Origin of the sequence: Streptomyces sp. NBC_01166 (genome assembly GCF_045039765.1) — a bacterium.
Classification (GTDB): domain Bacteria; phylum Actinomycetota; class Actinomycetes; order Streptomycetales; family Streptomycetaceae; genus Streptomyces.
Window position 1 is genome coordinate 7,580,800 of the sequence record NZ_CP108613.1, and the last position, 56,171, is coordinate 7,636,970.

The following is a 56,171-nucleotide window of genomic DNA, read 5'->3' on the forward strand; positions in this document are numbered from 1 at the left end:
CGACTGGCTGAGCAGCATCGGCTCGGTGAAGAGCTGGAGCGCGAAGATGAGCGTGAACATCGCGACCATGACGATCGACGACCGCACCAGCGGGGCCTTCACCTGGAGTGCCGTGCGGACCGGGCCCGCGCCGTCGACGACCGACGCCTCGATGACCTCGCGGGGGACCGCCTGCAGGGCGGCGTAGAACACGACCATGTTGTAGCCGAGGTTGCTCCACAGCGCGATGTTCACGATGGACGGGAGCACCATGTGCACCCCGAGGAAGTCGACCGTGATGTCGGCCGTGCCGAGGAGGTCGATGACCGGACTGATGCCGGGGGTGTACAGATACAGCCAGATCAGAGCCGCGATGATCCCCGGAACGGCGTGCGGCAGGAACAGGGCGAGCTGGACGGTGCCCCGCAGGCGGACCACCCCGGAGTCCAGCAGCAGTGCCAGTACGAGGGCGCCGATCACCATCAGCGGGATGTAGACCAGGCAGTACAGGGCGACGACGCCGAGACCGCTGAGGAACGTCGGGTCCGCCAGAACGGCGGCGTAGTTGCGGAGTCCGGCGAAGACGGTCCGCTCGGGGCCGAAGCCGAGCCCGGGCTGGTCGTCGCTGAAGAAGCTCAGATAGACAGCGGTGGCGACCGGGATCAGGAAGACGGTCACCAGAAGGACGAAGAACGGCGTCATCAGGGCGCCGCAGGCGCCGAGTTCGCGACGCCGGGCGGACCTGCGGGCGGTGGGCGCCGGCGCGGCGGCGGCCGGGCTCTCCGGCGACGGCCGGGTGGGGGCGTCGGCCGGTACGGACACAGGGGTGGCGCTGGTCATGGTGTCACCTGCCTCTCTGCTGCTGGAACGGGATGCGGATCGCCTGTCAGGTGGAGCGCCGGGTGGTGGAGAGACCGAGCGCCTTGAGGTCCGGCATGGTGCCCTCCTCCGCCGCCCGGACCGCCCCGAGGATGGAGCCCTGGCCTCCGCTCGCCCGCGCCAGTCCGTCCTTCATGAGCCTGCCGGTCGCCGTCATGCGGGGACCCCAGATCCAGCCCGGGCGGATCTTCTGCGCCTCCTGCTCGAAGAGGGTGTAGATGTCCTGGCCGCCGTAGTAGGCCCGGTCGAAGGCCTCGCGGCCCACGTCGACCAGGCCCGGCGCGGCGGGGTACTGACTGCTCGCACCGCTGGAGAGCCGGGCCCGCAGAGCGTCCGGATGCGAGACCTGCCACTCGATGAACTCCATCGCGGCCTCCGGGTGCGGGCTGTCCTTGGTGATCGCGAAGGTCGAGCCACCATGGGTCCCGACACCGGGGTCGGCCGGATCCCACTGGGGGATCGGCGCGAGTGCCCACTTCCCCGTCTGCTTCGGCCGGGCCTTCATCTGGGCACCGGCGTCCCACGCGCCGCTGAGCCGGCTGAGCACCAGGCCGTCGCCGATCTGGACATCGCTCTGACGGCTCTCCACCGCGTTCATGAAGACCAGGTCCTGGTCGGTCAGCCGCTGCCAGAAGGCGGACACCCGTCGGGTGGGCGCGTCGGCGAGCGAGACGTTCCAGGCGCCGCCCGCCGTGTCGAACCACTGGGCGCCCGCCTGCCACGCGAACGCGGCGAGGTGCGTGTCCCCGTCCGTCGGGAAGAGCGCCATCCGACGGTCACCGCTCCTGCCCCGCACGGTCCTCGCCGCGTCCTCGAAGTCCTCCCAGGTACGCGGGACGGTCAGCCCGTACCGCTCGAAGAGGTCCGTGCGGTAGTGCAGCACCATCGGTTCTATGTCGAGCGGGACGCTGAACACCCGCTTCTCGAAGGTGGTCAGCCCCAGGGCCTGCGGCAGCAGTTTCGCCCGCAGCCCTTCGCCGACCAGGTCCGTGATGTCCCGGCAGACCCCGTCGATGGCGAAGCCCGGGACCTGCGGGTATTCGAGGGTGGCGATGTCCGGGGCGTTGCCGGCCCGTGCGGCGCTGCTGAGCTTGGCGTAACCGCCCTGGGTCCCGGACGGGACCTGCTGGTAATCGACCTCGATGGTGTCGTGCCCGCGGTTGAACGCGTCCACGACCTCCTGACTGCCCCGCAGGGCGGACCAGAAGGTGATCCGCGTCTTCCTGCCGGTCCTGCTGCTTACGGTCTTGCCGGTACTGCTCGTACCGCCCGATCGTGTGTCTCCGCCACCACCTCCGCAGGCGCTGAGCGCGCCCGTCAGAGGCAGTGCGGCGATCGTGGCGAGCACGGATCGACGGCTCTGTCGACCAGGCATGTGCGCCTCCCGCGGCTCCTGATTCGAGACACGGGGAATACTGATCGGCTGATCGATAGCGGTCAATAGATCGATCAAAAGAAGATTGAAGTGTTCAAACGATCAGTTATGTGTGTGAGGCAACTCCCGAGTCGATCCGCGCACTTCGAGGCGGGGGAGCAGCTCCACCCTGCGTACGGGACCGGTGGTGCCGGCCGGGTGTGCCAGCCGGTGCAGGAGCAGTTCCGCCGCCGCCCGCCCGATCTCGGCCCTCGGCGGGGCGACCGCGCTGAGGGCGGTGCTGCCCAGCGCCGCGACGACATCGTCGTACGCCACCACGGAGCAGTCCCGCGGCACCTGGAAGCCGCTCTCCGCCAGCCGCTGGACCAGCATCAGGGCGTCCTCGTCGCCGTGCAGGACGGCGCCGGTCACGCCGCGCTCCCTCAGCAGCGCCGTGAGATCCGGGACGGCCTCCCGTGTGCCGGGTTCCCCGGGGCCCGCGTTCGGGGAGCTGAGCACCACGGACCAGTCCTCCACCTCGGGCCGGGAGGCGGCTATGTCGGCGAACGCGGCCCGTATCGAGCGCGCCGTCGGGCTGTCGTTCCTGGCGGCGAGGACGAGCCGGCGGTGGCCGAGCGAGATCAGGTGGTCCACGGCGAGGTGGATGCCGTACCAGTGGTCGGAGCACACCGCGTCCATGGCGTGCAGCGCGCTGCCGGGCCGGGGCCGCCGCTCCATCAGGACCGTCGGCACCTCCAGCTCGGCGAGCCACTCGTAGTCCGCCTCCTCGCCGGCCGCGCTCCGCCACCGGGGGGCGATCAGCAGCCCGCTCACGCCCGCGGCCAAGGCCTGCTCCACCTGTGGCCGTTCGGCCCCGGCCATCTGCGGCGTGATGTGCAGGGTGATGCGTTTCCCGGCCTCCTCCAGGGCGGTCCTGGCGCCGTAGAGGGTCTCGTACAGATACGAATGCCGCTCCGGGACGACCAGAGCGATCGCGTCCCCGGCCGGCTCGCCGTTCCGTGCGGCCGGCACGGCAGTCGTGCGCGCGGCGTCCCCCACCGGCCGGACCACCCCGTGCCCGCGCCGCAGCATCCCCGTCCTGGCCAGCTCCTCCACGTCCCGCCGCAGCGTCACCGCCGACACGTCCAGCTCGTCGGCGAGCGAACTCACCTTCACTGCACCGCGTGCGTGCACCACCGCGAGGATGCGCTTGCGCCTCAGCTCAACCGGCTCCCGCATGCTGGCCCCCTTGCCTACCGCTGTGCGATGTTCGTTTGAACGTTTCGAGTGATCGCAGCATAGCGAGGGACCACCGCTCAATGCGCTCGCAGGATGGAACGATGATCCGCCGAGAGGAAGATGCGTCTACCATCTGATCCGGAATGGACACCATCACACTGTGGCCACTGGTCGCGCTCGCGGCGGCATCCCTGCTCGTGGGCTTCTCCAAGACGGCCGTCAGCGGCGCCAACACCATCAGCCTCGCGGTCTTCGCGGCCGTACTGCCGGCCCGTGAATCGACCGGAGTTCTGCTCCCGATCCTGATCGCCGGTGACATCCTCGCCGTGCTGGTCTACCGTCGGCACGCCCACTGGCCCACGCTGCTGCGGCTGTTCCCCGCCGTCGCCGCGGGCGTGGTGGCGGGCACGGTCTTCATGCTGTGGGCCGACGACGAGGCCGTGGCCCGCTCCATCGGCGCGATCCTGCTCTTCATGGCGGGCGTCACCCTCTGGCGCCGGCGCGCCGCCCCCCGGCCGCCCGCGGAGGAGGACACGGACGAACCCTCGCGCGGCGGGCGCCTCAAGGCCCGGACCTACGGGGTGCTGGGAGGCTTCACGACCATGGTCGCCAACGCGGGTGGCCCCGTGATGTCGCTCTATCTGCTGTCCGCGGGCTTCCGGAAGCTCGGCTTCCTGGGGACGTCGGCGTGGTTCTTCCTGATCGTCAACACGTCCAAGGTGCCCTTCAGCGTGGGACTCGGCCTCATCGACGCGCAGTCGCTGCTGCTGGACGCGGCCCTGGTGCTGTTCGTCGTCCCGGGCGCCTACCTCGGCCGTGCCTGCGTCGGCCGGATCAACCAGAAGCTCTTCGACCGGATCGTCATCGGAGCCACCGTCCTGGGCGGCCTCCAGCTGCTGCTGCGCTGAAGACCGCCCGGGGGAGCGGATGTCAGACGATGCCCTCGGCGATCTCCGCCTGCTCACGGGCGTTCCCGTACGCGGCCGGGGTGCTGTACGAACGGCGCGCGACGAACCACCACACCGTGGCCAGGACCAGCACGGCGACCAGGGCGATCGACGCGTAGTTCATCGAGTCGATCGTCACCGGCGAGGACTGCGGCAGCAGGAAGAGCACCGTCACCACGGCGACCCACACCACGGCGATCCAGCCGATCGGCTTCGACCAGCGGCCGAGGTGCCAGGGGCCGCGCTCGAAGCGGTCCCCGGCGCGCAGCTTCAGGTAGATCGGGATGGCGTACGCGGGCGTGATCCCGATGACGTTGATCGCCGTGACCGCGCCGTACGCGGTCGCGGAGTACAGCGACGGCACCGCCAGCAGCGCCGCGACACCGACGGAGAGCCACACGGCGGGCACCGGGGTCTGCGTACGGGCGCTCACCTTGCGCCACAGCGCCGAGCCCGGCAGCGCGTTGTCCCGGCTGAAGGCGAAGACCATCCGGCTCGCGGCCGCCACCTCCGCGTTGCCGCAGAACAGCTGGGCCGCGATGACGATCAGCAGCATGGCGGTGGCGCCCGCCGTCCCCAGCGAGTCGATGAGGATCTGGGCGGGCGGGACCCCGGTGGCACTGTTCTGGGTGCCCGCGTAGTCCTGGATGGCGAAGGTCAGTCCGGCCAGCAGGACGAAACCGGCGATCCACGAGACCCAGATCGCGCGGACGATGCCCTTGGCCGCCGTCACCGAAGCGTTCGAGGTCTCCTCGGACAGGTGGGCCGAGGCGTCGTAACCGCAGAAGGTGTACTGCGCCAGGAGCAGGCCGATCGCCGCCACATAGATCGGGTTCTCCCAGCCGGTGTCGTTGACGAACTCGGTGAAGACGAACGACGGCGACTGGTGGTTCGCGGGCACGATCGCCAGCACCGTCACGATCACGGCGACACCGGCCAGGTGCCACCAGACGCTGATCGAATTGAGCACGCTGACCAGGCGCACCCCGAAGAGGTTCAGCACGGCGTGCAGCAGCAGGATGCAGAGGAAGATCACCATCGTGGAGCCGGGGGTGGGATCGAACCCCCACTGCAGATTGAGCAGGGCGCCCGTGAACAGCGCGGCCCCGTAGTCGATGCCGGCGATCGCGCCCAGCAGACCGAGCAGGTTCAGCCACCCGGTGTACCAGCCCCACTTACGGCCACCGAGCCGGTCGGCCATGTAGTAGAGGGCCCCGGACGTCGGGTACGCGCTGGTGACCTCGGCCAGGGCCATGCCCACACAGAGCACGAACAGGCCGACGCCGGCCCAGCCCCAGAGCATCACGGACGGGCCGCCGGTCGACATGCCGAAGCCGTACAGCGTCATGCAGCCGGACAGGATCGAGATGACGGAGAAGCTGATCGCGAAGTTGCCGAAGCCGCCCATGCGACGCGCCAGCACCGGCTGATAGCCGAGCTCGCGCAGCCGCTGCTCTTCGTCCTTGTGCGGCGTGGGCTCCGTACTCGACGGGGTCGAGGCGGATATGGACATGGGGACGACCTCCAGGTGGGGGGGGGAAGGGGGACGGGAAAAACGTGGGTGGAGCGCCGGCCGGACCGGCCTCTCCACGGAGGGGCGCCGCCGGTCAGCCGTGCGGTTCCCTCCCGGGGCCGGGCTCGGCGGCCAGACAGCGGCTCCTGGCCCGGAGGAAGACGTCTTCGGCACCGGCCGGATCCTGCGGCGTACGGGTGCGGTGGGCCCAGGGGACGGACGTGTAGTACGGGCCCATCGCCCGGAACACCGGGGCGGCGTCGGCGAACCGGAGCGAACCCCACAGCGCGTGCGCCAGGTGGTTGAGGTCGAGCAGGGACCGGCCGGCCGGGTCCGCGGCGGCGAACCAGATGCGCAGGGCGCGCCGGGCGTCCCGCTCGCCGTCCTCGGTGACCCAGTGCAGGTCCAGTGCCCGCTCGTTGCCGTGCTCGCGCCGGTAGCGCTCCACCCGGACATACAGCGGCAGCACATGGAGCGCGGAACCCTCCGGGGCGGAGGAGGCCGCCCACTGGACGAAGTTGACCGCCTCGGAGAGCGTGCCGCCCGGCTGTCGCGCGTAGACGAACTGCAGCATCCGGTGGTACGCCTCGCGATTGAACGGATCGCGTTTGTCCGCCTCCGCCAGCAGACCCCACGGCCCCGGGAACAGCATCGGGCCCGGCGGCAGCAGACGATGCTCCTCCAGGCGCTGTCCCTCGTCGAGCTGCGACAGGGCGAGGAGGCATACCCAGGGCACAGGATCCGCGGGCGAGGCGTGCGCGGCGGTGCGGCACCCCTCCCACGCCTCCTGCCACAGCTCCTGGGCCCTCGGGTGCCTCTCCCGGTGGGCGCGGACGGCGCGTTCCACCGTCACCCGGGCGTGCATCACCGCCGCGGCCACACTCCGGGGCTCCTCGGCCAGCCAGGCGTGCACCGTGTCGGAGCCCGCCGCCACGGCCGCGAGGACCTGGGTCCGCTGGGTCCACAGCGCCCAGTCCGGTGTGTTCTCCAACAGATTCCGCATGGCGAGCCAACGGCCGGTACGCAGGTCCTGCAACGCCACACGCAGCGGGTGATCGTGCCCTGCGGGGTGGTAGACCGGCCGGAAGTCACCGGTAGCCATGTGCGCGCCCCGCCCCTGAACACGCGGTGGGGGAGGGGCGGCGAGCCGGGCGCAGCGGCACGGCGCAGGTTCTTCTCGTCATGAATCCTCAAGGAACGTGGGGGGTTGGGCGGTTCGGTCATGAACTGCCGGTGGTCATCGTCCGGTTGTCCACTCGGCGGTGAGTGTAGAGCGCCGCGCGCCCGCCTTCCGGCGTCTGTGCGGATCTTACTCAAGTGGTCTGCATATACCGGACGTTGATCACCTCCGGCGGCTCCGGACGGGATGATCTGGGAGGCTTGACGCAGGGCGTGGTCTGCACGACTGTGGGCACAGGGACCAAATGATCACGATTCCGCCCGGGTCCGGGCGGCCCGCACGGTTGGAGCGTGGATTGACAGGACCGGTGCTCGCCATCGACCAGGGGACGTCCGGGACCAAGGCGCTGGTGATCTGTCCCGAGCGCGGCGTGATCGGTTCCGGTTCCGCACCCGTACGCCCGCGGTACGGCGCCGGGGGCCTCGTGGAGGCCGACCCGGCCCAGCTGATCGGGTCGGTTCTCGACGCCGGCCGGCAGGCGGTCGCGGACGCCGCCGAACCCGTGGCGGCGGTCGGCCTGGCCAACCAGGGCGAGACGGTGCTGGCCTGGGACCCCGCGACCGGCCGGCCGCTCACCGACGCCGTCGTCTGGCAGGACCGACGTGCGGAAGGGATCTGCGGCGCCCTCGCCGCACAGGGGGACGAGCTGAAGCGGCTCACCGGGCTGCCGCTCGATCCGTACTTCGCCGCACCCAAAATGGCGTGGATCCGCAGGGAACTGACCCGGGAGGGGGTCGTCACGACCAGCGACTCCTGGCTGATCCACCAGCTCACCGGAGCCTTCGTCACCGACGCGGCCACCGCGGGACGCACCCAGCTGCTCGGCCTCCACGACGTCGGCTGGTCGCCCGACGCCCTGAAGATCTTCGGACTGTCCGACGAGCGGCTGCCCACGGTCGTCGACTGCGCCGGGCCCGTCGGCACCACCACCGCGTTCGGCGGAGACGTCCCCCTGACCGGCCTCATCGTCGACCAGCAGGCCGCCCTGCTGGCACAGAACGCGCTCGAACCCGGCCAGGCCAAATGCACGTACGGCACCGGGGCGTTCCTCCTCGCCCAGACCGGCCGCCGGCCCAGCACCGGCTCCACCGGCCTGGCCAGCTGTGTCGCCTGGCGCCTCGGCGGCCGGACGGACTACTGCCTCGACGGACAGGTCTACACGGCGGCGTCGGCCGTGCGCTGGCTCACCGACCTCGGGGTGATCTCAGGAGCCGAGGACCTCGACCCGGTGGGCGCCTCGGTCGACGGCACCGGGGGAGTCACCTTCGTCCCCGCGCTCGCCGGCCTCGCCGCGCCCTGGTGGCGCAGCGACCTGCGCGGCTCCGTGACCGGCCTCGGCCTCGACACCACCGCGGGCCACCTGGTCCGCGCCCTCTGTGAGGGCATCGCCGCGCAGGTCGTCGCCCTGGCGGACGCCGTCGCCGCGGACCTGGGAGCCCCACTGACCGCGCTGCGGGTCGACGGCGGCCTGACCCGCTCCTCCCTGCTCATGCAGACCCAGGCGGACCTGCTGCAACGGCCGGTCGAGGTGTCGGCGCTGCCCGACGTGACCGCGCTCGGCGCCGGCGTGGTGGCCACGCTCGGGCTCGACCCGCGGCTGCCGCCGGGCAGCGCGACCCCGGAGTGGCGGCCCTCCGCCGTGTACGAACCACGGATCGGCCCCGCGGAGGCGGCGGAACGCCTCGCCGGATTCCGTACCGCGGTGGACAGCCTGCTGGAGCGCGCGTGACCGTCACCCTCACCACCACCGGCCCGCTGGGGTCCCCGGAGCAAAACGCGGAGGACACGTACGACGTGACCGTCGTCGGCGCGGGCGTCGTGGGCACGGCCATCGCCCGCGAACTCGCCCGCTACCGCCTGCGCACCGCACTGGTCGACGCCGCCGACGACATCGGCAACGGCACGTCCAAGGCCAACACCGCGATCCTGCACACCGGTTTCGACGCCGTCCCCGGTTCGCTCGAGGCCCGCCTCGTGCGCGAAGGACGGGATCTCCTCGCCGACTACGCCGCCGAGACCGGCATCCCGGTCGAGCGGACCGGCGCCCTCCTGGTGGCCTGGGACGAGGACCAGCTCGCCGCACTGCCCCGGCTCCGGGACAAGGCCGGGCGCAACGGCTACCACGCGTCCCGCATCATCGGCGCCGACGAACTGCGTTCCGCCGAACCGCATCTGGGGCCCGGGGCGCTCGGTGCGCTCGAGATCCCCGACGAGAGCGTCATCTGCCCCTGGACCACCCCGCTCGCCTTCGCCACCCAGGCCGTACGGGCAGGCGTCCACCTGCACCTGAACTGCCGGGTTCAGGACATCGCGAGCGACGCCGGGGGCCACACGCTCACCACCTCACGCGGCCCGCTGCGCACCCGCCACCTGGTCAACGCCGCCGGGCTGTACGCCGACGAGATCGACCGGCTCCTCGGCCACGACGTCTTCACCGTGACCCCTCGCCGAGGCCAGCTCATCGTCTTCGACAAGCTCGCCCGCGAGCTCGTCGGCCACATCCTCCTGCCGGTTCCCGGCCCGGCGGGCAAGGGCGTCCTCGTCGCGCCGACCGTCTTCGGCAACGTCCTCCTCGGCCCCACCGCCGAGGAACTCGACGACAAGACCGCCACCGGGTCCACAGCCGACGGCCTGGACCTCCTGCGCGAGAAGGGCCACCGCATCGTGCCCGCCCTCCTCGACGAGGAGGTCACCGCCGTCTACGCCGGCCTGCGCGCCGCCACCGGGCAGGAGGACTACCGCATCCAGGAGTACCCCGAACTGCGCTACGTCGCCGTGGGCGGCATCCGATCCACCGGTCTCACCGCGTCCATGGCGATCGGCCGCCACGTCATGGGCCTGCTGGCCGCCACCGGCCTGGACCCCGGCGAGCCCCGGCCGCTCCCGCCCCTCACGATGCCCAACCTCGGCGAGGCGTTCCCTCGCCCCTACCGCAACGCCGCCCTGATCGCCGGGGACCCGGCATACGGCACCCTTGTGTGCCACTGCGAACAGGTCACCCTCGGGGAGATCCGGGACGCGCTGCACTCCACGGTCCCGCCGCACTCCCTGGACGGCCTGCGGCGCCGCACACGCGCCCGTGGCGGCCGGTGCCAGGGCTTCTACTGCGGCGCCGCCGTCCGCGCCCTGTTCGAGGAGGCTCGACCGTGACCGGACACGCACGCGACATCGACGTCCTGATCATCGGCGGAGGCCCCGCAGGTCTCGCGGCCGGAGCCGAGCTCGCCGGGGTGGGAGCAGGCCGGGTGGAGATCCTGGAACGCGAGCAGGAGGCGGGCGGGATCCCCCGCCACTGCCACCACGGAGGATTCGGCGGCCGCCTCGAACGGGCCGCCCACGCCTGGGCGTCGGCCACCGGATCCGCGTACGCCCAGGGAGGGACGAGTGGGCCCGCCCACGCCCGGCGGAGCGTGGCCGCGGCCCTGGACGCGGGCGCCGAGCTGCGCACCGGAGTCACCGTCACCGGCTGGGCGGGACCCCGCACCGTGGAGACCACCGGGCCCGCAGGACTCGAGCGGATCACCGCCCGGGCCGTCGTCCTCGCCACCGGCGCCCGCGAACGGCCGCGCAGCGCCCGCCTGATCCCCGGCACCCGGCCGCCCGGCGTCTACACCACCGGCGAACTCCAGCAGGCCGTCCACCTGTACGGGCAGCGGATCGGCACCAGGGCGGTCGTCGTCGGCGACGAACCCGTCGGGCACGCGGCCGCCGCCACCCTGCGCGCCGCCGGGGTCCACGTCGTCGCCATGGTCACCGACCAGCCGCCCCGGCCGCTCCGGCTGCGCAGCGGGCACACCCCGCTGCTCACCGCCGCCACCGTCACAGGGCTCACGGGAAGGACCCGGCTCTCCGGGGTGACCCTGCGGCACGACGACGGCCGCACCACCACGCTGCGCTGCGACACCGTCGTCCTGACCGGCGACTTCGTACCCGACCACGAACTGGCCAGGCGCGGTGGCATCCTCCTCGACCCCGGCACCCGGGGACCGGCCTACGACGCCGCGTTCCGCACCTCGCGGCCGGGCGTCTTCGCCGCCGGGAACGTGCTGCACGCCGCCGAACGCGCGGAGTTCGCGGCCCAGGAAGGGCGAGCCGTGGCGGTGCCGGTGCTGCACCGCCTGGCCGGCACCGACGAACCCGCGGGCGGCTGCCGGCCCCTGGTCGTCGACGCACCCCTGCGGTGGATCGCCCCCAACGTGACGGGCCCCCACGGTGCGCGCCCGCAGGGGGACCGGTTCGTCCTGCGCACCGCGCGGCGGCTGTCGCGGCCGCTGCTCGTCGTCTCGCAGGACGGACGCGAACTCCACCGGCAGCGGCTGCTGTCGGCCGCCGTCCCGGGCAGACCGTTCCATCTGACGGCCGACTGGACCGACCACGTCGACCCGGACGGCCCGTCCGTACGGATCAGCGCGCTGTGAGGGCGGGGCGGGACCGGCTCAGGGAATGAGCAGCCAGTCGGCGCCGACGGCCGCCACCAGGCCAACTCCCAGCAGCCAGCTGCCGAGCCGGGTGCGGCCGTTCCTGCTGAGCTCGATCACCACACCGCAGAGGATGAGCGCGAGCCCGTAGACCCCGACGACCAGGACCGACGAACGGCTGGCGATCCGGAGAGCCAGGACGACGGCCATCGCCGCCATGCCCACCGAGGAGAGAACGACCCGCAGCCGCCGCGCCTGACGCGGAGTGAGTCTCCGCTCCTGCGCCGCGGCCCCCGGTATCGCCGCGGGGCTCTCACCCGGCTCGGGGTCCTGCTCTTGCCGGTGGTCCTGTTCCTGGTCCTGGTCAGAAGTGCTCATGACGCCGGATCGTAATGGCTGCGCACCGTGATGTTCGCCGGACCGGAGGATCCCGGGGTGATCAGGCGATCGACGCGGACACGATGGCGGACACCGCCAGGTTGCAGGCCGCCGTCACCCACACCGCAGGGTGCGGCTCCCGCTCCACCAGCGTGGCCCCCAGCTTTCCGGGCGTGACCAGGTCGACGACGAGGAAGGCCACCGCCATCATGATCAGACCGAGCAGCCCGAACGCGGCCGTCGAGGCGAGCCCCTTGCCGAAGTCCTCGTACGTCGTCCAGATCGACGTGAACACGATGCCGCCGATGCCCAGCAGCGCCGAGCTCAGGAGCAGCGCCGCGTTGCGGTTGCGCTCCTCCCATATCTGGCGTCCGAGCTTGCCCGGTGTCAGGGCGTCGATCAGAAATATGCCGAGAACGAGCAGTACGACGCCGAGGGCTCCGTACGCGGTGGCACGGCCGAGGCCGTTGATGATGTCGGTCATCGGGGCGTCCGTCTCCTGAGCGAGTGGTCGAAGGATGGAACGTGAACGTGACCGGCGTGATCGACACGCCGTCAAGAAGTAGCAAAACCTACCGCATTCGTGTTCTCACTCCCCGGGCCGGTCTCCCCGCCGCAACCAGGGCGCCTCCGCGGCCGCGTCCACGGCCGGAGCGCCCTCCCGGCGGCCGGTGGCCCCGTCCGCGCCCCCGGGCCCGGAGGGATCCACCCGGTCCGCCAGCTTCCGCGCCCAGCCGATCATCCCGTCCACACCGATTCCGTGCGGATCCGACGCCCGGAACCCGTCGACGGCCGCGGCACCCCGCATCAACAGCCGCGCCCCACCGGCCGTGTTGCCCCGAGCGGCATGGGTCAGCCCCACCGCCATCTGCGCGAGCCCCCGCCACAGCTCGCGCTCCGCGTCCGGCCCAGACTTCCAGGCGTCCTCGAACACCTCATGGGCATGGAACGGCATGCCCGCGTCCAGCAGCCGCTGGGCCTCGCGCACCGTCTCGTCGGGGGAGCGCACCACACCCTCGGGCTGCCGCTCCACCCCCGGAGCCCCGTAGGGCAGGGGGCGCCCCAGCCCGTCCCGGGGGCGCGCATTGCGCGCCCGCCCTTCCTCGTCGCGGTCCCTGCGAGATTCGTCCACCCCCCGATTGTGCCTCGCACCTGCGGAGAACCGCGGGAACCCTGTCCGCCCGCACCCGCGCACGACTAGGCTCTGTGCTCTTCGCAACCACCCTGGGAAGGGGAGGCATGAAGCCGTCCCGGCCGTTGTACGAGCGCGAACCGGAACTCGCCGCAGCCGCACAGGCGTTGGACGCCCTCTGCGGCGGACAAGCAGCCGGCGGCCTGCTGGTCTTCAGCGGAGAGGCCGGCATCGGCAAGACCGCGCTGCTCGGAGAGATCCAGGCCATGGCAGCCGACCGCTGCACCATCTGGTCCGCGCGCGGCGGGGAGACGGTCACCTCGGTGCCGTTCCACGTCGTACGCCAGCTGCTCCAGCCCGCGCTGGTCCGGTTCCCCGCCGACGAGACCCGCGCCCTGTTCGGCGACTGGTTCGAGATCGCGGCACCCGCACTGGGCCTGGCCGACCCCAGCGGCCCGCAGCCCGACCCGCAGGGTGTCAGGGACGGCCTCGACCACGTCGTGTCCCGGCTCGCCTCCCGCCTCAGCCACCGGCCGCTGCTCCTCATAGTGGACGACGCGCACTGGGCCGACGGCGAATCCCTCGCCTGGCTAGCCGGTTTCACCGCCCGCCTCTCCGAACTGCCGGTGCTGGTCGTCCAGGCCCACCGCCCCCAGGAGCTTGCCGACCGCGACGCCGACTGGGCCATGGCCCGCACCCAGGAGAGCAGCGCCGCGGGACACCCGGCGCTGACCCGGGTCGCGTTGCGCGCGCTCACCCCCGAGGCCACCGCCGACCTGGTGCGCGCCGGCCTGGGTGACCACGCTGACGACCCGTTCTGCCGCGAGGTCTGGGCCGTCACCGGAGGCAACCCGTACGAAGCGGTCGAACTCGTCGCCAAGGCGCAGGACCGCGAACTGGCACCGGTCGAGGAATCCGCCGGCCTCCTGCGCGAGCTCGGCGCCTCGGCCCGGGGCAGCGGGCTCGTCGCCCGCCTCGAGCGTCTGGGCACCAACGCCAACCGCTTCGCCTGGGCGGCGGCCGTGCTCGGCACCGAGATCTCCCAGGAGCTCGCCGCGACACTGGCGGGAATGAGCTCGGCGGAGGCCGCCGACTGCACGGCCCGGCTGCGGGACGCCCGAATCGTCAGCGGCTTCGACCCGCTGGAATTCGTCCACCCGCTCATCGCCACCGCCGTCTACCGTTCGATCCCTCCGGCGACCCGCACCGCCATGCACGGACGGGCGGCATGGGCGATCACCCAGGCCGGGCTCGGGGCGGCTGCGGCCTCCCGCCATCTGCTCGAAGTCCACCCGGACGACGACCAGGAGCTGGTCGCGCAGCTCCGCGAGGCAGCACGGCAGCACCTCGCCGTCGGCGCCCCGGAAGCCGCCAGGCGCTGTCTCGAACGCGCCCTGGACGAGCCGCCGCGCCCCCAGGACCGAGCGGCGCTGCTGTACGAGCTGGGCTGCGCCACACTGCTCTCCTCGCCTGCCACCACGGTCCAGCACCTGCGCGCCGCGCTCGACACGCCTGGCCTCGACGAGACGCTCCGGATCGACGCCACCTTCCGGCTCGCCTCCGCCCTCTCCCACAACAACCAGCTCAAGGACGCGGCCCTCTCGCTGGCGGCCGAGGCCTCGCGCACCGCTCCCGGCCCCGGTCTGATGCGTCTGCAGGCCGCGCACTTCCTGTGGGAGGGCATGCAGGCCACCGAGGACGACGGACCCGCACGGTCGGCCCGTCTCGCACGCAACGCGGACCACCTCAAGGGCCGCGACAACGCCGAGCGCGCCCTGCTCACCCTGCGGGCCTTCGACGCCATGCTCCGCGGCGAGAACGCCCAGCTCGTCGTCGGCTTCTGCGAGCGCGCCCTCGTCGACGGGAGGCCCGCGCGCGGGCTCGGCTGGACCGACTCCGAATGGGGCTTCGAACTCCCCACCATGGTGGGCATCACCTACGCGTTCACCGACCGGCTCGACCGGGCGGAGGCACTCTTCGGCGAAGCCGTCCGTGCCTTCGAGATCTCGGGATGGAGTGGCGCGCACCTCGCGTTCGCGCACACACTCCTGGGCCTCGTCCACCGCAGACGCGGCCGTCTCGCCGAGGCGGAGGGCTTCCTGCGCGAGGGGCTGCGCCTGGCCGACCGGGCCGGCAGCGGACTGCCCGTCCACTGGGACGCCACCTGTCTCCTCGTCGACACCCTCCTCGCCCGCGGCCGGACAGCGGAGGCGAGGCTGGTCGCCGACCGGTACGACTTCGGCCCGCCGTACCCCAGCGCGATGGTCCTGCCGGACGCCCCGTGCGTACGCGGACGGCTGCTGCTGGCCGAAGGGCGCACGGAGGAGGCCGTGGCCGAGCTGGAGTCCGCGGGAGCGGCACTGGAGCCACGAGGCCGCTTCAACGGCGTCTGGGCGCCCTGGGCCTGGGATCTCGCCCGGGCCCTGGCCGACACGGACCCGGCCCGGGCCGCGCAGCTGGCCACCCGGGCGCGCGTCCACGCGGAACGCTTCGGCACGGACACGGCGATCGGTGAGGCCCTGCGCTGTGTGGCCCTGTTCGCGCCGGAGGAGGAGGCCACCCACCTGCTGGCCGAGGCCGTACGCCACCTCGAGGCGTCCTCATCGGCGTACGAGCACGCCGTGGCCCGCTTCGAGTACGGCACCGCGATCCGCTCCCGGCAGGAGCTCGCCCGGGCCGAGAAGCTCGCCACTGCCTGCGGCGCCGAAGGGCTGGCGGCCCGCGCGCAGCAGGTAGGGGCGTCGATACGGTCCTCGGAGTGAGGTAATGTTTGTCCTGCGCGGTCACCCGGAAGCCCGGGGGAATCGCAGCGGGACGTGGCGCAGCTTGGTAGCGCACTTGACTGGGGGTCAAGGGGTCGCAGGTTCAAATCCTGTCGTCCCGACTGGAGACAGTCGTAGGTGAGGGCCGGTTTCGGAGCAATCCGAAACCGGCCCTCACCCATTCCCGGGGCCAGTTGGGTACCGGTGAGGCCATCGGCCGGCGGTCGACGCCCCACCGGCGGACGTCCTGTCCGGGCAGGCGCCGCGCCATGGTGCTGGACGAAGCGGACTACGGCGGGCAAGCGCGGGCGGCGGCGGAAGTTCTCCTCGATCATGCTCTGCGGGGAACGCGCTGACGAGGAAGAAGCCGCACAGGCTCGTGCCGCAGCGGCCGTGGACGGCCGGAGGCGGCGAGCCCGCTCATCGGGCCGTTCCGGTGTGATCCGCCAGCCAGCAGGCCAGTCTTTCGTGATACCCGGGCGCTAGGCGGGTCGAGTCCCGCACCTGCAAGCGGTGGTCGGCGCCGGGAAACACTTCAACCGTCAGCGTCGCCCGGGGAGAGCGGGCCGGATGACAGGCGGCGGCGGCGAACGCGTGGACGCTGTCGGCGACCGGCACCGCCCTGTCCGCCCCGCCGAAGAACGCCAGATGCGGGCAGCGCAGCCCGACGAGATCCGCGGTCGGGTCATGGTCCTGTTTGCGTTTGAGGAAGGACCAGAGGTGTTCGTCCACGCCGGACCAGTAGTAAGCCAGCCCCGACGGGCCACCCGCTGCGTCGACGAGCTGTGCCGCCGTCAGGAAGTCGGCGTCGCGTCGGCCTGCGTCGGTCAGCCGGTCGAACAGGGCCAGGGTGCTGTCGATATCCGGATGCCCCTCACCGTGCAGCTCCAGCAGGTGGTTGGCCAGCGCGAAGCGTTCCTGTACGGCCGGGCTCGTTCCCGGGCAGCTGTTGGTGACCACCCACGGCAGGCCGTCCCGCGCCGTAGAAGCGCGCAGAGCGAGCCAGCCGCCTTCGCTGTGGCCGAAAAGCCCTGCTGCTCCGGGCCGAATCCCAGGTTGGGCGCGGAGGAAGTCCAGCGCGGCGGTGGCGTCAGCGGCCAGATCGTCCATGGTTGCGGCGCGCCAGTCGCCGGTTGACCGGCCGACACCCCGTTTGTCGTACGACAACACGGCGAATCCGGCAGTCATCAACCGCTGCCGAAGTGGTGGGAAGTACCCGCCGTTGTCCCTGTCGGACGGCCCGGACCCGCCGACCAGGACGATGCCCGCGCCGGTGCGTCTGTCCTGCCCCGGCACTCCCAGGGAGCCGGAGAGCTTCACCGCCCCCTGGGCGAACATGACGTCACGTACGCGCGCGGTCTCCATGACACCAGTCTCGTAGTTCGGCTCCCGCGCGTGGCGTTTCGCTCGGTCCGGGCCCACCGGGCGCCGGCGAACAGCGGTCTCGGAGCGGGCTGGTGCCCGCGCCCGGTGACGGCGCCATCAGCCCGGACAGCGGACCCGCCACTGAAATGGTCTCCACACCGTCACCGAATCTGCACAGCGAGCGGCTCGGTGCCGCCCCTGTGAACGCGGTGACTGCCACTAGGTTTATTTGCATTCCTGTTGCCCCTACTCGTCATATGTGTGACGTGGAGACCCTGTGATACCCAGTTCTGACGCCGCGCCCGTATCTTCCACCGGAGGCCGTCATCGAAAGGTCCAGCCCGTGAACAGAGCCGTCCGCCGGACGCTCGTCGCCGCGGTTCTCACCCCGGTCGCCGGCGCGGTCATGGCCGGTCAGTCCGCCTTCGCCGCCGACCAGCCGGCGGCGAGCAAGGAAAGCGTCAGCAGACTCGACTCCACCGACCAGAAGCTCGTGGACAACCTCGATGCCCGGTCCCAGGACAAGAACATCGGCACCACCTTCAGCGGAGTGGTGCTGGACGCCGAGTCCGACGAGGTGATCTGGGGCCACGACGCGAAGACGGCGCTGATGCCGGCGTCCAACACCAAGCTCGCCACCGCGACCGGCGCCCTGACCCTGCTCGGCCCCGACCACAAGTTCACGACCAAGGTGGTCTACGGCGACGGCACACTCACCCTGGTCGGTGGGGGCGACCGCACTCTGACGACCGCCGATCTCACCGAGCTCGCCAAGAGCGCGGCAGCGGGTCTCAAGAACGCAGGCCTCGGCACGGTGAAGGTCCGGATCGACGACAGTCTCTTCGCGGCGCCGACGCTCGCCGAAGGCTGGAACAGCAGCTACTACGACGACCAGATCGCTCCCGTGCGCGCCCTGGTGGTGGACGGGAAGCTCGTCCAGGACACCGCCATCGATGCGGGGAACGTCTTCGCCGCGCAACTCGCCGAACAGGGCATCGGCGTCACGGGGGACGTGACCCGCGGCCAGGCCGCTTCGACGGACTTCCCCGTGGCCGAGCACCGGTCGGCGGAGCTGTCCGTGATCGTCAAGCAGATGCTCAAGACCAGTGACAACGATATCGCCGAGACGCTGCTGCGGGCGACCGGACTCGCCTCCGGCCGAGCGGCCACGTACGAGGGCGGCACTGCGGCCGTGCGTGACGTCCTCACCGGCTGGTACGGGATCTCGGTGTCCAACTTCGAGATCCACGACGGCAGCGGGCTGTCCCGCTCCAACCGCATCACGGCCCAGACCGTCGCCGAGATCCTCGATCTCACCACCGACCCCCGGCACACCAAGCTGAAGTCCATCTCCGAAGGCCTGCCGGTCGCCGGTGAGGCGGGCAGCACACTCGGTCCCGAGTGGGGCCGGTTCGACACCGCCAACTCCGAGTGTGCGGTGGGCAAGGTCAGCGGCAAGACCGGCACCCTGACTGGGGCCACCGCCCTGAGCGGGCTCACACAGGGCAAGGACGGCCGCTGGAAGATCTTCTCCTTCATCGAGAACAACTCCACCGCGGACGGCGCCGCCATCAAGGACTCCCTGGACGGCCTCGCCGCCACCGTGAACGGCTGCTGGGCCTGATCCCCTGACACGGGACACACCTGGAAGTGTCCTGCGAACCTCTGTGACGGAAGCTGCTGGAGCTTCCGGTACCCGCGATCGCAGAGCACTTCCAGGTGTGTGCCCCGGGGAAAACCCGGTGGCCCCCGCGAACCACCTGAGTAGGGTGGGGCGATGCCCGAGCTGAAGCGGCTGCACGTCAGTCACGCCCCGGCGGTCCTGGCCTTCGAGTCGGCGAACCGCGCCTACTTCGCCGCAGCGGTCCCCGACCGCGGCGACGACTTCTTCGCCCGGTTCGACGAGAGGTACCACGCCTTGCTGGCCGAGCAGGAGTCGGGAGTCTGCGCCTTCCACGTGCTCGTCGCCGAGGACGGCTCGGTGATCGGCAGGTTCAACCTGGTCGACATCGAGGACCACGCCGCGGAGCTGGGCTACCGGGTCGCTCAGCACGTCACCGGCCGCGGCGTGGCGACCGCGACGGTCCGGGAGGTGTGCCGCCTCGCGGCGGCCGACCACGGGCTGCGCACCGTGCGGGCGGCCACGACGCATCGGAACGTCGCGTCCCGGAAGGTGCTGACCGGAGCCGGCTTCGTCCCCGTCGGCCCCGCCGATCCGGCCCACATCGGCGGTGAGCCGGGCACCTGGTACGAGCGTGACCTGATCGCTCCTGCCCCTACGCCGCGTCCCGGCCCGGCGGAAGCGTGAAGGCGTGGACGCGCTGCGCGGCACATCCCTGGCAGGTGCCGATGGGCCGGGGGACGAGGTGTCCGTCGGTCCGGACGAGGATGTTGCGGGGTCGCGCAGCCGCACCGGGTCGGTCCGCTCACGGGCCGTCACCGGTACGCGGTCGGGAGAGAGAGCACTGCGGCGATCTCCACCAGCTGCCCCTTGAGCCACGCCGCGCTTCCGGAGACATCGGGAGAAATCGGGCGCGCGGTCATCGGCCGTGCCGGAGAGGGGGTGCCCCCTCCGGAGAGATCGACGCATGCTCGACAAAGCCCGGGCGACCGCCCCGGCAGGCCGGTCAGAAGCCGTTGAAGAAGCCGTACAGACGACTGATCCGGCCGCCCTCGAAGAACGCCACGTCATATCCGCTCACCGCCGCCGCCCCACCCGTCGGGCCGACCTCCCACGAGAAGTGGACGGCGTCGTGGTGGGTCAGCACCGCGCCGTGGGTGAAGAGCATCCCGCCGAAGTTCTTCTGGGAATCGCTGATGTACGTGTCGAGCGCCGCTGTGCCGTCGGCTTCGACCATCGGATCGACGTAGACGCCGTCCGGGGTGAAGACCTCGTCGAGCATGGCCCGCCGCGCCCGGTCGTCCGACTCGTTCCAGACCGCGATGTACTTCTCGACCAGTTCCGTAACCGCACTGTTGTCCATGGATCACGACCCTATCGGCGGGCCCCGCGACAGGTGGCGTTCCGGTCAACCGGCTACCGGGGACCGGTGAACCGGGCCCTGTGGAGGTCGCGGAGCACCGCGATCTCGGCCATGTGGTGGATGAATTCGAGGTTGGCACCCGCCAGAACGCTGACGAAGGGGTCGTCGGGATCGGAGCCGTACGGATACTGCGAGAGGCCGACCGTGTCGAGCTGCTCGTCGGTGAGGGCGGCGACGCTCTCGCGCCAGCGGTCGATCAGCGCCCAGAACCGTTCGAGCGCGAGCCCGGCGGAGGGGGTGAAGTCGACCAGCAGCTTCGGCTCCTCGCGGGCGCCGAAGGTCCACTCCCATTGGCCCGCCAGGCACGAGTGCAGATGGCCCAGCCGCCACGCGATGGTGGTGACCGGCGTCTCGTCGGGCTCCGGCGCTCCGGTGTGTGCGAGGACCTGCTCGACCCGCTCGACGCTCACGCTCCAGTCATCGGCGATCCTGGAGACGGTCATGCCGCCGGCGGCCTGCCGGGCGACCTCGGCGTACTCGTTGGCCGGGATGTCAGGGGCGCCCTTGTCGAGCACCCACTCACCCGGCCCGTACGCCCGGGGAGTCCTGGCCTGGCCCCGGGGCCGGACCGACCAGCAGCCGGCCACCGGCTCCCACAGGTACTCCTCGTCACCGAGCCCTGTCAGCCGCACCTGGGCCATCTCCCTGGCCTGGTCGAACTGGGTGAGCAGCAGGCCCAGCCGGTCGGTCCGCGCGCCCTCGGTCTCCACGTCCGGTCCCCTCGCCGTCATGTCCCGCAGCACACCGGGCTCAGGCGGAAGTTAACGGCTCGTCCCGCGGGGCGCCACCGAATTCCCGTCCACGAAGCCGGGCGCCGTCCGCAGTCAGGGGCGCGCCGCGAGTGCCGTGCGGATCTCCCCTACGAAGGGGTCGAGGTCGCCCGGGTTGCGTGAGGTGATCAGTGTCCAGCCGCCGGAACCGTCCGTCACCACCGGCTCGTCCGTCCACTCGCCGCCCGCGTTGCGGATGTCGGTCCGCAGCGACGCGTAGGAGGTCAGACGCTTGCCCGTGACGACGTCCGCCTCGACCAAGGCCCAGGGGCCGTGGCAGATGGCCGCGACTGGGCGGCCGGAGTCCGTGAAGGAACGGACGATCCCGGTCGTGGCGCTCTGGAGCCGGAGCGTGTCGGCGTTCAGGGTGCCACCCGGGATGAGCAGCAGGTCGTAGGCCGTGGGATCGACGTCGTCCAGCGTGAGGTCGGGACGGACGCTCTTTCCCGGGTCCTTGTCACCGACCAGCGTGGCGATGTCGTCCGCCGAGACGGCCGCGACGTCGACGTGGACCCCCGCACCGCGGAGTCGGTCGACGGGCACCACCAGCTCGTCCTGTTCCACTCCGTAGTTGGTGACCACGGCCAGTACCTTGCGCTGCTTCTTGCCGTTGTCGGTCATCGGTTGTCACCTTTCCTGCGTGCGGTCCACCCGGTTGTGGCCCGCGGTCGTGGCGTTCCCCTGATCGGCCGGGTCATGTGTCCGGAGGGCCCGGGACACATGGCCGCCGTTCAGGTCCCGTCGTCCTCCTGGATGTGGACCGCCGCCTCCTCCGCGGAGGCCGCGCCTCCGTCGATGCCGACGTCCCGGCCCAGCACCCTGTTGTTGCGTGCGGCCCCGGGTTCCTCGTCGGCGGCGGCGACGCGTCCGGCGCGCTCGGCCCCGGCGTCGTCCTCCTCCGGGCCGTTGTCCTCCGGCCCGTCGTCGGCCCCGTCGGCCAGCAGCGGGTCCTCCTCGGGCACCTCCTGTGCCAGGCGCCCGTCGAGGGACTCGCCCTCCCTCTGTTCCTCGCCGGTCGTGCCGTACTTCGATACGCCCAGGGGCTTCTCCGGCGGGGAGTACCCCGTGTCCAGAGTGTCGTCGAGGTCGGGCTCGTCGATCACGTTCTCGGGGTCGAGGTCGTCCGTCGGACGGTTGTCCGCGTCCGAACCGTCCGGCTGGTAGACGTCGTCACCGCGTCCTTGTTCCGACATGGGGGCGCTCCTTCCCTTGAGGTATGCCGTACCCGCCGCCGACCGTACGGGGGCCGTGCGGCGTCGCCGCTCTCCTGCCCACCCGCGCGCATGTCAGTGATGTGGATTTCCGGGTGGCCGCCCGTCCTCCCGGGTGTGCGGTCCGGCTGCCTGGCGAGTGGAACCCCTGGTCAGGCCCGTCGAGGCCGTACCCCGTCGGCCCCGGCAGCTTATGGCCGATCCTCGGCCACTGCGACCGGGGCGGGCCGCCGGCCGACGGAATGCGGTGATCACGTCGTACGGCCCCGCACGGTCTACGGGAACGCTTGTTCTAATTGCCGGGTAGGCTTGACCCATGTCCGTTCATCTCCAGGGTTCGCTGTTCGACCAGGCCGACCGCCCGCGCCTGGGCCCACTCACCGGGGTGCGCAGGACGGTGCTCGGCGACGGGGCGTGGATCGATCTGCTGCCGGGCTGGCTCAGCGGCGCCGACGAGCTCTTCGCCGAGCTCGTGGACAGCGTGCCCTGGCGTGCCGAGCGTCGGCAGATGTACGACCGCACAGTCGACGTGCCCCGGCTGCTCGCCTTCTACCGCTCCGAGGACCCCTTGCCGGACCCCGTGCTGGACGAGGCCCGCGACGCGCTGTCCTCCCACTACGGTGACGAGCTCGGCGAGCCCTTCACCACGGCCGGGCTCTGCTACTACCGGGACGGGCGCGACAGCGTCGCCTGGCACGGCGACCTGACCGGACGCGGCTCGCACCAGGACACGATGGTCGCGATCCTCTCCCTCGGCGCCCCGCGCGATCTGCTCCTGCGTCCGTGCCGCGGCGGCGACACCGTGCGCCGGCCGCTCGGCCACGGCGACCTCATCGTCATGGGCGGCTCCTGCCAGCGCACCTGGCAGCATGCCGTCCCCAAGACCGCGCATGCCCGCGGGCCGCGGATCAGCGTCCAGTACCGCCCCCGGGGAGTGCGCTGACGCGGGGGTGAAGGGCGGGACGGCAGCCCCGGAGGAGGCACTGCATGTCGGCCGGTGGTCAGGGCAGGCGCCTGTGGTGTGCAGGAAGCACCTCCTACCGAAAGGGACACCCACATGCCGCAGGTGCAGCGCCAGAACATCTTCGTCGTCGGCCTCGACGATTCGAATCTGCCCATGCTCGAGGCCGTGCCGGACGCCGGCTCCTACCGGTTCCACCGCCTGCTGACCGTCGGGGAGCTGCAGGAGGGCGAGGTGTCGGTGCCCGCGCTGATGGACCGGGCCCGGGCCGTGCTCGACGCGCACGACGGCAGTATCGACGCGATCGTCGGATACTGGGACTTCCCGGTGAGCACTCTCGTCCCGATGCTCGGCAAGGAGTACGGCGTGCGGACGACCAGCCTCGAATCCGTCGTCAAGTGCGAGCACAAGTACTGGAGCCGGCTCGAACAGCAGAAGGTCATCGACGAGTACCCGCAGTTCGGCCGCGTGGACCTGGAAGCGGACGACCCGAAGCCCCCCGAGGGCGTGAACTTCCCCATGTGGCTCAAGCCGGCCCTCGCCTACTCGTCCGAGCTGGCGTACGGGGTCTCGGACATGGATGAGTTCCGGGCGGCCGTCGCCAAGATCCGGGCGGGCATAAGCCGGGTCGGCAGGCCCTTCGACTCCGTACTCGGCCTTCTGGACCTCCCCCCGGAGATGCAGGACGTCGGAGGCCAGGTCTGCCTGGCCGAGGAGGCGATGACAGGGATCCAGGTGGCCGTCGAGGGATACGTCCACGGGGGCAGGGCCACCGTCTACGGCGTACTGGACTCGATCAACTACCCGGCGTCCCCGTGCTTCCTCCGCCACCAGTACCCGAGCAGCCTCCCCGCGCCGGTGATCCGGAAGCTCCACGAGGTCAGCGAACGGACCATGGAGCAGATCGGGATGGACGAGGCCACCTTCAGCATCGAGTACTTCTACGACCCGAAGACCCAGGACATCAGCCTGCTGGAGATCAACCCCCGGCACTCGCAGTCCCACGCCGAACTCTTCGACTACGTCGACGGGGCGCCCAACCACCACCGCATGATCAGCCTCGCGCTGGGCCGCGACCCGGAACTCACCGGCGGCAAGGGCCCCTACGCCGTGGCCGCCAAGTGGTACTACCGCTGGTTCGGCGACGGGAAGGTGCACGAGGTGCCCACCCCGGAACGGATCGCGGCGATCGAACGCGAGATACCCGGAGTGCGCATCGACGTCGTGCCCGAGGAGGGGCAGAAGCTCTCCACCGTCTCCGGGCAGGACAGCTACAGCTACGAAGTGGCACACATCTTCACCGGAGGCGACGACGAGGAGGACCTGCGCGGCAAGTTCGACCGCTGCGTGGCCGCCCTCGGCCTGACCTTCGACGAGACGGAGCCGGGGAGCCGCGGCACGAAGACCAAGTGACCCGTCCGGTCCAGCACGACGAAAGGAGGTCGCACAGGCATGCGCCACGTCGACCAGTTGCCCTTCGCGATCCAGGAAGAGAAGCACGTCACGATCCCCATGGCGGACGGAGTCGAGCTCTCCGCGCGGATCTGGCGTCCCACCGCATCGGACGCGGAACCCGTGCCGGCAGTCCTGGAGTACATCCCGTACCGCAAGAACGACCTCACCTCCACGCGTGACGCCATCCACCACCCGTACATCGCCGGCCACGGCTACGCGTGTGTGCGTGTCGACATCCGGGGGACGGGCGAGTCGGAGGGGGTGCTGCTGGACGAGTACCTCGAACAGGAGCAGAGCGACGCCGAGTCGGTCCTCGCGTGGATCGCCGAGCAGCCCTGGTGCGACGGGAACACCGGGATGATGGGCATCTCCTGGGGCGCCTTCGCCGCCCTCCAGACAGCCGCCCGCAGGCCACCGAGCCTCCGCGCCATCTGCATCGCGTCGTTCACCGACAACAGGTACGCGGACGACATGCACTACCTCGGCGGCGCGATGCTGTCCGACAACCTGGCCGAGGCCGGGACCATGTTCGCGTACGCCACCTGCCCGCCCGACCCGGCCGTCGTCGGGGAACGCTGGCGGGAGATGTGGCGGGAACGGCTCGACGCCGCGCGCCCCTGGGTCCTGGAGTGGCTGCGCCACCCGAACCGGGACGACTACTGGCGCCACGCGAGCCTGAGCGAGGACTACTCCGCCCTGCGCTGCCCGGTGCTCGCCTCCAGCGGCTGGGCGGACGGCTACTCCAACGCCGTGACCCGCCTGCTGAGCAACGTCGACGTACCGCGCAAGGGACTGATCGGCCCCTGGTCGCACAAGCTTCCGCACCTCGGCGAGCCGGGTCCTGCCATCGGCTACCTCCAGGAGGTCGTGCGCTGGTGGGACCACTGGCTCAAGGGCATCGACAACGGCGTCATGGACGGCCCCATGCTCCAGGCCTGGATGCAGGAGAGCGTCCCGCCCTCGACCTCCTACGAGGAGCGCCCCGGCCGGTGGGTCGGTGAGCCGTCCTGGCCCTCGCCGAACGTCGGCGAGACCGTCCTGCCGCTGCGGGACGGCGGACTGGGGGAGCCGGATGACCGGGAGAGCGAGGAGGACCGCGTCCACACGGTGCAGTCGCCTTTGTCCGTCGGGCAGTTCGCCGGCAAGTGGGCCTCGTACAACGCCCCGCCGGACCTGCCCTACGACCAGCGCGAGGAGGACGGCGGCTCGCTCGTCTTCCAGACCGCGCCGCTCGACGGACGCGTCGAGATCCTCGGTGCCCCCGTCGTCGTGGTGGAGGTGTCGGCCGACGCCCCGGTCGCACAGCTGAACGTCCGGCTGTCCGACGTCGCCCCGGACGGACGCTCCACCCGGGTGACGTACGGCGTGCTCAACCTGACCCACCGCGACAGCGAGGAATCCTCCGAGGCCCTGGAGCCGGGCAGGCGCTACCGCGTCCGCGTACCGCTCCACAGCGTCGCGCAGGCCTTCCCTCCCGGCCACCGCATCCGGCTGTCGCTGTCCACCTCGTACTGGCCGCTCGTGTGGCCGGCGCCCGGACCCGCACTGCTGAGCGTGTACGAGAAGGGCAGCACCCTCACCCTGCCGGTCCGCCCCGACGACGTACCGGAGGACAAGGCCCTGCGCCCCTTCGGGGAGCCCGAGGGCTGCGCGCCCCCCGCCGTCACCCGGCTGAGCGAGCCGGAACAGGCGTGGACCGTGACCAGGGACCTGGTGGACTACCGGTCCGTGCTCGACATCGTGAAGGACCGTGGACTCCAGCGGTACGAGGACAACGGGATCGAGACCGGGCTGAGGGCCCGCGAGAAGTACAGCTGGGTCGGTGAGGACTTCGGGTCCGTGCGCGGCGAGTCGGCCTGGGAGATGCGCTTCCGCCGGGCCGGCTGGGACGTCCGGGTCGAGACACGCACCGTGCTGACCTCGGACGACGAGGCCTTCCACGTGGACGCCACGCTCGACGGATACGAGGGCGGGCACCGGGTCTTCTCCCGTACGTGGAACGAGCGGATCAGCAGGCAGAACGTCTGATCCGCCTCCGCGCGGACCCGCATGCCACGCCCGAGGACGCTGCCGAAGGAGTGACGGCCCGGCGCCCGGCGTGGCACGCGGGTCCGGCGGCGGGAGGTATACGCACGTCCATGCGGCTCGGCGCGTCGAACTCACCCGCACGTCGGTCCGGCGACGAGCTACGTGTCAGGAGACGAGAAGTGACGGAGAAACCAGGGCAGCAGCCCATTCCGGGCGCCCCCAGCAGCCTCCCCCCGTCGGAGGAGGAGCCGACCGAACCGCGCGAGCCGCTGCCGCCCAAGGACGACCAGAACGGCCCCGAGACGGTCAGCCCCACTGGTCAGCCCACCGGCGCCGACCCCGCCCGCAACGCGCAGAGCGGCACCTACCTGACGACGGCGCAGGGGGCGCGGCTGTACGACACCGACCACTCCCTGAAGGCGGGGCCGCGTGGGCCGGTCCTGCTCCAGGACCACCACCTGCGGGAGAAGATCACCCACTTCGACCACGAACGCATCCCGGAGCGTGTGGTGCACGCGCGCGGCGCCGCCGCCCACGGCTTCTTCAGGGGGTACGGGTCCGCGTCGAAGATCTCCAAGGCGGCGTTCCTGGCGAAGGACGTGGAGACTCCGGTCTTCGTCCGGTTCTCCACCGTGCTCGGCTCACGCGGATCGGCCGACACCGTGCGCGACACCCGCGGCTTCGCCACCAAGTTCTACACGGAGGAAGGCGTCTTCGACCTCGTCGGGAACAACATCCCGGTCTTCTTCATCCAGGACGCCATCAAGTTCCCCGACGTCATCCACGCCGGGAAGCCGCACCCGGACCGGGAGATCCCGCAGGCGCAGAGTGCCCACGACACGTTCTGGGACTTCGTGACCCTGCACTCCGAGGCCACGCACCACACGCTGTGGAACATGTCCGATCGCGGTATCCCGCGCTCGTTCCGCACGATGGAGGGCTTCGGCGTCCACACCTTCCGGCTCGTCGACGCCGAAGGGGCCTCCACCCTGGTGAAGTTCCACTGGAAGCCCAAGCTGGGTGTCCACTCCCAGGTCTGGGAGGAGGCCCAGATCGCGGGCGGTGTGGACCCGGACTTCCACCGCAGGGACCTTGCCGACGCCATCGAGGCCGGTGCCTACCCCCAGTGGGAGCTGGGCGTCCAGACCTTCCCGGACAACCCCGAGCAGATGTTCCAGGGGATCGATCTGCTGGACCCGACCAAGATCGTTCCGGAGGAGCTCGCACCGGTACAGCCGATCGGCCTGATGACGCTCGACGCCAATCCGTCGAACTTCTTCGCCGAGACGGAACAGGTCGCCTTCCACGTCGGCAACATGGTGCCGGGCATCGACCTCACCAACGACCCGCTGCTCCAGGGCCGCCTGTTCAGTTACGTCGACACCCAGCTCACCAGGCTCGGCGGCCCCAACTTCCCTCAGCTGCCCATCAATCGGACCCACGCCCCGGTCAACGACATGCTGCGCGACGGCATGCACCAGACGGCTGTCCACCGGGGCGTCGCGCCGTACAGGCCCAACTCCCTCGACGGCGGCTGTCCGTTCCAGGCAGGTGCCGACACCGGGGCGTTCGTCGAGGTGCCGGCCGAGGTCGCCGCGAGCCGGAAGGTGCGCGAGGCCCCCGAGTCGTTCGACGACCACTTCAGCCAGCCTCGCCTCTTCTGGCTCAGCATGACTCCGGTGGAGCGTGAACACATCATCGCCGCGTACACCTTCGAGCTGGGCAAGTGCTACGAGCAAGCGATCAAGGAACGGGCGCTGAAGGTGCTCGCCCGCATCGACGCCCAGCTGTGCGAACAGGTCGCCGCCGGTCTGGGGCTGCCCGCCCCCGAGCCGGACGGACCGCTCGCGGACCCCTCGCCGAGCCCCGCGCTGTCGCAGGTCGGCGGTGTCTGGCCGCTCGACGGCCGTGTCATCGGCATCGTCGCCGACAAGGACGCCGACCTCGACGGTGTCAGGGCGGTACGCGCCGCCGTCCAGGCCGCCGGCATGGTGCCGCTGGTCATCGCGCCCGCCGGGGGAGTCCTCGACGCGGACGGCGACCCGGTCACCGTCCAGCGCACCTACGCCACCGCCCGTTCCGTCGAGTTCGACGCCGTCCTGCTCGCCGGCGCCCCCGGAGCGGGAGCCGACGCGATCGGTGCGCGGGACGCCAAGGCGGGCGCGGCCGGCACCGCCATCGATCCCCGGGTGCTCCTGCTGCTGAACGAGACGTACCGGCACGCCAAGGCGATCGGTACGTGGGCGGGTGGAGACGCGGCCCTCGTCTCCGCCGGCGTGACCGCGGACGCGCCGGGTGTGGTCGTCGCCGCCACCGGCGAGGAGGTGCTGGAAGAGATCAAGCAGCTCCTCGGCAAGCACCGTGTCTGGGACCGCTTCCCCTCCACGGTCTGACACCGCACGCCACGAACACCGGCCGGAGGCGGCACCCGGGAACGGGGGCCGCCTCCGGCGCGTCCGGGCCCGTGGCTCACGGGAGGTAAGGTGACCCTAAGTTGTCGTTCCTCGTACTTCGGAGCCCCTCTCGTGATCACGTCAGTGCCGCCGCAAGACACCCCGCGCCGGCCGCCGCGGGCCGCGCGCCCGGATGAGGTGCCGCGGCTCCGGGAGCCGGGACTCCCGCTGCCGGTACCGGGGGAGACCGAGGATTTCTGGGCGGCGGTGGGCGGCAGGGGCACGCCCCTCGTCTCTCCGGACCCGCAGGGCAGCGCCGATCACCGGGCGGTGACGTTCCTCTGGCGCGGCACGGCCGCGACCCGCGCCGTACAGGTGCTCCCCAACAAACTCGGCGACCCCCGCGCGCCCGAGGGCAACCTGATGGAGCGGGTGCCCGGTACCGACGTCTGGCACTGGTCGCTGCGCCTGCGGCACGACTGGCGGGGTACCTACGACTTCTACGTGGACGAGGGTGACGGCCCGGAGCCACGCGCCGCCGAGTACTGGCAGTGGCTGCGCACCAGGCGCCGGTGCGACCCGCTCAATGCCCGTGCGCTGCCGCGCCGCTGGGACGGCGGGCCGGTGTCCTACGCCGAGCTCCCGGCGGCTCCCGACGGGCAGGACTGGCAGCCGAGGCCGGACGTGGCCCGTGGTCGTGTGGCCGCCCATGAGGTGGCCACCGGGAAGCTGGGGGGCGGCACGCGCCGCGTCTGGCTCTACGAACCGCCCCTGGCTCCGGGGTACTCGGCCGAACTCCCCGTCCTCGTCCTCCTCGACGGTGAACACTGGCAGCCGCGGCTCGGGCTCTCGCACCTGCTGGACAACCTGATCGCCGACGGCCGGATCCCGCCTCTCGTCGCCCTGCTGCCGGATTCGGTCGACGCGGGCACGAGGTGGGCGGACCTGACCTGCCGCCCGGAGTTCGCCTCCTTCCTCGCCGACGAACTGCTCCCCTGGGCGGCCGCCCGCCTCCCGGTCACCGACGACCCCGCCCGCACGGTCGTCGCCGGGCAGAGTCTGGGCGGGCTCTCGGCCGCTCATGCCGCGCTCTCCGCGCCCCGCCGATTCGGTAACGTCCTCGCCCAGTCCGGCTCGTTCTGGTGGCCCGACGGGCCGCGGGCGCAGTGGCTCACGGACCGGATCGCGAGCGCCCCGCGCCTGCCCGTCCGCTTCTGGCTCTCCTTCGGTGAACAGGAGTGGGTCGCGCTGCCGGCCGCCAGGCGCCTGCGTGAGGTCCTGGAGACGGCCGGGTACGACGACGCCTCCTACCGGGAGTTCAACGGCGGTCACGACTATCTGTGCTGGCGTACGGAACTGGCCGACGGCCTCGTGGACCTGCTGGGTCCGGCCGCCACCTGAGGGCGGCCCCGAAGCGGCCTCCGGGAGGAACGGGTCGGGGGAGTGGCCCCGGTGCACCGGCCCGGAGCGGTCTCGTCATGCCTCCCGGCCCGTAGGTATGCCGTCGTCGGTGTAGCGGGCGAACTCCCACGGGTCGTGTGCGGAGAAGACCTCCACCTCGTCACCGTGCTCGCGGACCAGTTCGCGAAGGCGGGCCTGGGTTCCGAGCCGCAGGTCGCGAGAGACCTGCGAGCTCGTCTGGACGATGTCGAGGAGAGGGTGGGTTTCTCTCAGTTCCCCGAGCTCGCGGTGGTAGTAGTAGGCGTCGCCGCAGTGGAGGAGCCATCGATCGCCGCGCTGTACGGCGATGCCGCTGTGGCCGGTGGTGTGGCCGCCGAGGGGGACGAGCCTGATCTCCTGCGGCAGCCCCTTCGGCTGCAGTGCGGTGAAGCCGTACCAAGGTTCCCCGGGATCGGAGTCGTAGGTGACCCAGCGGGGTTCGTGAGCCCAGTGAGCCGGTCGGTAGCGGAAGCTGGGTGCCTGGGAGAGCGCTGCGTCGAGTTCGCTCGCGAGCACATGGACGTGGGCGTCCGGAAAGTCAGGGAGGCCGCCACTGTGGTCGACATCGAGGTGGGTCAGGATGATGTGGCGCACGTCGGACGGCGCAAAGCCCAGCCGGGCGATCTGCCGTATGGCCGTCTCCTCCTCGTCGAGCGCGGGTTGCGCCATCTCGGCCCAGTCGGAGCCCAGTGTGCCGCCCGGGTCCCGGACGTCACCGAGGCCCAGTCCGGTCTCGACCAGGACGAGGCCGGCGGCCTCGGTCTCCACCAGCAGGCAGTGGTTGACCGCGGGTGCGGGGCGGGGGCCCTCGTAGGTGGCCTCGATCGTCATGACCGATCCGCAGTTCAGGTGATGAATCCTCATGACGACTAGGCTGCGACTTGAACCGCGCTTCAAGTCAAGGAGCTTTGATGGACGAATCACTGCTGGATATCGCCGAGGTCGCGCAACGGTCCGGACTCGCGCCTTCGGCCCTGCGGTTCTACGAGAAGAAGGGGCTGATCGCCGCCGCGGGCCGCAATGGTCTGCGCCGTACCTACCACCCGGACGTACTGGAGCGCCTGGCGCTGGTCACGTGCGCGCGCAGCGCCGGATTCTCGGTCGCCGAGATCGGCCGCTTCGTCGTGGCGCGGCCGGCCGACGCCGATCTGCGGGTCCGGATGGCCGCCAAGGCCCGTGACCTGGACGAGCAGGTCGGACGGCTCACGCGTCTCCGCGACAGTCTCGAGCACGCGGCCGTGTGCGAGCACGAGCCGATCGTGGACTGTCCCGACTTCAAGCGCGCCGTCGGCAACGTGCGCAGGCCGGCCGACCTGCCCGCCGGCTGAGGCGCGGGCCGACGGCAGTCCCGGGGCGGAAGCGCTCCGCGGCGTCGTCCCGGCACAATTGTTCTCGCCGGGATGCAGACGGTCACTCGCCGAGGGCCTCGGTCATCGTGTCGAGGTCGGCCAGGAGAGCCGTAAGGCGCCCCTCGGGGACGTTCCTGATCATGCGTTCCTCGATGGCGTAGACGGCGCCCCGTGCCGCTCGCAGGCGCCGTTCGCCGGCGGGGGTCAGATGGGTGGGCAGGGCGCGTCCGTGGTCGGTGGTGAGCGGCCGGGTGATGAGGCCGGCTTCCTTGAGGCCGCGCAGGACGACATTGGCCGACTGCCGGGTGACGAAGGTGCCGCGGGCCAGGTCGGCGTTGGACAGGCCGGGCTTCTCGTCGAGGAGTTCGAGGCAGGAGTACTGGGGGACGGTGAGGTCGTGCTCGCGCAGAGCCTTGTCCATGGCGTTGCGCAGGGCGGACGCGGCGCGTTTGAGGCGGTATCCGACGTGCTCGGTGACGTCTTCGGCCGGGTGGGGTGCGGGCACGGGTGCACGGTCTTCCATGTCAGCATTTTGACATACCTGGAAGCCGCTGCCTATGGTCAGTCATGTCAAAGTACTGACATCAATGCGATGCACCGCCCAGGAGGAACCATGACCGCCACCGTCGAAGGCCCCGACTTCATCGCTCTCCAGGTGAAGGATGTGCCCGGCGCGGCCGCCTTCTTCGAGGAGCGGCTCGGGCTGCGCCGTGCCCCCGCCGCGCCGCCCGGTGCGGTCGTTTTCGCGACCACCCCGATTCCGTTCGCCGTCCGTGAGCCGCTGCCCGGCGTCGACCTGGACGGCGCCGCGCACCCCGGTCTGGGGGTGGCGCTGTGGCTGCGGACCACGGACGCCGGCATGCTGCGCGAGCAGCTCGTGGCGGCGGGCACGGAGGACGTCACCCCTCTGCAGGACAGCCCGTTCGGGCCGGTGTTCTCCTTCACCGGACCCGAGGGCTACCGGCTCACCGTCCACGGAGGCTGACTTCGCACGCGGCGTCCCGGACCTCAGGCCCGGCCCGGCACCAGCGCGGCGGTGCACGCGGCGTGCGATGCCGGGCCGAAGCGGACGGACCACCCCGCCGGCACCTCCCGCCAGACCGGCCACAGGGACAGCCCGCCGGCGGCGTTCTCCAGCACCAGGTGTGTGGCGCGGCCCTCCGGGCCGGGGTCGAACGGGCCGCTCCTCGCGCTCATGCGTCCAGCTCCTTCAGTCGGACCGCCAGGACGGCCGCGATGTCGTCGAGGAAGCGGTCCTGCATCAACTGCGGGTGGGTGCAGTCGAGATCGTGGTTGTCGATGGACCCGGTGACATGGGCCCGCCACGCCTCGCGGGTCAGCCAGTCCTCCGCGCGGGGGGCGGCGGCCGTGAAGAACAGCAGATCGCCGTCGTAGCCCCGGTGGTGGTGCTCGCGCATCATGCGGGCATGGTTCGGCACGATGTCGACGATCTTCGACAGCGCGCGGTCGCTGAGCCCGGCGAGCGGGCTGCCCGCCCGGCGCAGCGTCGCCAGCACGTCCTCACGGTCCTGCTCGTGCGTACGCTCGAAGCCTGCCATCCGCAGCACCGCGGTCAGCGCGTCACCTTCCTCGGGGGCCGGCCGTTCCCGCCACTGCTCGGCGGGGAAGGAGTCGAGCAGCGCGAGCAGCTCGACCTCCTCGCCCGCCTCCTGGAGCAGCACGGCCACGGTGTGCGCCAGCACCCCGCCGACGGACCAGCCCAGCAGCCGGTAGGGGCCGTGCTCCTGGACCGCGCGGATGTGCCGGAGGTAGTCGGACGCCTCCTCCAGCAGGGTGCGCGGCAGCGGCTCGTCCCCGGCCAGCCCGCGGGCCTGGATGCCGTACACCGGCTGCTCCGGGCCGAGGCGGGCCGCCAGCCCGGCGTAGCACCACGCGATCCCGCCGGCCGGATGGACGGCGAACAGCGGTGGTCGCCCGCCCCCGCCGCGCAGCCGCAGGACGACGTCCAGCGCGTCCTCGGACGCAGGCCCCGTGGAGCCGAGCCGGGCAGCGAGCGCGGCCGGTGTGGGGGACTCGAACAGCGAGCCGATGGTCAGCTCCGCGCCGAACTCCTCCCGAACGCGGGCCACGAGCCGCACGGCCAGCAGCGACGTACCGCCCAGGTCGAAGAACGCGTCGTCCGGACCCACCTCGGCGACGTCCAGCACCTGCGCGAACAGTCGCGTCAGCGCCTCCTCCCGCGCGTCCGACGGACGCCGCGCGCCCGCGCCGCCGCTGAACACCGGGGCGGGCAGGGCGCGCCGGTCCAGCTTGCCGTTGGGGCTCAGCGGGAAGGCGTCCAGGGCCACCACCGCCACCGGCACCATGTGCTCCGGCAGCTCGCGTGCCAGTGAGGCGCGTACGGCCACCGGATCGGCGGCGCCGGTGATGTAGCCGACCAGCCGCTGCTCGCCCGGCCGGTCCTCCCGTACGAGGGCGCAGGCGGCGTCCACCCCGTCCCGGGCCGCCAGCGCCGTCTCGATCTCGCCGAGCTCGATGCGCTGCCCCCGCAGCTTGACCTGGTCGTCGGTGCGGCCCAGGTAGACGACCTCGCCCTGCTCCGTCCAGTGCGCCAGGTCGCCCGTGCGGTACATGCGCTCCGCCGGCCGGCCGAAGGGATCGGCGACGAAGCGGGACGCGGTCAGCTCCGGGCGGTTCAGGTACCCGTCGGCGAGCTGACGGCCCGCCAGGTAGAGCTCCCCGGGAACCTCCGGGGGGCACGGCTGCAGTGCCGCGTCGAGCACGTACAGGCGGGTGTTCCAGACGGGTCGGCCGATCGGCACCGGGCCGGTGGCATCCGCCGAGCAGGCGTGGAAGGTGACGTCGACGGCCGCCTCGGTGGGGCCGTACAGATTGTGCAGTTCGACGCCGGGCAGTTCGCGCCCGAACGCGCCGACGGTCTCGCGGGGCAGTGCCTCACCGCTGCAGAAGACCCTCCGGAGACTCGCACACGCGTCCGCGTCGGCCTCCGCCTCCGCGAGGAAGACCTGGAGCATCGACGGCACGAAGTGACAGGTGGTCACGGACTGTCGGCGGATCAGCCGGGCCAGGTAGGCGGGGTCCTTGTGGCCACCCGGTTCGGCGACCACCAGCACCGCTCCCTGGCGCAGCGGCCAGAAGAACTCCCACACGGACACGTCGAACGACGACGGTGTCTTCTGGAGCACCCGGTCGTCCGCGGTCAGCCCGTAGGTGCTCTGCATCCAGCGCAGCCGGTTGTCGATCGCACCGTGCGACACGACGACGCCCTTGGGGCGCCCTGTCGAGCCCGAGGTGTAGATGACGTACGCCGGATGCGCCGGGGTGAGTGGCCGCGACGGGTTCACCCAGAGGTACTCCGAGACGTCGAGGCCGTCCAGGACCACCAGCGGCGTCCCGGTGTCCTCGGGAAGCCGCCCCGCCCGGTCCGTCACCGCGCACACGGGCGCCGCGTCCCGCAGCATGTACGCGAGACGCTGCTCCGGATAGTCCGGGTCCAGCGGCAGGTACGCGGCCCCCGCCTTCAGCACGGCGAGCAGCGACACCACCAGCTCCACCGAGCGCGGCACCGACACCGCCACCACCGCGCCCGGCCGGGCGCCGAGCGTCCGCAGGTGCCGGGCCAGCCGGTTGGCGCGGGTGTTCAGCTCCTCGTAGGTGAGCGAGGTGTCGCCGTACACCAGGGCGGTCGCGTCAGGGGTACGGGCGGCGCGTGACTCGATCGGGCCGATCAGCGTCGTGGGCGGCAGCACCCGGTCGGTGTCGTTGAACGTACGGACGACCAGCTCGGCCTCGGCCTCGGTGGCGATGCCGTGCGTGGCCGTCGGGAGATGTGGGTCGGCCCGGCTCAGCCGCTCCACCAGATGCAGGAAGCGCTCCTGGTGGGCGGCCAGCTCCTCGTCGGAGTACAGCGCGGGATTGCCGTCGTGGTCGATGCGCAGACCGCGCCCGTCGGACCGGTCGTAGATGTTCACCGTCAGGTCGTCGACCGGTCCTGCGGACAGGTTCCGGGCCCGCGCCGGGGCGCCCGCGAAGTCCACGTCGTAGTCGAAGGGCATGACGTTGACCAGGGGGCCGACCAGCCCGCGGTTCTCCCCGAGGAGCCGCAGGTCGCGGCGGATGTCCTCGTAGCGGTACCGCTGGTGGCGGCGGACCTCGCGGATGCCGAGCACCACCTGGCGGACCAGCTCGGCGAAGGTGGCGTCGGGGGAGACGTCCAGCCGCAACGGAAGGACGTTCATGACCATGCCCGGCACCCGCAGCGAGACGGAACCCATGCGCCCCATCATCGGCAGGCCGAGCACGACCTCCTGACGGCCGGTCGCCCGCGAGGTGTAGAGCGCCTGGGCGGCGATCAGGACGTCCGGCCAGGAGGCGCGGAGCCGGTCGGCCAGGTCCCGCACGCCCCCGGTGGCCTCAGGACCCAGGTGGGCCGTGCGGCGGAGGAACGTCCGCGAGGGCAGCGCCCCGCGGCCGCCGAGCCGGGGCACCTCCGGACGGTCCGCGAACGCCTCCGTCCAGTGGGCGCGGTCGGCGGTGAACGCCTCCGACGACCGGTACGCCGCGTCCTCGGCGACCAGGTCCGCGAGTGTCCCGAAGGCCTGGGGCCCGGGCTCCTCGCCCCGGGCGAGCACCGTGTAGACCTCGGCGGTCCGGCGTACGAGGAGCGAGTAGCCGAAGCCGTCCATGACCAGGTGGTGGATGCGCTGGTACCAGAGCCAGCGTTCCTCGCCCACCCGGAAGAGGGCGTGCCGGAAGGGCGGACCGGTGGCCAGGTCGAAGGGCTCGGCGAGGTCCGCGCGCATCCACTCCTCGGCCCGCCGGCCGGCGTCGGAAGCCTCCCGCAGATCGTGCGTGGTCAGCGGCAGTCCGACCGACGGCAGGACGCGCTGGCGCGGACCCTCCGGGGAGTCCTCGACGCACACGCGCAGGGCGTCGGCCTCGGCGGTCACACGGCGCAGAGCCGCGGCGAACAGCTCCGGGTCGAGCGGACCGTCGATCTCCAGGCACTCCGCCGTGTTCTGCGCCGGGCTGAGCGGATCGAGTGACTGCGCGAACCACATGCCCGACTGGGCGGCCGTGAGCGGCAGTACGACGGGCGGGGCGTCCTGACCCGGCCCGGCGCCCTCGGCATCGGTGAGCAGGACGGTCACGCGGCCTCCAGCAGTGGTGCCCAGACATCGATGGCGGGCTGCTCGGCGAGGTCGGCGAAGTCGGCCACGACGCCGTGGTCCCGGCGCCAGCGTCCCAGCAGCGACATGATGCGGACCGAGTCCAGGCCGTAGTCGAGGAGGTTCTCGTCGAGGGGGATGTCAGCGGGGTTCTCCCCGAGGGCGTCGGCGACATCGTGGCGGATCAGTTCAAGGGTGAGCGCCACGGTGTTCAGACCCCCTTGAGGAGGTTGTCGGTCGAGGTGACGACAGCGCAGCGTCCGGCGGCCCAGCGCAGAGCCATGTCGTGGTCCTCACGCGAGAAATCCGCCACGGCATCGGCGACCACGAAGGCCTGGATGTCGCGCATCCACGCGTCGCAGGCGCTCATGAGCACCCCGATGTGGGCGTAGACACCGGTGATGACCAGCTGGTCGCGGCCGGACTCACGCAGCAGGGCTTCGAGTTCGGTGCGCACGAAGGCGCTGTACTTCCACTTGGTCAGCACGGTGTCGCCGTCCGCCGGTGCGACGGCGCCGGGAATCGCCAGCGCCTCGGGGTCGTCGGCGGCACCGGGACCCCAGAAGTCGAGCTGGAGACCGCGCTCCTGCGCCGTCTGACCACCGCGCTGCACCGAGTAGACGACCGGCACACCGAGGCGGCGGTACGCCTCGATGACCCGGGACGTGTTCCCCAGCATGCCGGTGAGCGGCTGCTCCCCGGGCGGGAACGCGCCGAGGAAGTGGTTCTGCAGGTCGTGGACCAGGAGCACGGCCCGCGTGGGGTCGACGGTCCAGTCCACGCGGTTCGCGGGCAGTTCGGCTTCGGTCGGCAGGGCGTACGAAGCGATGGCGGGAAGAGCCATGGGGTGGAACCTTTCGGTGCCGCTCTGGGCGGAACTCGGTGCTGATCTCAGTGCTGATCGGGAACGGCGGGGGCGGGCGCCGCGTCGGAGCGCAGCCCCTTCTTGCTGACCTTGCCGATTCCGGTCTGCGGGAACGCCTCGACGAATTCGACGAGGTCGGGAATCTTGTACGCGGCGACACCGCGTTCACGCACGAGGCGTTTGACCGCGGCCGGCTTCAGCGGCTCGGCGCCCTCGCGCAGGATGACGTAGGCCAGGGTGCGTTCGCCCAGGTACGCGTCGGCGACACCCACGACGGACACGTCGTGCACCGACGGATGGCCGAGGATGATGTTCTCGATCTCCTCCGGCGCGACCTTCTCACCGCCCCGGTTGATCTGGTCCTTGGCGCGCCCCTCGACGACCAGGTGGCCCGTCGGGGTGCGGCGCACGATGTCACCGGTGCGGTAGAAGCCGTCCTCCGTGAAGGACTTCCGGTTGTGCTCGGGCGCCCGCCAGTAGCCGCGGATCGTGTACGGGCCGCGGGTCAGCAGATGCCCGAAGCCCCCCTCCGGCACGTCCACGTCCGAGTCGTCGACGACACGGATCTCGTCGTCCTCGGAGATCGGCAGGCCCTGCGTGGTGACCACGGTCTCGTGGTCGTCGTCCAGGCGGGTGTAGTTGACGAGACCCTCGGCCATGCCGAAGACCTGCATGAGCTTGCAGCCCAGCGCCGGTTCCAGCCTGCGGGCGGCCGCCTCGCTGTACTTGGCGCCGCCGACGAGGATCAGCTCCAGGCTCGACAGGTCGTGCTCGGCGCCGGGGCCGGCCTCCGTCCAGATCAGTGCGAGGGGCGGCACCATCCCGGTCATCGTGACGCGCTCGCTCTCCACGAGCGGGAACGCCGTCGCCGGATCGGGGCGGGGGCACAGGACCACGGTTCCCCCGGCGTACAGCGTTCCGAGCCAGCCGGGCGAGCTCATCGGGAAGTTGTGCGCGGCGGGGAGCACGACGAGGAAGCGGGTGTCACCGTCGACGCCGCAGATCTCGTTGGACCCGCGCAGCGAGTAGATGTAGTCGTCGTGCGTACGGGGGATGAGTTTGGGAACGCCCGTCGTGCCGCCCGACAACTGGAGGAACGCGAGATCGTGCGGCTCCGGCTCGTACCCGCTCCCGGTGGGCGCGCACGGCACCTCGGACAGGGCGGTGTGCTCGCCCGGCGAGCCGACGACGAAGACGTGCCTCAGGCTCGGCGTACGCTCCTTGATCCTCGACGCGAGTGCGAGGTGGTCGAAGCCGGCGTGCCGGTCCGGGACCACGTAGGCGACGGCCTCGGTGAACGAGCAGAAGTACTCGATCTCCGTCTCCCGGTGCGCGGGGAGCGCGTAGACCGGCAGGGCGCCGATCCGGAAGAGCGCGAAGACGACTTCGATGAACTCGGCGATGTTCGGGAGCTGTACGACGACCCGGTCGCCCGCGGAGATGCCGCGCGCCGAGAACCCGGCAGCCAGCCGGGAGGCGCGCTCGTCCAGTTCGCCGTACGTCCATTCCCGGCGTCCGGGGGCCGGGTCGACGACCGCGACGCGGTCCGGGTGCGCGGCGGCCCGCTCGCGCAGCACACCGCCGAACGTCTCCCCGCGCCAGTGGCCCGCGGCCCGGTAGCGCTCGGCGAACTCGGCAGGCCAGGTGGGCGCGTCGGATGACTGGAGGGCGGTCACAGGGCGGCTCCCACTGCGCTCAGGAAGGTACGGAACTTGGCTGCGGTCTCCGCCGTCTCGGCGGCCGGCGAGGACTCCGCCACCACGCCCGCGCCCGCGAAGAGCCGCAGGGTGCGGCCCTCGGCCTCGGCGCAGCGGATGGTCACCACCCAGTCGCCGTCGCCGTCCGCGTTCTGCCAGCCGACCATGCCGGTGTACGCGCCGCGGTCGAAGGGCTCGGACTCCGCGATGACCTGCCGGGCCACATCGGTCGGCGTGCCGCAGACCGCGGGGGTGGGGTGCAGGGCCGACGCCAGGTCCAGGGCGGTGGACGAGGGGTCGCGCAGCTCCCCGGTCAGGGTCGTCGACAGGTGCCACATGGCGGCGGTCCGTACGAGTGTGGGTCGTTCGGGCACGTCCAGGCTCACGCAGAACGGTGCGAGCGCCTCGCGGATGGCATCGACCACGACCGCGTGCTCGTGGAGGTCCTTCGGCGAATCCAGCAACGCGGCCGCCCTGCGGACGTCCTCGGCCAGATCGCCGCTGCGCTGCGCGGATCCGGCCAGCGGGTTGGCGACGAGCCGGTTGCCGCGGCGGGACACGAGGAGCTCGGGGCTGGCGCCCACGAGCGTGCGGCCAGGACCGCTGGGCACGGCGAAGGTGTAGCCGTCCGGGTCACGGCGTGCCAGCCGGCTCAGCATGGCGGGCAGATCGAGGTCACGCGCCGAGGTCAGTTCCAGCGTGCGGGCGAGGACGACCTTGTCGAACTCCCCGGCCCGCATCCGCTCCACCACGGCGGCGACCGCCGCGGAGTACTCCTCCGCGGCCGGAACCTCACGTATCCGCCAACCGTCGCCCTGACCGGCGGCGGAGCCGTGCAGTGCGATGAGCGGGTCCTCGCGCAGGGCGGTCGCCCACCGGACGGTCTCCGGGACGGCCAGCGCCGCTTCGCCGTCAGGCGCGAACGGTACGGAGCCCACGACGACCGGGGCGGGATCGCCGGCGCGCCGGGCGGAGTCCAGCGTCTCCCGCACCCGCAGCGGGAGGGGCCGCGGGTCGTGCGGCACCAGCGCGGTGGTGCCGGAGCCGAGCAGGGTGTGCCGGGGTGTGGCGAGGAAGCGGTCGGTGCCGGGCCGGTAGGCCTCGAGCAGGGCCGTGGCCGCGCCGGGGGAGTCGAGTGGGGGAGGAGCGGCGGGGACGCGCAGAGATGCAGACATGGGTGGTCTCCAGTGGGGAAGGCTCGAGCGCCGGCAGGATGACGGGGCGGGGCGGGATTCAGGCCCGCAGGGTGGCACCGCCGTCGACGTACAGGTCGTGCATGGTGATGTGACGAGCGCGGTCGGACACCAGGAAGGCGACCGCGTCGGCTATGTCGGAGGGGTCCGCTATCCGGCCGAGCGGGATACCGGTGCGGTACGTCTTCGCGTCCCCCTCGACGACGCGGCGGACGGCGGCTTCCTCGTCCCCCGTCGTCCACATGCCGCGCTGCATGTCGGTCAGGGTCGAGCCGGGGGAGACGGTGTTGCACCGCACTCCCAGGGGCGCCACTTCGAGGCCGAGACACTTCGTGAACATCACGGCCGCGGCCTTGGAGGCCGCGTACGCCGCCATGTTCGTACGGGGGATGCCGGCGGCGTTGGAGGCCACGGTGACGATGCTGCCCGAACCACGCCCGGTCATCCGGCGGGAGACCGACCGCGACACATGGAACACCCCGTGGGTGTTGACGGCGAAGGTGGCCGCCCACTCCTCGTCCGACAGGTCCGCGACCGGCGAACCACGGAGAATTCCGGCCACGTTGACCGCGATGTCCAGCGGGCCGAGAGTGTCCTCGGCCTCCGCGACGAGGTCTTCGACAGCCGTGGGGTCCGTCACGTCGAGCGTGCGCGCGGTCACCGGTCCGTCGTACGTCTTCTCCAGCGCGGCGATGCCGTCCGGGGCCAGGTCGGTGGCGATGACACGGGCACCGCGGCCGGCGAGGGCGTGTACGACCGCCTCGCCTATGCCGCGTCCCGCTCCCGTCACGAGGGCGAGCCGGCCGGTCAGCTCCTGCTCGGCGCTCACTTGACCATCGCCTTCCGGATGTCGTCGAGCACCGAGACGGCTGCCTGCGCACCACCGAGGCTGGTCCACTTGGTCCCGTCGATGACCGTCGCGTGTTCGTCACGCACGGCGCCCAGCTGCTGGTAGGCGGGCTTCTTCGCGAGTTCGGCGAGGAGGTCGGTGTCGGTGCCGGCGTCGAGGGAGCCGATGAACAGCCAGTCACCGTCGATCTCGTCGAGGTTCTCGTCGCTGAGCGGCGTCGAGTGGCCCTCGCCCTTGTCGTTCTGGATGCCCGGGCGCTCGAAGCCGAGATCCTTCAGGACGTCGCTGATGAAGACGCCCTGCTGCATGACCGCGGTGCCCTTGGCCGAGTAGCGGGCGACGGACACGCTCGCGCCGGCCTGCGGGCCGAGGTCGGCCCTGAGGGAGGCGGCCTTCGTCCCGTAGTCGGCGAGGAACTTCTCGGCCTCGTTGGACCTGCCGAGCACCGTGCCGGTGAGTTCGAGAGCCTTCTTCCAGTCCTTGGTGCTGTCGATGGTGACGACCGTGGGCGCGATCTTCCGGAGCTGTGCGAGCACCTGCTCGTCGGCGAGCTGCCCGGCGAGGATCACGTCCGGCTCGGCCTGTACGACCTTCTCGATGTCAGGGCCGGTGACGGCGCCCACCACGGGGATGCCCTTCGCCTGGTCCGCCAGGTACTGGGGGGCGCCCTTCTGGCCGCGTCCCGCGGTCAGACCCACCGGCTCGACCCCCAGGGTGAGGGACGCGTCCAGGTCCATCTCGCTGAGGGCGACGACGCGCTCCGGAGCGGCCGGTATCTTCACCTTCGTCCCGGTCGCGTCCGTGACCTGGGTCGACGTCGCCGCCGCGCCCGAGTCGGCGGACGCGGCTTTGTCCTCGGATCCGCAGGCGCTCAGGGTGAGAGCGCCGAGTGTGAGCAGGGCCGCCGATATGACGGGGCGTGCGATACCGCGGGACGAGGGGGGCGAATACGGCGCCATGGCCTGGGATCTCCGTTTGCGTTCAGACGAATCCAGTTCCGGCGAGGCGCCCTCCGAAGCCTGAATCGGAGAGAAGCGGTACACATCGCGCCACTTCAGGGCATAGGTGTGCCCAGGACTCGCCAGAACCGGACGAGTGCATTTAGGTTAGGCTAACCTTATGTCCATCGCGCAAGGGGGTCGGCCAAGGTCAGCCGGATCCCGCCCATCCGAAACTCCCCCCACTCAGGGGCGCTCAACCCCCTGGGTCACCACGGGACTTCTGCTTCTCCTTGTGGCCCTTGTGCTGCTCTCCCTCGTCATCGGCACCGGTGAGAGCCCTGCGAAGCGCGCCTGGGACTTCCTTATGGGCGACCCCGCAGCCCGGGCCGACGCCCGGATCCGGCTGGCCGTCGTGGACGTACGCCTCCCACGCACCCTCGCCGCCCTTCTCGTAGGCACCTGCCTCGGTGCGGCCGGCTGTCTGCTCCAGGCCGCCACCCGCAATCCGCTGGCCGAAACCGGCCTACTGGGCGTCAACTCCGGAGCGGCATTCGCCGTTGTCCTCGGGCTCACCTTCTTCGGGGCCGGCTCCCCGGGCGCCCTGCTCGTCTGGGCGCTCGCCGGTGGCATGGCCGCGAGCGCCGTCGTCCTGCTCTTCGCCGGATCGGGGCGTACGGCGGGCTCACCGCTGCGTCTCGTCCTGGCCGGATCGGCGCTGGGCGCCACCTTCCACGGCTGCACCTCCTACGTCCTGCTCGGCACCCGGTCGACCTTCGACACCTACCGGTACTGGACGATCGGCTCGCTCGCCGGAGTGGAGACCTCCGATCTCGTCCCCCTGCTGCCGCTGGTGGCGCTCGGCCTGCTCACCGCGCTCGGCTGCGCCCGCCCGCTCTCGGCGCTCGGACTCGGGGACGACGGAGCCCGCTCGCTCGGGCACCACCCCGGCCGCATCCGGCTCGTCGTCGCCGGAGCGGTCTCGCTGCTCGCCGGCTGCGCGGTCGCCGTGGCCGGGCCCATCGCCTTCCTCGGCCTGCTGGCCCCCTATGCCGCGAGGGCGCTGACCGGGCCCCGCATGACGGCCCAACTCGTCCTCTCCGCGCTGATCGCCGCCGACATCATGATCCTCGCGGACATCCTCGCCCGGGTCGTGATCCGGCCCTGGGAGACACCGGTCAGCGTCCTGCTCGCCTTCGTCGGCGGCCCGCTGCTCGTCTGGATCGCCCGCTCCTCCCGCCTCTCCACCGCGGGGGCCGGGGCATGACCGACCTGAAGAAGACAGCCGGGGAGACGGGGCTCCACAGCGGTGCCACCGACGTGACACCCCCTGACAGCACCGTGCTGCGCAGGGGCCCTTTCTCCTGGCTCCTCCCGCGCCGCAGCGCGCTCACCGTCGCGGTCCTCCTGCCGGTCGTCGCTGTCCTCATCGCCCTTGCGGTGATGGCCAGTTCGACTGGAATGAGCCCGTCGGAAACCCTCTCCGGACTTCTCGGTACGGGCGACCCGGGCACGGTCATGATCGTGCGGGACTTCCGGTTGCCCCGTATCTTCGCCGGCCTCCTCGTCGGTGCCGCACTGGGCATCGCCGGCTGCCTCACCCAGACCCTGGCGGGCAACCGCCTCGCCACCCCCGACCTGGTCGGTGTGAATGACGGTGCCACCGCGGCCGTCGTCGCCGCGGCGGCGGGTTCCACCACCGGCATGGTGGGCAACTGGTGGCTGGGCCCGATCGGCGCCGTCGCGGCAGCCGCGATCGTCGTCCTGTGCGCGGGCGGTGCGGGGAGCGCCGGCTACCGCGTCCTCGTCACCGGCATCGGTGTCTCCACCTTCCTGGGCGCGGTGGGTGACCTGATCATGTCCCGCGAGAACGACAACACGGCGGGTGGCGTCTTCCTCTGGGCCGTGGGCAGCCTCAACGGCAGGGACTGGGGCGTCGGTACGCCGCTGGCACTCGTCCTGCTCGTCCTGGTGCCGCTCGCCCTCGCCGTGGGTCACCGGCTGCAACTCCTGCGCTTCGACGACGACGTGGCGGCCTCGCTCGGCGTCGACCTGCGCAGGCTGCGCGCGGGCGCACTGGCCCTGGCAGTCGCCCTCGCGGGCACGGCCGTCGGCGTCGGCGGCCCCATCGCCTTCGTGGCTCTAGCCGCCCCGGTCCTGGCCCAGCGGATGGCCGGACCCACCCGGGTCCCGATCACCGGCTCCGCACTGACCGGTGCGGCCCTGATCGCCGCGGCCGACGCCCTGGGGCGGGTCGCCGCCCCCGTCGAACTGCCCGTCGGCGTCGTCACCAGCGTCCTCGGCGGCCCCTTCCTGCTCTGGGTCCTGTTCCGCCCGGACCGTGCCACCGGAAAGGTCTGACCGACCCCATGACCCACGCACCACGCGAGACCGCCCCCGGCCTCGAAGTCACCGCGCTCCACGCCGGATACCCCGGCCGTCCCGTCGTCGAGAACGTCGACCTCACCGTCCCCGCCGGACAGGTCGTCGCGATCGTCGGCCCCAACGGGTGCGGGAAGTCGACCCTGTTGCGCACCGTCGCGCGCCTGCACCGGCCCGCGTCGGGGACCGTCCGGGTCGGCGGTGACGACATCTGGGAGCTCAGCAGGCGACAGGCCGCCCATCGTGTCGCACTGCTGCCGCAGTCACCGCGCGCACCCGAGGCCGTCACGGTGGCCGGCCTCGTCCGCTACGGCCGCCATCCCCGGCAGGGCCTGCTGCGCCAGTGGTCCAAGGAGGACGAGAACGCCGTACGCGACGCACTCGAGGCCACCGGAACGACCGAACTGGCCGCCGAGCGCCTGGACAGGCTCTCCGGCGGCCAGCGCCAGCGGTGCTGGCTCGCGATGGTCCTCGCCCAGCACACCCCGGTCATCCTGCTCGACGAACCCACCAGCGCCCTCGATCTCGGCCACGCCGTCGAGGTCCTGGAACTGGTGAGGGAGGTCGCCGCCGCCGGCCGCACCGTCGTCATGGTGCAGCACGACCTGGCAGCCGCGGCCCGCTACGCCGATCTCCTGGTGGCCATGAAGGACGGGCGGGTCGTCGCCCGGGGCGAGCCGGCCGCGACGGTCGACGAGGCACTGGTGAAGGAGCTCTACGGGGTCGACGCCGACATACTCGGCGCACCGGGCGACGCCTCACCGGTCGTGGTGCCGAGGAGCCGGCTCACGACGCGGACGTGACGGGCTTCGGCTCCCGTACGGCCGTCCGGGACGGCCGGGTCCGGGGGCCGAACACGGCCAGGGCCACCGCTCCCACCATCCAGACGCCCGCGATGAAGTAGAAGACGCTCTGGTAGCCGGTGCGGTTGTAGAGCGCCGCGATGATCAGCGGACCCGCGGCGTTCGACAGCCGGCCGATCCCGTAGGTGATGCCCGTCCCCAGGGAACGGCTCCGGGTGTCGAAGAGCTCGGGGGAGTAGGCGTACGCGAGGGCGGTGTAGCCGCGCTCGAAGAGGTTCACCAGGAAGCCGAAGATCACGATCAGCATAGGGTCGAAGGTCAGCCCGTACAGCAGACCGCACACCGCGATGACCGTGCCGAAGGCGACGAGACACCACTTGCGCTCGAACCGGTCGGTGACCAGCGAGGCCAGATAGGAGCCGAGGGGCGCGCCGACCGTGGTGAGAGCGACGTAGAAGACGGATTTCTCGACGCTGAAGCCCTCCTTGGAGAGCAGGGTGGGCGCCCAGCTGGAGTAGCCGAAGAAGCCGATGGTCTGGGTGACCCACAGGACGGTGAGCAGGAGCGTCGGCGCGAGGTACCTCTTCCGCAGCAGCAGACGCAGCGGGGCCTTGACCGCAGGGGGCTCCTCGACGGGCTCCGCCGGTTCGGCCAGCGGCCCCTTCTCGGCGCTCACCGTGGCCTCGATCTCCCGCAGGACCGCGTCGGCCGCGGCGTGGTCACCCCTGCTCTCGTGCCAGCGGGGGGACTCCTTGAGGTGCCTGGAGAACAGCACGAGGAGGATGCCGAGCGCACCCCACAGGTAGACCAGCCGCCAGGACCAGTCGCTGAGCGGGACGACGAGACTGGCGATCAGATTGGTGGCCGGCGTGCCGCAGATGCCGATGACCATGGCGTACGCCTGGTACTTGCCGCGCACGGCGGCCGGATACATCTCGTTGACGTAGATGACCGCCACGACGGTCATCGCCGACAGGCCCGCCGAGGTGAGCACCCGGAAGACGCCCAGCGAGACGATGTCCCACGCGAAGACCGAGACGAACGAGAAGAAACCGAAGAACAGGGTGGTGCGGAGGAGGGTCTTCTTGCGGCCCCACCGGTCGGCCACGGCTCCCGCGACGACGGAGCCGAGGAACATGCCGACGAACGACAGCGAGGTGACGTAGGCGACCTGGTCGACCGTCACACCCCAGAGGTCGATGAGCTTGGGGGCGGTCGTCGCGAAGCTGTTGATGTCCGCGAACTCGAAGAAGTACGCGAACGCCACGGCCAGCAGGGTGGTCTTGTGGAAGCGGGAGATCGGCAGCCGGTCCAGCCGGTTCGCCGCATTGGCGTGCTGCATGGGGACGGTCCCTGTCGGAGTGCGGGTGCGGGCGGGGAGGGGCCTCAGACGCCTTCGCCGGGCCAGTACAGGCTCATCGGGTTGCCGACGAGGAGCCGGTGCTGCTGCTCGGGGGTGACCGCGATCCGCGGCACGTGGTCGACGAGGAGGCCGTCGTCGGGCATGTGGTCCGTGAGATTGGGGTGGGGCCAGTCCGTGCCCCACAGCACCCGGTCCCCGAACTCCTCGACCACGCGGCGGCCGAAGGGCACGACATCGGTGTAGGCGCGCCTCTCGCCGTCGAGGGCGGGAGGACCGGTCACGCTGAGGCGTTCGGGGCAGCTCACCTTCACCCAGACGTCGTTGGAGTCGACGAACCGGAGGAAGCGGGAGAACTGCGGGCCGTCCACCGGCAGGGTCACATCCGGCCGGCCCATGTGGTCGACCACGAGGGGAGCGGGCAGGGAGCCGAAGAAGCCACCCAGTTCGGGGAGATCGGCGCTCTCGAAGTAGAGCACGATGTGCCAGCCGAGCGGGGCGATCTTCTCGGCGATCGTGGTCAGGTCCTCCTTCGGAGAGGTGTTGACCAGACGCCGGAGGAAGTTGAAACGGACCCCGCGCACACCCGCCGAGTGCAGCTCGCGCAGTTCGGCGTCGGAGATGCCGGGCCGGACGGTCGCGATGCCGCGTGCCCGGTCACCGGCCGAGCGGACCGCGTCGGTCATGGCGGTGTTGTCCGCGCCGTGACAGGTGGCCTGCACGATGACGGCGCGGCTGATGCCCAGATGCTCGTGCAGCGCGGCGAGCTGACTCTTTCCGGCGTCGCAGGGCGTGTACTTGCGCTCGGGGGCGAAGGGGAACTCGTCCTGCGGCCCGAACACATGGCAGTGGGCGTCGACGGTGCCGGCCGGAAGCCGGAACGCCGGTACGGACGGATCCTGGTACCAGTCCAGCCAGCCGGGGGTCTTGGGGGAACGCACACTCATGGAATCTCCTGAAGGCACATGGGGGAAGGCGGGGCGTGGGCCCGCCTGCGTGTTCAGCGGCCCTGACGCTTCAGCAGGGCGTCCAGCCGCGGGTACACGGAGCGCGCGTTGTGTTCCTGTATGTCGGCCAGCCGGTCCGGGGAGAGCCCGGCGGCATCGGCGTAGCGGCGGGTGTCGTCGAAGTGATGGCCGGTCCGGGGGTCGATGTCACGGACGGCGCCGATCATCTCCGAGGCGAAGAGGATGTTCCGGGTGGGGACGACGTCGAAGAGGAGGTCCGATCCGGGCTGGTGGTAGACGCAGGTGTCGAAGAAGACGTTGCCCAGGACGTGCTCCTCCAGCGGCGGCTTCCCGAGCGCCATCGCCAGGCCGCGGAACCTGCCCCAGTGGTAGGGGACGGCGCCGCCGCCGTGGGGGATGATCAGCCGGAGCGTGGGGAAGTCCCTGAAGAGGTCGCCCTGCACGAGCTGCATGAACGCGGTGGTGTCGGCGTTCAGATAGTGCGCACCCGTCGTGTGGAACGCGGGATTCACGCTGGTGCTGACATGGACCATCGCCGGGACGTCGTACTCGGCCATCTTCTCGTACAGGGGGTACCAGGAGCGGTCGGTGAGCGGCGGGGAGGTCCAGTGACCACCGGACGGGTCCGGATTGAGGTTGAGCGCGACCGCGCCGTACTCCTCGACGCACCTGGTGAGTTCGGGAACGCAGGTCGCGGGATCGACGCCCGGGGACTGCGGAAGCATGGCGGCGGGGACGAAGCGTTCCGGGTACAGCCGGCTGACACGGAAGCACAGCTCGTTGCAGATGGCCGCCCACTCGGCGGAGGTGTCGAAATCGCCGATGTGATGCGCCATGAAGGACGCCCTGGGTGAGAAGACCGTCATGTCGATGCCGCGCTCGTCCATCAGCCGCAGCTGGTTCGACTCGATGGTCTCGCCCAGCTCGTCGTCGCTGATCCTCAGATCGGCCCTTCGCGGGGAGACGGACGGGTTCCCGAGCCCCTCGATCTGCTGATTCCGCCAGGCCTCCAGCGCGGGCGGGGCCGTCGTGTAGTGGCCGTGGCAGTCGATGATCATCGCTGTTCCTCTTCGAAGTGCCTGCGTGTGGTGCCGGCAGGTACGCCGCCGGAGGGCTCCTCGCCGACGCGTCCTGCCCGGTTGTTCACGCCACCGTAACCGTCGATGAAATTGTTGACAATATGCCTGACGAGAAAGTTTCAGGCATCATCACTGAGGTCCCCGCGTGCGCTGCGCGCGGCGGCGAGGATGTTCCGACGATGTACGGAAGGCGGAGGGGTGACGGCGAATCAGGTCACCGGCCGGACGGGCCGGAGTGCGGTCTCCAGCGGTATCCGGGAGGCGCTCGCGGCAGGCGACATGGTGCCAGGACAGCGCCTGGTCGAGCAGGAGTTGTCCGAGGTCTTCCGCGCGACGCGGAGCTCGGTGCGGGAGGCGCTGCAGGACCTGGCCGCCGAGGGCCTGGTGGAGCTGATCCCGCGGCGCGGGGCGCGGGTGCGGGTGATCTCCGTCGAGGAGGCGATCCAGATCACCGAGTGCCGGGCCCTGCTGGAGGGTCTGTGTGCCAGGCGGGCGGCGGAGTCCGCCTCGGACGAGGTGCGCCAGGAGCTGAAGGGCATCGGCTCGGCGATGGGCCGGGCCGTGGAGGACGGTGACCCGGACGCCTACTCGGTGCTGAACCGCAGGCTGCACGAGTGCATCGGCGAGGCCGGCGGCCAGAAGGTCGCCCAGGCCCTGCTCGAGCGGATGAACGGCCAGATGGTGCGCTACCAGTTCCGTCTCGCGCTGCGCCCCGGGCGTCCGGCGCAGTCGCTGCCACAGCACCTGGCGATCATCGACGCGGTCCTGGCCGGCGACCCGGAGGCGGCCGAGGCCGCCGCGCGGGCGCACGTCGAGAGTGTCATCGTGGCGCTGCGGGAGACCCCGGCACCGGTCCGCCTCGGCTGACCGGGCGGGGCCGGGCCCGCCCGGTCAGGCGGCGAGCAGGTCCAGGAACGCGGCGAGCTTGTTCCTCGTCCGCTCGATCTGCTGCTCGACGGTCAGCGACTCCTCGAAGCGCCCGCCGGGGGCCGGCGTCTTCCTGCCGCGTACGTACAGCGAGCAGTCGAGGTCGGTGCAGAGGTAGATGCCCACCGAATTGCCGTCCCTGCCCGCCTGTCCCCGCTTGCGGGCGGTCATCAGCGAGACCCCGCTGCCGGGGTGCGTGGTCAGGCAGACCGAACACATGCTGCGGTGCAGGAAACCGCGCTGCTGGGACGGGAAGCGGAGCGTGATGCCGGTGAGCTCGCCGCGGAGCTCGGTGACGATGTAGCTCCGGTCCGGAGCCGACAGGTCGCGCCAGCCGAGGAAGTCCAGCTCGTCCCAGCGGCGCTCGTCGAGGTCGCGGGGGAGCGGCAGGCGCTTCGCCTCCCCCTTGGAACAGTTGACGAACGACGCTCGGATGTCCTGCTCATTGACGGCTCTCATGGGCTCGACGCTAGCTCTGCCTATGAGCCCTAGGCAAATGTTTATCTGTACTAGGCCGGGTCCCGGGGTGATGAGACCAGCAGGTGATGGGCCGCCGGGTGCTCGATGGCCAGATCCGGGCGCCAGACGGCCAGGATCTGCGCCGACGGGTCGAACAGGGGGCCCGGCAGTTCCTCGGGGTCGGTCCACCGCCACTCGCTGACGAGATGCGGCTCGGTGACCTGCGGGACGGCCGAATCCACCCTCACCAGCGCGGCCATGCTGATCCTGTTGACGGCGCCCACCACGTCGTACACCATCGCGAAGACGCTGACGGCGTCCACGGGTACCCGCAGCCCCGTCTCCTCGCGCAGTTCGCGGGCGGCGGCCTCCGCGACCGACTCGTGGGTCGGATCGACCTTGCCGCCGGGCAGCTCCCAGGTGCCGCCGCGGTGCCTTCCCAGCAGGATCCTGCCGGCCCCGTCCTGCACGACGACGCCGACACCGAAGGCGGCCTGGGCGAGCGGAGGGCGGGAGTTCCGGGGCGGGACGTTCACGGAATCGGTGGTCATACGCTGCTCTGCCCCCAGCTGGTCGGCACGGGTGACGCGGTCCCCCTCATCCTCACACGGCGATCACGCCACCAGATTGAGTGTGGTGCCGGCGACACCGAGACGGACGGACTGACCCCATGTCAACTCCAGTGCGTCGGACTCCATCCCGTCGCCGAACACCACCATCCGGTCCGACTCGACGGTGAGCCTGAGGCCCTCCCCGCGCCCCAGCTCGCCCGCGGTCAACGAGGTGCCGGTGGCCGGCGAGGGCCAGGCCTCCCGCACGAACCACACCAGTCGCGGATCGGAGGGGGCCGGCAGCCGCAGGGGGCTGCCGCGCTCGAGCCAGAGCGAGCGCAGCCAGCCGGTGGAGCCGGTGCCGGTGCCCACCAGGACGCCCGACGACGCCTGTGACTCGACGGCGGACGGGGCGCCGTCGGGGCCGATGCGGTAGCGGGCGGTCTGATGGCCGGGCGGTCCGAGGTAGATCTCGTTGAGGGCGAGGAGCCGCTGGGTGTCGTCGGCGACGGCCTCGGTCATCGTGAGGGCGTCCACCCGTCCGCCGGGTGACGCGGCGGCCCGGCACAGTGCCGCCGTGTCCCGGGCCCGGTGGCGTACGAGAACTCCGGGGTTGCGGCCCGGGTCGGTGTCGATGCCCACCACGGGCTGCCCGGACAGGTACTTCGCGGCGTTGGCCACCAGGCCGTCCTGCCCGACCACGACGACCACGTCCTCGGGCCCGAACAGGAAACGGTCGAGGTCCGCCCGCTCCACCCGGGTCCGGCGCCAACGCAGCGGCAGGGCCGCCGCCACCTCGGTGAGTGCCCGCTCGTGGCGCCGGTGCCGCTCGGCCACCTCGTCGAGCGACCGGCCGCGCCCGGCGAGCACGAAAGCGGCCTGCCCGTGCGTCCCGTGCCGGGCCAGAAGCTCCTCGTACTCCGTCGTCCGGTGCACCAGCACCGCCCGTGGGGCCAGGCTCACGCCCGCGCCTCCGGCTCCGGCCGGCCGAGCCTGGCGAGCAGTCCGGTCAGGACGTCGGGGGAGAGGGTGAGGCTGTCGATGCGCGGGAGATTCTCGGCCAGCCGCGTCGCGGCCAGGGCGTGCAGCGTGCCGGGGTCGACGTCCGCGTGCGCCCGCAGCCAGGCGGCCTGCGCCTCGGCGCGTGCGGCCCCGACGTCGCGGGCGGCCTCCGCCTCGGCGCGGGCCAGGCGCACGGTGCGGGCGGCCTCCGCGGCCGTACGCACCCCGTCGGCCGCCGACTTCTCCTCGGCCTCCCGGCGGGCGTTGGTGCCGCGCTGGTCGACCAGCTGCTCCTCGCGGCGCGCGAGCTCGATCTTGCTGGCGAGCTCGTTCTCGGCGATGGTGCGCTCGCGCTCGACCGCGACCGCCCGGCGCTCGTACACCGACCGGTCCGCCTCCTGCTGGATCTGTTCCCTGGCCGGGGTGCGCAGGGCGCGTTCGACCTCCGCCTCGGGGCGGATGGCGACGACGCGTACGGCGACCACGTCGATGCCGGTGGCGGGCAGCCGGGGCTCGGCGGCCAGCCCGGTGGCGACCCGTTCCCGCACGGCGGCGACCCCGTCCACGAGGGCGGTGGCGAGAGGGGTGCGGGCCAGGACGTCCAGGGTGTGCTGCTGTGCCGTCTCGGTGAGCAGGGTGGCGATCTGCTCCAGGGGAGCGCCACGCCAGATCCCGGTGTCGGGGTCCACCGAGAAGTCGAGCCGGACGGCCGCCTCGGCGGGGTCGCTGATCCGGTAGGTGACCGTGGCCTGCACGGTGACGTCCTGGAAGTCGGCCGTACGGGCGTGGAACGCCATCGCCAGCTCACGGTCGTCGACCGGGACCTCGGAGAGCGCCGCGGAGAGCGAGCGGTACCAGAAACTCAGTCCGGGGCCGTCATGGGTGAGTCTGCCGCGCCTGTGGTGGCGGATGTGGGCGGTGGGCGCGGAGCGCAGGTGGCGCCAGCCGAAGCGCCGGGTGATGTCGGCCATCTCGGAACCCCCTCTTTCTCGTCATGAAGACGATAATGGGTTCCGAGGGATATCGTCAAGAGGACGAGAAGGGGAGGCGGGCATGAAAACGGCCGGCCGGTGGCCTCCTCGGAAGCCACCGGCCGGCCGGTTGTGCGCCGACCCCGTCCCCACGGTGCGGCGCGCGGGTGGACCGCCGTCATCCGCTCGGACGACGGTCCACGTTCATCAGGTCCCGCTTCCCTCGGGAGCGGGCGGGGAGGTGGGGAGTCCGAGTGCCGGTAGCACGGCGCACTCGATGAAGCGGGCGAGGAAGGAGGCGTCGTCCGCGTACCGCTCCTCCAGGAGTGGCCGGGCGCGCATGATGCCGAGCATCTGGGCGGCCACATACTCCGCGGCGGGGTTGTCGGCGTCGATCTCGCCGCGCCGGACGGCGCGTTCGACCATCGCGTCGAAAGCCGCGATGGCCGGCGAGATCAGTGTGGAACGCATCGCGCAGAGCAGGTCGGGGCTCTGGAGCGCCGCATGGCTGAGCGCGTGCATCAGTGCGGTGTCCTGGCCGGACGCCTCGTCCACCACTCGTGCCACTTCGTGCAGATCGCCGCTCAGGCTGCCGGTGTCGATGTCCGAGAACAAGGTTCTGCGGGTGCCGTGCAGTGCGGCGACGACCAGCTCCGGCTTGGAGCCCCACTGGCGGTAGAGCGTGGACTTCCCGCACCGGGTGCGCGAGGCGACGCCCTCCATGGTCAGTGAGTCGTACCCGCTCTCCCGGAGCAGGTCCAGCACGGCGGTGTAGAGCTCCTGTGCCCGTTCCGGTGTGATCTTCGACCGGCGTGACGCGGGTACGGACTCCTGTGCTGAACCGGGCGACGGCATCTGCTTCCCTCTCTGCGACTCTGCGGCTGGGGACCCTCGATACGCCAGTGTACCGATACGCGCGTGTACCGATACGCCGACGTATCGGTACACTGGCGTATCGATACGGCATGGACTGGCCATGCCGACGTCGCAACAGCGCACCGTCAGCAAAGGGGCACGGGTGATGCACACCCGCAGCGAGCCTGCGGAGCGGGAGCCGGACGCCTCAGCCCGACCGCCCCTCGTCCGCGAGCTGCTTCTGATAGCCGGACTCTTCCTCGTCTACAAACTCGGCCGTCAGGCCGCGAACGGCCATGTCGAGGAGGCCTTCCACAACGCCGGACACGTCTGGAGCTTCGAAAGGGCTCTCGGCCTTCCCGGCGAAGGGGCCGTTCAAGGCGCTCTGCTGCACAGCGACACGCTCGTCGAAGCGGCGAACACCTACTACGCGACCGTGCACTTCCCGGCCACGGTGGCGTTCCTGGTCTGGCTGTACTGGCGCCGCCCGCGCCACTACGTCTGGTCACGCCGCATCCTGGCCGCGCTCACCGGCGCCGCGCTCGCCCTGCACCTGCTCTTCCCGCTCGCCCCGCCGCGCATGCTGCACGCGGCCGGCCTCGTCGACACGGGGCAGGTCTACGGACCGACGGTGTACGGGGAGACGCCCTCGACCGACTCGATGGCCAACCAGTTCGCGGCCATGCCCTCACTGCACTTCGGCTGGGCCCTGGCGGTCGCCGTCGGACTGATCGTCGCCACACGCTCCCGGTGGAGCCTGCTGTGGCTGCTGCACCCCCTGCTCACCCTGTTCGTCGTCGTGGGCACCGCCAACCACTACTGGCTCGATGTGATCGTGGTCTCCGCCCTGCTCGCCGTCGCGTACGCCGCGCTCAGGCTGCCGCGCACACCGGTCCGCACGCACCTGCCGTGGCCGGCGGCCGTCCCGGCCCAGAACTACGCGTCCCCCGCGTACGCACGATCCGGAGCGCGTCGATGAACGCCACACTCATAGCCGTCGCGCTCTCCCTCGTGTCCGCCGGTGCCTACGCGGCCGCCGCGGTGGCCCAGGCCCGGCTGGCCGGGCGGACCGACCCCTCCGCCGGGGCGCTGCGCCTGATGGGCCGCGGGGCCTGGTGGTCGGCGGTCGGCCTGAACGCCGGCGGGGCGCTGCTGCACGTCGCCGCGCTGAAGTACGGACCGCTCACCCTGGTCCAGCCGCTCGGCGCGCTCACGCTCGTCGCCGCCGTCCCGCTCGGCGCCCGTTCCGCCGGCCGCCGGGTCAGTCGTACGGAATGGCGCGGCACGCTCCTCACGCTCGTCGGCCTCGCCGCGCTGCTCCTGGCCGCGGGCGGCGCCGCGCCGCACGAGACACTGAGCCTCCCCGAGGCGCTGGGCGTGGGGGCCGTCACCATGGCGCTCGTCGCCGCGCTCGGCCGCCCGGGCACCCGGCCCGGCCTCCGGCACGCCGCCGCCTCCGGCATCACCTCCGGGGTGGCCTCCGCCCTCACCCAGACCCTGACAGTCGCCGCGACCGATCACTCGGGCCCGCTGCTGAGCTGGCGGCTGGTGACCGTGGCGGTACTCGTCTCCTTCTTCGCCCTGGGCGGCCTGATGCTCTCCCAGACCGCCTACCGGGGCGGCCTCGGCGCCCCGCTCGCCGTGGTCACCCTCGCCAACCCGGTCGCCGCCGCCACGATCGGCCTGTTCCTCCTCGGCGAGCGCATCCAGGGCGGGGCGCTCGGCCTCGTCCCCGCGCTCATCGGCGCCCTGGCAGCAGTCCGGGGCGTGGTCCTGCTCAGCCGCGCACAGGCGGGGAGCACGGCCGGGAGCGCGCCCGCCCCGGCCGGGGCCGCTTCCGAGCCGGCGGTCACCGCGCCGGCCGTCACCGCGCCGCCGTCGAGGATCGTCATCACCAATACGTCCCTCACCGCCCCACGCCCCGCCGAGCCGTTCACGCTGCACCCGCAACCGGTCGGGAGCCCGGGCGGCCCCGGCTGAGCCGTCCCGACGGCCTACGGCCGGGCAGCCATCAGGGGCCGTCCAGCTCGTCGATCGCCCTGGTCAGCCAGCCCGTCCAGAACGTCTCCAGATCGATCCCCCCGCGCAGCACCAGACGGCGCAGCCGGTCCTCGTCCGCCGTCCGCTCCGGAGGGAAGTCCCGCTTCTCGATCTCCAGGTACTCCGCCAGCCGCTCCTGGTGCAGCACCAGGTGCCTGCGCAGCTCCCCGGTCAGTCCCGGGGCGCCGACCACGGCGGCCGCCCGCATCCTCAGCAGCAGGGGATCGCGCACCGGCCGCGGATCCTCGGCGAGCGACACCCAGGCCGTCAGCGCCTCGCGACCG

52 protein-coding genes and 1 tRNA gene (2 of these 53 only partly in view) are annotated in these 56,171 nt (G+C 71.6%); 21 read left to right on the plus strand and 32 right to left on the minus strand.

The window, feature by feature from the left end:
- The 3 genes from OG379_RS34340 to OG379_RS34350 form a co-directional block, all read right to left on the minus strand.
- Window positions 1-819, minus strand: partial view of a carbohydrate ABC transporter permease gene (locus OG379_RS34340; RefSeq protein WP_405667035.1) — the 5' portion only. It extends 183 nt beyond the left edge of the window; 819 of the gene's 1,002 nt are visible here — the first part of the coding sequence; it begins with the start codon at window positions 817-819; the stop codon falls past the left edge of the window.
- A 46-nt stretch (window positions 820-865) separates the two neighbouring features.
- Window positions 866-2,233 (minus strand): ABC transporter substrate-binding protein, encoded by a 1,368-nt coding sequence (locus OG379_RS34345; RefSeq protein WP_405667037.1) that lies wholly within the window; start codon window positions 2,231-2,233, stop codon window positions 866-868.
- Window positions 2,234-2,335: 102 nt separating this feature from the next.
- On the minus strand, window positions 2,336-3,451 hold the full coding sequence (locus OG379_RS34350) for a substrate-binding domain-containing protein (protein WP_405667038.1): 1,116 nt from the start codon (window positions 3,449-3,451) through the stop codon (window positions 2,336-2,338).
- Window positions 3,452-3,594: 143 nt separating this feature from the next.
- Here OG379_RS34350 and OG379_RS34355 point away from each other — a divergent pair, with 143 nt between their 5' ends.
- Entirely contained in the window at window positions 3,595-4,359 is a 765-nt protein-coding gene (locus OG379_RS34355) for a sulfite exporter TauE/SafE family protein (RefSeq protein ID WP_393762529.1), read from the plus strand.
- A gap of 22 nt (window positions 4,360-4,381) precedes the next feature.
- Here the strand turns inward: OG379_RS34355 and OG379_RS34360 are convergent, their stop codons facing one another.
- Window positions 4,382-5,911: an amino acid permease gene (locus tag OG379_RS34360; RefSeq protein WP_393762531.1), complete on the minus strand. Its 1,530-nt coding sequence runs from the start codon at window positions 5,909-5,911 to the stop codon at window positions 4,382-4,384.
- A gap of 94 nt (window positions 5,912-6,005) precedes the next feature.
- Window positions 6,006-7,013, minus strand: coding sequence for a hypothetical protein (locus tag OG379_RS34365; protein ID WP_405667040.1), 1,008 nt, complete (start codon window positions 7,011-7,013; stop codon window positions 6,006-6,008).
- 373 nt (window positions 7,014-7,386) lie between these two features.
- Between OG379_RS34365 and OG379_RS34370 the strand changes: the two genes are divergently transcribed.
- From OG379_RS34370 to OG379_RS34380, 3 genes are read left to right on the plus strand one after another with little or no spacing between them, the layout of a single operon-like run.
- On the plus strand, window positions 7,387-8,820 hold the full coding sequence (locus OG379_RS34370) for an FGGY family carbohydrate kinase (RefSeq protein ID WP_405667041.1): 1,434 nt from the start codon (window positions 7,387-7,389) through the stop codon (window positions 8,818-8,820).
- A complete protein-coding gene (locus OG379_RS34375; RefSeq protein ID WP_405667043.1) occupies window positions 8,817-10,241 on the plus strand; it encodes an FAD-dependent oxidoreductase in 1,425 nt (474 codons plus the stop codon). Before OG379_RS34370 ends, OG379_RS34375 begins: the two co-directional genes overlap by 4 nt.
- On the plus strand, window positions 10,238-11,509 hold the full coding sequence (locus tag OG379_RS34380) for an FAD-dependent oxidoreductase (protein WP_405667044.1): 1,272 nt from the start codon (window positions 10,238-10,240) through the stop codon (window positions 11,507-11,509). The genes OG379_RS34375 and OG379_RS34380 overlap by 4 nt, the downstream gene beginning before the upstream one ends.
- 18 nt (window positions 11,510-11,527) lie before the next feature.
- Here the strand turns inward: OG379_RS34380 and OG379_RS34385 are convergent, their stop codons facing one another.
- The 3 genes from OG379_RS34385 to OG379_RS34395 form a co-directional block, all read right to left on the minus strand.
- Window positions 11,528-11,887, minus strand: coding sequence for a hypothetical protein (locus OG379_RS34385; protein ID WP_405667045.1), 360 nt, complete (start codon window positions 11,885-11,887; stop codon window positions 11,528-11,530).
- A gap of 61 nt (window positions 11,888-11,948) precedes the next feature.
- The gene (locus OG379_RS34390) at window positions 11,949-12,371 is read right to left on the minus strand and encodes a DUF350 domain-containing protein (protein WP_356715627.1); all 423 of its coding nucleotides are present in this window, start codon (window positions 12,369-12,371) and stop codon (window positions 11,949-11,951) included.
- Between the two features lie 105 nt (window positions 12,372-12,476).
- Window positions 12,477-13,019: a DUF309 domain-containing protein gene (locus OG379_RS34395; RefSeq protein ID WP_405667046.1), complete on the minus strand. Its 543-nt coding sequence runs from the start codon at window positions 13,017-13,019 to the stop codon at window positions 12,477-12,479.
- A 107-nt stretch (window positions 13,020-13,126) separates the two neighbouring features.
- Between OG379_RS34395 and OG379_RS34400 the strand changes: the two genes are divergently transcribed.
- Together OG379_RS34400 and OG379_RS34405 are read left to right on the plus strand one after the other, a co-directional pair.
- The gene (locus OG379_RS34400) at window positions 13,127-15,781 is read left to right on the plus strand and encodes an ATP-binding protein (protein ID WP_405667047.1); all 2,655 of its coding nucleotides are present in this window, start codon (window positions 13,127-13,129) and stop codon (window positions 15,779-15,781) included.
- Window positions 15,782-15,829: 48 nt separating this feature from the next.
- Window positions 15,830-15,903: transfer RNA gene (locus OG379_RS34405), tRNA-Pro, on the plus strand.
- A gap of 298 nt (window positions 15,904-16,201) precedes the next feature.
- Here OG379_RS34405 and OG379_RS34410 read toward each other — a convergent pair.
- Window positions 16,202-17,146: an alpha/beta hydrolase family protein gene (locus tag OG379_RS34410; protein WP_405667049.1), complete on the minus strand. Its 945-nt coding sequence runs from the start codon at window positions 17,144-17,146 to the stop codon at window positions 16,202-16,204.
- Between the two features lie 343 nt (window positions 17,147-17,489).
- Between OG379_RS34410 and dacB the strand changes: the two genes are divergently transcribed.
- Together dacB and OG379_RS34420 are read left to right on the plus strand one after the other, a co-directional pair.
- Complete coding sequence (dacB, locus tag OG379_RS34415; RefSeq protein WP_405667051.1) at window positions 17,490-18,770, plus strand: D-alanyl-D-alanine carboxypeptidase/D-alanyl-D-alanine-endopeptidase; 1,281 nt, start codon at window positions 17,490-17,492, stop codon at window positions 18,768-18,770.
- Between the two features lie 153 nt (window positions 18,771-18,923).
- Window positions 18,924-19,454, plus strand: coding sequence for a GNAT family N-acetyltransferase (locus tag OG379_RS34420; protein WP_405667053.1), 531 nt, complete (start codon window positions 18,924-18,926; stop codon window positions 19,452-19,454).
- A 319-nt stretch (window positions 19,455-19,773) separates the two neighbouring features.
- On the opposite strand, the gene OG379_RS34425 is transcribed toward OG379_RS34420, so the two are convergent.
- The 4 genes from OG379_RS34425 to OG379_RS34440 all read right to left on the minus strand — a co-directional run bounded on the left by OG379_RS34425 (window position 19,774) and on the right by OG379_RS34440 (window position 22,153).
- Window positions 19,774-20,130 (minus strand): nuclear transport factor 2 family protein, encoded by a 357-nt coding sequence (locus tag OG379_RS34425; protein ID WP_405667055.1) that lies wholly within the window; start codon window positions 20,128-20,130, stop codon window positions 19,774-19,776.
- A gap of 53 nt (window positions 20,131-20,183) precedes the next feature.
- A complete protein-coding gene (locus OG379_RS34430) occupies window positions 20,184-20,900 on the minus strand; it encodes a DinB family protein (RefSeq protein ID WP_405668752.1) in 717 nt (238 codons plus the stop codon).
- A 114-nt stretch (window positions 20,901-21,014) separates the two neighbouring features.
- Window positions 21,015-21,581, minus strand: coding sequence for a type 1 glutamine amidotransferase domain-containing protein (locus OG379_RS34435; protein ID WP_405667057.1), 567 nt, complete (start codon window positions 21,579-21,581; stop codon window positions 21,015-21,017).
- Window positions 21,582-21,691: 110 nt separating this feature from the next.
- Window positions 21,692-22,153: a DUF5709 domain-containing protein gene (locus OG379_RS34440; protein ID WP_393762558.1), complete on the minus strand. Its 462-nt coding sequence runs from the start codon at window positions 22,151-22,153 to the stop codon at window positions 21,692-21,694.
- Window positions 22,154-22,487: 334 nt separating this feature from the next.
- Between OG379_RS34440 and OG379_RS34445 the strand changes: the two genes are divergently transcribed.
- From OG379_RS34445 to fes, 5 genes are all read left to right on the plus strand, one after another.
- Window positions 22,488-23,114, plus strand: a complete 627-nt coding sequence (locus OG379_RS34445) for an alpha-ketoglutarate-dependent dioxygenase AlkB (RefSeq protein ID WP_405667058.1) — start codon at window positions 22,488-22,490, stop codon at window positions 23,112-23,114.
- A gap of 114 nt (window positions 23,115-23,228) precedes the next feature.
- Complete coding sequence (locus tag OG379_RS34450) at window positions 23,229-24,545, plus strand: acetyl-CoA carboxylase biotin carboxylase subunit family protein (RefSeq protein ID WP_405667060.1); 1,317 nt, start codon at window positions 23,229-23,231, stop codon at window positions 24,543-24,545.
- 39 nt (window positions 24,546-24,584) lie between these two features.
- On the plus strand, window positions 24,585-26,615 hold the full coding sequence (locus tag OG379_RS34455) for a CocE/NonD family hydrolase (protein WP_405667061.1): 2,031 nt from the start codon (window positions 24,585-24,587) through the stop codon (window positions 26,613-26,615).
- 110 nt (window positions 26,616-26,725) lie between these two features.
- Window positions 26,726-29,008, plus strand: a complete 2,283-nt coding sequence (locus OG379_RS34460) for a catalase (protein WP_405667063.1) — start codon at window positions 26,726-26,728, stop codon at window positions 29,006-29,008.
- Window positions 29,009-29,140: 132 nt separating this feature from the next.
- Window positions 29,141-30,409 carry an enterochelin esterase gene (gene fes, locus OG379_RS34465; RefSeq protein ID WP_405667064.1) on the plus strand — a complete coding sequence of 423 codons (1,269 nt, stop codon included), beginning with the start codon at window positions 29,141-29,143 and terminating at the stop codon, window positions 30,407-30,409.
- Between the two features lie 75 nt (window positions 30,410-30,484).
- Here fes and OG379_RS34470 read toward each other — a convergent pair whose 3' ends face one another.
- Window positions 30,485-31,312: an MBL fold metallo-hydrolase gene (locus tag OG379_RS34470; RefSeq protein ID WP_405667065.1), complete on the minus strand. Its 828-nt coding sequence runs from the start codon at window positions 31,310-31,312 to the stop codon at window positions 30,485-30,487.
- A gap of 47 nt (window positions 31,313-31,359) precedes the next feature.
- On the opposite strand from OG379_RS34470, the gene OG379_RS34475 reads away from it, so the two are divergent.
- On the plus strand, window positions 31,360-31,776 hold the full coding sequence (locus OG379_RS34475; protein ID WP_405667066.1) for a MerR family transcriptional regulator: 417 nt from the start codon (window positions 31,360-31,362) through the stop codon (window positions 31,774-31,776).
- Window positions 31,777-31,858: 82 nt separating this feature from the next.
- On the opposite strand, the gene OG379_RS34480 is transcribed toward OG379_RS34475, so the two are convergent.
- Window positions 31,859-32,320: a MarR family winged helix-turn-helix transcriptional regulator gene (locus OG379_RS34480; protein WP_405667068.1), complete on the minus strand. Its 462-nt coding sequence runs from the start codon at window positions 32,318-32,320 to the stop codon at window positions 31,859-31,861.
- Window positions 32,321-32,410: 90 nt separating this feature from the next.
- Between OG379_RS34480 and OG379_RS34485 the strand changes: the two genes are divergently transcribed.
- Window positions 32,411-32,782, plus strand: a complete 372-nt coding sequence (locus tag OG379_RS34485) for a VOC family protein (protein ID WP_405667070.1) — start codon at window positions 32,411-32,413, stop codon at window positions 32,780-32,782.
- A gap of 23 nt (window positions 32,783-32,805) precedes the next feature.
- Here OG379_RS34485 and OG379_RS34490 read toward each other — a convergent pair whose 3' ends face one another.
- The 8 genes from OG379_RS34490 to OG379_RS34525 are packed head-to-tail and all read right to left on the minus strand — an operon-like array spanning window position 32,806 to window position 42,511.
- A complete protein-coding gene (locus OG379_RS34490; protein WP_405667072.1) occupies window positions 32,806-32,994 on the minus strand; it encodes an MbtH family NRPS accessory protein in 189 nt (62 codons plus the stop codon).
- Window positions 32,991-36,929 (minus strand): amino acid adenylation domain-containing protein, encoded by a 3,939-nt coding sequence (locus OG379_RS34495; RefSeq protein WP_405667074.1) that lies wholly within the window; start codon window positions 36,927-36,929, stop codon window positions 32,991-32,993. The genes OG379_RS34490 and OG379_RS34495 overlap by 4 nt, the downstream gene beginning before the upstream one ends.
- The gene (locus OG379_RS34500; RefSeq protein ID WP_405667075.1) at window positions 36,926-37,153 is read right to left on the minus strand and encodes a phosphopantetheine-binding protein; all 228 of its coding nucleotides are present in this window, start codon (window positions 37,151-37,153) and stop codon (window positions 36,926-36,928) included. The genes OG379_RS34495 and OG379_RS34500 overlap by 4 nt, the downstream gene beginning before the upstream one ends.
- Before the next feature lie 5 nt (window positions 37,154-37,158).
- Window positions 37,159-37,791: an isochorismatase family protein gene (locus OG379_RS34505; protein WP_405667077.1), complete on the minus strand. Its 633-nt coding sequence runs from the start codon at window positions 37,789-37,791 to the stop codon at window positions 37,159-37,161.
- A gap of 47 nt (window positions 37,792-37,838) precedes the next feature.
- Entirely contained in the window at window positions 37,839-39,488 is a 1,650-nt protein-coding gene (locus tag OG379_RS34510) for a (2,3-dihydroxybenzoyl)adenylate synthase (RefSeq protein WP_405667078.1), read from the minus strand.
- Window positions 39,485-40,684 carry an isochorismate synthase gene (locus OG379_RS34515; protein ID WP_405667080.1) on the minus strand — a complete coding sequence of 400 codons (1,200 nt, stop codon included), beginning with the start codon at window positions 40,682-40,684 and terminating at the stop codon, window positions 39,485-39,487. The genes OG379_RS34510 and OG379_RS34515 overlap by 4 nt, the downstream gene beginning before the upstream one ends.
- Before the next feature lie 58 nt (window positions 40,685-40,742).
- Window positions 40,743-41,531, minus strand: a complete 789-nt coding sequence (locus OG379_RS34520) for a 2,3-dihydro-2,3-dihydroxybenzoate dehydrogenase (RefSeq protein ID WP_405667081.1) — start codon at window positions 41,529-41,531, stop codon at window positions 40,743-40,745.
- A complete protein-coding gene (locus OG379_RS34525; protein WP_405667082.1) occupies window positions 41,528-42,511 on the minus strand; it encodes an ABC transporter substrate-binding protein in 984 nt (327 codons plus the stop codon). The genes OG379_RS34520 and OG379_RS34525 overlap by 4 nt, the downstream gene beginning before the upstream one ends.
- A gap of 160 nt (window positions 42,512-42,671) precedes the next feature.
- Between OG379_RS34525 and OG379_RS34530 the strand changes: the two genes are divergently transcribed.
- The 3 genes from OG379_RS34530 to OG379_RS34540 are packed head-to-tail and all read left to right on the plus strand — an operon-like array spanning window position 42,672 to window position 45,675.
- Window positions 42,672-43,757, plus strand: coding sequence for a FecCD family ABC transporter permease (locus OG379_RS34530; RefSeq protein ID WP_405667083.1), 1,086 nt, complete (start codon window positions 42,672-42,674; stop codon window positions 43,755-43,757).
- Window positions 43,754-44,851, plus strand: a complete 1,098-nt coding sequence (locus OG379_RS34535) for a FecCD family ABC transporter permease (RefSeq protein WP_405667084.1) — start codon at window positions 43,754-43,756, stop codon at window positions 44,849-44,851. The genes OG379_RS34530 and OG379_RS34535 overlap by 4 nt, the downstream gene beginning before the upstream one ends.
- Window positions 44,852-44,859: 8 nt before the next feature.
- Complete coding sequence (locus OG379_RS34540) at window positions 44,860-45,675, plus strand: ABC transporter ATP-binding protein (RefSeq protein ID WP_405667085.1); 816 nt, start codon at window positions 44,860-44,862, stop codon at window positions 45,673-45,675.
- Here OG379_RS34540 and OG379_RS34545 read toward each other — a convergent pair.
- The 3 genes from OG379_RS34545 to OG379_RS34555 are packed head-to-tail and all read right to left on the minus strand — an operon-like array spanning window position 45,659 to window position 49,061.
- On the minus strand, window positions 45,659-47,017 hold the full coding sequence (locus OG379_RS34545) for an MFS transporter (RefSeq protein ID WP_405667087.1): 1,359 nt from the start codon (window positions 47,015-47,017) through the stop codon (window positions 45,659-45,661). The two genes, OG379_RS34540 and OG379_RS34545, sit on opposite strands and share 17 nt — an antisense overlap.
- A 44-nt stretch (window positions 47,018-47,061) precedes the next feature.
- On the minus strand, window positions 47,062-47,982 hold the full coding sequence (locus tag OG379_RS34550) for an amidohydrolase family protein (protein WP_405667088.1): 921 nt from the start codon (window positions 47,980-47,982) through the stop codon (window positions 47,062-47,064).
- Window positions 47,983-48,035: 53 nt separating this feature from the next.
- Window positions 48,036-49,061: an amidohydrolase family protein gene (locus OG379_RS34555; protein ID WP_405667089.1), complete on the minus strand. Its 1,026-nt coding sequence runs from the start codon at window positions 49,059-49,061 to the stop codon at window positions 48,036-48,038.
- Window positions 49,062-49,250: 189 nt separating this feature from the next.
- Between OG379_RS34555 and OG379_RS34560 the strand changes: the two genes are divergently transcribed.
- Window positions 49,251-49,949, plus strand: a complete 699-nt coding sequence (locus OG379_RS34560) for a GntR family transcriptional regulator (RefSeq protein WP_405667091.1) — start codon at window positions 49,251-49,253, stop codon at window positions 49,947-49,949.
- 24 nt (window positions 49,950-49,973) lie between these two features.
- Here the strand turns inward: OG379_RS34560 and OG379_RS34565 are convergent, their stop codons facing one another.
- The 5 genes from OG379_RS34565 to OG379_RS34585 all read right to left on the minus strand — a co-directional run bounded on the left by OG379_RS34565 (window position 49,974) and on the right by OG379_RS34585 (window position 53,847).
- Window positions 49,974-50,468, minus strand: coding sequence for an FBP domain-containing protein (locus tag OG379_RS34565; RefSeq protein WP_405667093.1), 495 nt, complete (start codon window positions 50,466-50,468; stop codon window positions 49,974-49,976).
- Between the two features lie 50 nt (window positions 50,469-50,518).
- On the minus strand, window positions 50,519-51,019 hold the full coding sequence (locus tag OG379_RS34570; RefSeq protein ID WP_393762608.1) for an NUDIX hydrolase: 501 nt from the start codon (window positions 51,017-51,019) through the stop codon (window positions 50,519-50,521).
- A gap of 63 nt (window positions 51,020-51,082) precedes the next feature.
- A complete protein-coding gene (locus OG379_RS34575; protein ID WP_405667094.1) occupies window positions 51,083-51,982 on the minus strand; it encodes a hypothetical protein in 900 nt (299 codons plus the stop codon).
- A complete protein-coding gene (locus tag OG379_RS34580) occupies window positions 51,979-52,992 on the minus strand; it encodes an SPFH domain-containing protein (RefSeq protein WP_405667095.1) in 1,014 nt (337 codons plus the stop codon). Before OG379_RS34580 ends, OG379_RS34575 begins: the two co-directional genes overlap by 4 nt.
- 207 nt (window positions 52,993-53,199) lie before the next feature.
- Complete coding sequence (locus OG379_RS34585) at window positions 53,200-53,847, minus strand: TetR/AcrR family transcriptional regulator (protein WP_393762614.1); 648 nt, start codon at window positions 53,845-53,847, stop codon at window positions 53,200-53,202.
- Window positions 53,848-54,013: 166 nt separating this feature from the next.
- Here OG379_RS34585 and OG379_RS34590 point away from each other — a divergent pair, with 166 nt between their 5' ends.
- Together OG379_RS34590 and OG379_RS34595 are read left to right on the plus strand one after the other, a co-directional pair.
- Window positions 54,014-54,826, plus strand: a complete 813-nt coding sequence (locus OG379_RS34590; RefSeq protein ID WP_405667096.1) for a phosphatase PAP2 family protein — start codon at window positions 54,014-54,016, stop codon at window positions 54,824-54,826.
- Window positions 54,823-55,827 (plus strand): DMT family transporter, encoded by a 1,005-nt coding sequence (locus tag OG379_RS34595; RefSeq protein ID WP_405667098.1) that lies wholly within the window; start codon window positions 54,823-54,825, stop codon window positions 55,825-55,827. Before OG379_RS34590 ends, OG379_RS34595 begins: the two co-directional genes overlap by 4 nt.
- Before the next feature lie 31 nt (window positions 55,828-55,858).
- On the opposite strand, the gene OG379_RS34600 is transcribed toward OG379_RS34595, so the two are convergent.
- A protein-coding gene (locus tag OG379_RS34600; protein ID WP_405667099.1) for a PadR family transcriptional regulator crosses the window boundary here: on the minus strand, window positions 55,859-56,171 show its 3' portion. Its footprint extends 221 nt past the window's final position; only the last 313 of its 534 coding nucleotides appear in the window; its start codon lies off the right edge, out of view; it ends in the stop codon at window positions 55,859-55,861.

Coding starts and splice junctions, on each gene's coding strand:
- OG379_RS34345 (WP_405667037.1), bottom strand. CDS start 2,233: ATGCCTGGTCGACAGAGCCGTCGATCCGTGCTCGCCACGATCGCCGCA.
- OG379_RS34350 (WP_405667038.1), bottom strand. CDS start 3,451: ATGCGGGAGCCGGTTGAGCTGAGGCGCAAGCGCATCCTCGCGGTGGTG.
- OG379_RS34355 (WP_393762529.1), top strand. CDS start 3,595: ATGGACACCATCACACTGTGGCCACTGGTCGCGCTCGCGGCGGCATCC.
- OG379_RS34360 (WP_393762531.1), bottom strand. CDS start 5,911: ATGTCCATATCCGCCTCGACCCCGTCGAGTACGGAGCCCACGCCGCAC.
- OG379_RS34365 (WP_405667040.1), bottom strand. CDS start 7,013: ATGGCTACCGGTGACTTCCGGCCGGTCTACCACCCCGCAGGGCACGAT.
- OG379_RS34385 (WP_405667045.1), bottom strand. CDS start 11,887: ATGAGCACTTCTGACCAGGACCAGGAACAGGACCACCGGCAAGAGCAG.
- OG379_RS34390 (WP_356715627.1), bottom strand. CDS start 12,371: ATGACCGACATCATCAACGGCCTCGGCCGTGCCACCGCGTACGGAGCC.
- OG379_RS34400 (WP_405667047.1), top strand. CDS start 13,127: ATGAAGCCGTCCCGGCCGTTGTACGAGCGCGAACCGGAACTCGCCGCA.
- OG379_RS34410 (WP_405667049.1), bottom strand. CDS start 17,146: ATGGAGACCGCGCGCGTACGTGACGTCATGTTCGCCCAGGGGGCGGTG.
- OG379_RS34420 (WP_405667053.1), top strand. CDS start 18,924: ATGCCCGAGCTGAAGCGGCTGCACGTCAGTCACGCCCCGGCGGTCCTG.
- OG379_RS34425 (WP_405667055.1), bottom strand. CDS start 20,130: ATGGACAACAGTGCGGTTACGGAACTGGTCGAGAAGTACATCGCGGTC.
- OG379_RS34435 (WP_405667057.1), bottom strand. CDS start 21,581: ATGACCGACAACGGCAAGAAGCAGCGCAAGGTACTGGCCGTGGTCACC.
- OG379_RS34440 (WP_393762558.1), bottom strand. CDS start 22,153: ATGTCGGAACAAGGACGCGGTGACGACGTCTACCAGCCGGACGGTTCG.
- OG379_RS34445 (WP_405667058.1), top strand. CDS start 22,488: ATGTCCGTTCATCTCCAGGGTTCGCTGTTCGACCAGGCCGACCGCCCG.
- OG379_RS34450 (WP_405667060.1), top strand. CDS start 23,229: ATGCCGCAGGTGCAGCGCCAGAACATCTTCGTCGTCGGCCTCGACGAT.
- OG379_RS34455 (WP_405667061.1), top strand. CDS start 24,585: ATGCGCCACGTCGACCAGTTGCCCTTCGCGATCCAGGAAGAGAAGCAC.
- OG379_RS34460 (WP_405667063.1), top strand. CDS start 26,726: ATGCGGCTCGGCGCGTCGAACTCACCCGCACGTCGGTCCGGCGACGAG.
- OG379_RS34470 (WP_405667065.1), bottom strand. CDS start 31,312: ATGAGGATTCATCACCTGAACTGCGGATCGGTCATGACGATCGAGGCC.
- OG379_RS34475 (WP_405667066.1), top strand. CDS start 31,360: ATGGACGAATCACTGCTGGATATCGCCGAGGTCGCGCAACGGTCCGGA.
- OG379_RS34480 (WP_405667068.1), bottom strand. CDS start 32,320: ATGGAAGACCGTGCACCCGTGCCCGCACCCCACCCGGCCGAAGACGTC.
- OG379_RS34485 (WP_405667070.1), top strand. CDS start 32,411: ATGACCGCCACCGTCGAAGGCCCCGACTTCATCGCTCTCCAGGTGAAG.
- OG379_RS34490 (WP_405667072.1), bottom strand. CDS start 32,994: ATGAGCGCGAGGAGCGGCCCGTTCGACCCCGGCCCGGAGGGCCGCGCC.
- OG379_RS34505 (WP_405667077.1), bottom strand. CDS start 37,791: ATGGCTCTTCCCGCCATCGCTTCGTACGCCCTGCCGACCGAAGCCGAA.
- OG379_RS34515 (WP_405667080.1), bottom strand. CDS start 40,684: ATGTCTGCATCTCTGCGCGTCCCCGCCGCTCCTCCCCCACTCGACTCC.
- OG379_RS34525 (WP_405667082.1), bottom strand. CDS start 42,511: ATGGCGCCGTATTCGCCCCCCTCGTCCCGCGGTATCGCACGCCCCGTC.
- OG379_RS34530 (WP_405667083.1), top strand. CDS start 42,672: ATGTCCATCGCGCAAGGGGGTCGGCCAAGGTCAGCCGGATCCCGCCCA.
- OG379_RS34535 (WP_405667084.1), top strand. CDS start 43,754: ATGACCGACCTGAAGAAGACAGCCGGGGAGACGGGGCTCCACAGCGGT.
- OG379_RS34540 (WP_405667085.1), top strand. CDS start 44,860: ATGACCCACGCACCACGCGAGACCGCCCCCGGCCTCGAAGTCACCGCG.
- OG379_RS34545 (WP_405667087.1), bottom strand. CDS start 47,017: ATGCAGCACGCCAATGCGGCGAACCGGCTGGACCGGCTGCCGATCTCC.
- OG379_RS34550 (WP_405667088.1), bottom strand. CDS start 47,982: ATGAGTGTGCGTTCCCCCAAGACCCCCGGCTGGCTGGACTGGTACCAG.
- OG379_RS34555 (WP_405667089.1), bottom strand. CDS start 49,061: ATGATCATCGACTGCCACGGCCACTACACGACGGCCCCGCCCGCGCTG.
- OG379_RS34560 (WP_405667091.1), top strand. CDS start 49,251: ATGTTCCGACGATGTACGGAAGGCGGAGGGGTGACGGCGAATCAGGTC.
- OG379_RS34565 (WP_405667093.1), bottom strand. CDS start 50,468: ATGAGAGCCGTCAATGAGCAGGACATCCGAGCGTCGTTCGTCAACTGT.
- OG379_RS34570 (WP_393762608.1), bottom strand. CDS start 51,019: ATGACCACCGATTCCGTGAACGTCCCGCCCCGGAACTCCCGCCCTCCG.
- OG379_RS34580 (WP_405667095.1), bottom strand. CDS start 52,992: ATGGCCGACATCACCCGGCGCTTCGGCTGGCGCCACCTGCGCTCCGCG.
- OG379_RS34585 (WP_393762614.1), bottom strand. CDS start 53,847: ATGCCGTCGCCCGGTTCAGCACAGGAGTCCGTACCCGCGTCACGCCGG.
- OG379_RS34590 (WP_405667096.1), top strand. CDS start 54,014: ATGCACACCCGCAGCGAGCCTGCGGAGCGGGAGCCGGACGCCTCAGCC.
- OG379_RS34595 (WP_405667098.1), top strand. CDS start 54,823: ATGAACGCCACACTCATAGCCGTCGCGCTCTCCCTCGTGTCCGCCGGT.